At 61.4% G+C, this 57,537-nt stretch carries 49 protein-coding genes (2 of these 49 cut by a window edge); 29 read left to right on the forward strand and 20 right to left on the reverse strand.

Translation table 11 applies throughout. The features are described from left to right. Nucleotides 1-328, reverse strand: partial view of an ABC transporter substrate-binding protein gene (locus C7U61_RS17675; RefSeq protein ID WP_106999378.1) — the start only. Its footprint begins 686 nt before the window's first position; 328 of the gene's 1,014 nt are visible here — the first part of the coding sequence; its start codon is at nt 326-328; its stop codon lies off the left edge, out of view. Between the two features lie 271 nt (nt 329-599). On the opposite strand from C7U61_RS17675, the gene C7U61_RS17680 reads away from it, so the two are divergent. From C7U61_RS17680 to C7U61_RS17690, 3 genes are all read left to right on the forward strand, one after another. Then, nucleotides 600-908 (forward strand): hypothetical protein, encoded by a 309-nt coding sequence (locus tag C7U61_RS17680; protein ID WP_106999379.1) that lies wholly within the window; start codon nt 600-602, stop codon nt 906-908. Between the two features lie 184 nt (nt 909-1,092). Next, nucleotides 1,093-1,551, forward strand: a complete 459-nt coding sequence (locus tag C7U61_RS17685; RefSeq protein WP_106999380.1) for a helix-turn-helix transcriptional regulator — start codon at nt 1,093-1,095, stop codon at nt 1,549-1,551. Nucleotides 1,552-1,804: 253 nt separating this feature from the next. After that, a complete protein-coding gene (locus C7U61_RS17690) occupies nt 1,805-2,044 on the forward strand; it encodes a hypothetical protein (protein WP_106999523.1) in 240 nt (79 codons plus the stop codon). A gap of 204 nt (nt 2,045-2,248) precedes the next feature. Here the strand turns inward: C7U61_RS17690 and C7U61_RS17695 are convergent, their stop codons facing one another. Further along, nucleotides 2,249-2,854: a TetR/AcrR family transcriptional regulator gene (locus C7U61_RS17695; protein ID WP_245410825.1), complete on the reverse strand. Its 606-nt coding sequence runs from the start codon at nt 2,852-2,854 to the stop codon at nt 2,249-2,251. 278 nt (nt 2,855-3,132) lie between these two features. Between C7U61_RS17695 and C7U61_RS17700 the strand changes: the two genes are divergently transcribed. Beyond that, nucleotides 3,133-4,332: an efflux RND transporter periplasmic adaptor subunit gene (locus C7U61_RS17700; protein WP_181315872.1), complete on the forward strand. Its 1,200-nt coding sequence runs from the start codon at nt 3,133-3,135 to the stop codon at nt 4,330-4,332. A 9-nt stretch (nt 4,333-4,341) separates the two neighbouring features. Further along, on the forward strand, nt 4,342-7,491 hold the full coding sequence (locus tag C7U61_RS17705) for an efflux RND transporter permease subunit (RefSeq protein ID WP_106999382.1): 3,150 nt from the start codon (nt 4,342-4,344) through the stop codon (nt 7,489-7,491). A gap of 321 nt (nt 7,492-7,812) precedes the next feature. Here C7U61_RS17705 and C7U61_RS17710 read toward each other — a convergent pair whose 3' ends face one another. From C7U61_RS17710 to C7U61_RS17725, 4 genes are all read right to left on the reverse strand, one after another. Next, nucleotides 7,813-10,920, reverse strand: a complete 3,108-nt coding sequence (locus tag C7U61_RS17710; RefSeq protein WP_106999383.1) for an efflux RND transporter permease subunit — start codon at nt 10,918-10,920, stop codon at nt 7,813-7,815. Beyond that, a complete protein-coding gene (locus tag C7U61_RS17715; RefSeq protein ID WP_106999384.1) occupies nt 10,917-14,036 on the reverse strand; it encodes an efflux RND transporter permease subunit in 3,120 nt (1,039 codons plus the stop codon). The genes C7U61_RS17710 and C7U61_RS17715 overlap by 4 nt, the downstream gene beginning before the upstream one ends. Next, on the reverse strand, nt 14,033-15,529 hold the full coding sequence (locus tag C7U61_RS17720) for an efflux RND transporter periplasmic adaptor subunit (RefSeq protein WP_106999385.1): 1,497 nt from the start codon (nt 15,527-15,529) through the stop codon (nt 14,033-14,035). The genes C7U61_RS17715 and C7U61_RS17720 overlap by 4 nt, the downstream gene beginning before the upstream one ends. A 216-nt stretch (nt 15,530-15,745) precedes the next feature. Next, nucleotides 15,746-16,855, reverse strand: a complete 1,110-nt coding sequence (locus C7U61_RS17725; RefSeq protein ID WP_106999386.1) for an RHE_PE00001 family protein — start codon at nt 16,853-16,855, stop codon at nt 15,746-15,748. Nucleotides 16,856-17,027: 172 nt separating this feature from the next. Between C7U61_RS17725 and C7U61_RS17730 the strand changes: the two genes are divergently transcribed. Continuing rightward, complete coding sequence (locus tag C7U61_RS17730) at nt 17,028-19,526, forward strand: heavy metal translocating P-type ATPase (RefSeq protein WP_106999387.1); 2,499 nt, start codon at nt 17,028-17,030, stop codon at nt 19,524-19,526. Nucleotides 19,527-19,664: 138 nt separating this feature from the next. Here the strand turns inward: C7U61_RS17730 and C7U61_RS17735 are convergent, their stop codons facing one another. Next, nucleotides 19,665-20,855 carry an acetyl-CoA C-acyltransferase gene (locus C7U61_RS17735; RefSeq protein ID WP_106999388.1) on the reverse strand — a complete coding sequence of 397 codons (1,191 nt, stop codon included), beginning with the start codon at nt 20,853-20,855 and terminating at the stop codon, nt 19,665-19,667. Nucleotides 20,856-21,021: 166 nt separating this feature from the next. Between C7U61_RS17735 and C7U61_RS17740 the strand changes: the two genes are divergently transcribed. Both C7U61_RS17740 and C7U61_RS17745 read left to right on the forward strand, forming a co-directional pair. Then, nucleotides 21,022-21,249, forward strand: coding sequence for a type II toxin-antitoxin system VapB family antitoxin (locus C7U61_RS17740; RefSeq protein WP_106999389.1), 228 nt, complete (start codon nt 21,022-21,024; stop codon nt 21,247-21,249). Further along, a complete protein-coding gene (locus tag C7U61_RS17745) occupies nt 21,249-21,644 on the forward strand; it encodes a type II toxin-antitoxin system VapC family toxin (RefSeq protein ID WP_106999390.1) in 396 nt (131 codons plus the stop codon). Before C7U61_RS17740 ends, C7U61_RS17745 begins: the two co-directional genes overlap by 1 nt. Nucleotides 21,645-21,655: 11 nt before the next feature. Here the strand turns inward: C7U61_RS17745 and C7U61_RS17750 are convergent, their stop codons facing one another. The 4 genes from C7U61_RS17750 to C7U61_RS17765 all read right to left on the reverse strand — a co-directional run bounded on the left by C7U61_RS17750 (nt 21,656) and on the right by C7U61_RS17765 (nt 25,020). Beyond that, the gene (locus C7U61_RS17750; RefSeq protein WP_106999391.1) at nt 21,656-21,961 is read right to left on the reverse strand and encodes a hypothetical protein; all 306 of its coding nucleotides are present in this window, start codon (nt 21,959-21,961) and stop codon (nt 21,656-21,658) included. 103 nt (nt 21,962-22,064) lie between these two features. Further along, nucleotides 22,065-23,504, reverse strand: a complete 1,440-nt coding sequence (locus tag C7U61_RS17755) for an MFS transporter (RefSeq protein WP_106999392.1) — start codon at nt 23,502-23,504, stop codon at nt 22,065-22,067. Between the two features lie 196 nt (nt 23,505-23,700). Next, nucleotides 23,701-24,363 (reverse strand): sulfite oxidase-like oxidoreductase, encoded by a 663-nt coding sequence (locus C7U61_RS17760; protein ID WP_106999393.1) that lies wholly within the window; start codon nt 24,361-24,363, stop codon nt 23,701-23,703. 78 nt (nt 24,364-24,441) lie between these two features. Continuing rightward, nucleotides 24,442-25,020 carry a HutD family protein gene (locus tag C7U61_RS17765; protein WP_245410826.1) on the reverse strand — a complete coding sequence of 193 codons (579 nt, stop codon included), beginning with the start codon at nt 25,018-25,020 and terminating at the stop codon, nt 24,442-24,444. A 75-nt stretch (nt 25,021-25,095) separates the two neighbouring features. On the opposite strand from C7U61_RS17765, the gene C7U61_RS17770 reads away from it, so the two are divergent. Both C7U61_RS17770 and C7U61_RS17775 read left to right on the forward strand, forming a co-directional pair. Next, on the forward strand, nt 25,096-25,368 hold the full coding sequence (locus C7U61_RS17770; protein ID WP_106999394.1) for a type II toxin-antitoxin system Phd/YefM family antitoxin: 273 nt from the start codon (nt 25,096-25,098) through the stop codon (nt 25,366-25,368). Continuing rightward, complete coding sequence (locus tag C7U61_RS17775) at nt 25,365-25,751, forward strand: type II toxin-antitoxin system VapC family toxin (protein ID WP_106999395.1); 387 nt, start codon at nt 25,365-25,367, stop codon at nt 25,749-25,751. The genes C7U61_RS17770 and C7U61_RS17775 overlap by 4 nt, the downstream gene beginning before the upstream one ends. Nucleotides 25,752-25,754: 3 nt before the next feature. On the opposite strand, the gene hutU is transcribed toward C7U61_RS17775, so the two are convergent. Genes hutU through hutI form a run of 3 tightly spaced genes read right to left on the reverse strand, consistent with a single transcriptional unit; the run spans nt 25,755 to nt 30,230 of the window. Beyond that, nucleotides 25,755-27,440, reverse strand: coding sequence for a urocanate hydratase (gene hutU, locus C7U61_RS17780; protein ID WP_106999396.1), 1,686 nt, complete (start codon nt 27,438-27,440; stop codon nt 25,755-25,757). A 1-nt stretch (nt 27,441) separates the two neighbouring features. Continuing rightward, nucleotides 27,442-28,977, reverse strand: coding sequence for a histidine ammonia-lyase (hutH, locus tag C7U61_RS17785; RefSeq protein WP_106999397.1), 1,536 nt, complete (start codon nt 28,975-28,977; stop codon nt 27,442-27,444). After that, nucleotides 28,974-30,230 carry an imidazolonepropionase gene (hutI, locus tag C7U61_RS17790; RefSeq protein WP_106999398.1) on the reverse strand — a complete coding sequence of 419 codons (1,257 nt, stop codon included), beginning with the start codon at nt 30,228-30,230 and terminating at the stop codon, nt 28,974-28,976. The genes hutH and hutI overlap by 4 nt, the downstream gene beginning before the upstream one ends. A 101-nt stretch (nt 30,231-30,331) precedes the next feature. Here hutI and C7U61_RS17795 point away from each other — a divergent pair, with 101 nt between their 5' ends. After that, on the forward strand, nt 30,332-31,675 hold the full coding sequence (locus tag C7U61_RS17795) for a formimidoylglutamate deiminase (protein ID WP_106999399.1): 1,344 nt from the start codon (nt 30,332-30,334) through the stop codon (nt 31,673-31,675). 79 nt (nt 31,676-31,754) lie between these two features. Next, on the forward strand, nt 31,755-32,474 hold the full coding sequence (gene hutC / locus C7U61_RS17800; RefSeq protein WP_106999526.1) for a histidine utilization repressor: 720 nt from the start codon (nt 31,755-31,757) through the stop codon (nt 32,472-32,474). An 18-nt stretch (nt 32,475-32,492) separates the two neighbouring features. Here hutC and C7U61_RS19555 read toward each other — a convergent pair whose 3' ends face one another. Beyond that, nucleotides 32,493-32,645, reverse strand: a complete 153-nt coding sequence (locus tag C7U61_RS19555) for a hypothetical protein (protein WP_173002556.1) — start codon at nt 32,643-32,645, stop codon at nt 32,493-32,495. Nucleotides 32,646-32,955: 310 nt separating this feature from the next. Here C7U61_RS19555 and C7U61_RS17810 point away from each other — a divergent pair, with 310 nt between their 5' ends. The 5 genes from C7U61_RS17810 (at nt 32,956) to C7U61_RS17830 (ending at nt 38,591) form a co-directional block, all read left to right on the forward strand. Then, nucleotides 32,956-33,570, forward strand: coding sequence for a hypothetical protein (locus C7U61_RS17810; RefSeq protein ID WP_106999401.1), 615 nt, complete (start codon nt 32,956-32,958; stop codon nt 33,568-33,570). A gap of 384 nt (nt 33,571-33,954) precedes the next feature. Further along, the gene (locus C7U61_RS17815) at nt 33,955-35,313 is read left to right on the forward strand and encodes an Nramp family divalent metal transporter (RefSeq protein ID WP_106999402.1); all 1,359 of its coding nucleotides are present in this window, start codon (nt 33,955-33,957) and stop codon (nt 35,311-35,313) included. Nucleotides 35,314-35,445: 132 nt separating this feature from the next. Next, nucleotides 35,446-37,317, forward strand: a complete 1,872-nt coding sequence (locus C7U61_RS17820) for a M23 family metallopeptidase (RefSeq protein ID WP_106999403.1) — start codon at nt 35,446-35,448, stop codon at nt 37,315-37,317. 174 nt (nt 37,318-37,491) lie between these two features. After that, nucleotides 37,492-38,106, forward strand: a complete 615-nt coding sequence (locus C7U61_RS17825; protein WP_106999404.1) for a TetR family transcriptional regulator — start codon at nt 37,492-37,494, stop codon at nt 38,104-38,106. A 107-nt stretch (nt 38,107-38,213) separates the two neighbouring features. Beyond that, a complete protein-coding gene (locus C7U61_RS17830; protein ID WP_106999405.1) occupies nt 38,214-38,591 on the forward strand; it encodes a DUF427 domain-containing protein in 378 nt (125 codons plus the stop codon). On the opposite strand, the gene ugpC is transcribed toward C7U61_RS17830, so the two are convergent. The 4 genes from ugpC to C7U61_RS17850 form a co-directional block, all read right to left on the reverse strand. Next, complete coding sequence (gene ugpC, locus C7U61_RS17835; protein WP_106999406.1) at nt 38,588-39,658, reverse strand: sn-glycerol-3-phosphate ABC transporter ATP-binding protein UgpC; 1,071 nt, start codon at nt 39,656-39,658, stop codon at nt 38,588-38,590. The two genes, C7U61_RS17830 and ugpC, sit on opposite strands and share 4 nt — an antisense overlap. Nucleotides 39,659-39,680: 22 nt before the next feature. Next, the gene (locus tag C7U61_RS17840) at nt 39,681-40,529 is read right to left on the reverse strand and encodes a carbohydrate ABC transporter permease (RefSeq protein ID WP_106999407.1); all 849 of its coding nucleotides are present in this window, start codon (nt 40,527-40,529) and stop codon (nt 39,681-39,683) included. Further along, nucleotides 40,522-41,460: a sugar ABC transporter permease gene (locus C7U61_RS17845; protein ID WP_106999408.1), complete on the reverse strand. Its 939-nt coding sequence runs from the start codon at nt 41,458-41,460 to the stop codon at nt 40,522-40,524. Before C7U61_RS17845 ends, C7U61_RS17840 begins: the two co-directional genes overlap by 8 nt. Nucleotides 41,461-41,532: 72 nt before the next feature. Further along, the gene (locus C7U61_RS17850) at nt 41,533-42,834 is read right to left on the reverse strand and encodes an extracellular solute-binding protein (RefSeq protein ID WP_106999409.1); all 1,302 of its coding nucleotides are present in this window, start codon (nt 42,832-42,834) and stop codon (nt 41,533-41,535) included. A gap of 219 nt (nt 42,835-43,053) precedes the next feature. Between C7U61_RS17850 and C7U61_RS17855 the strand changes: the two genes are divergently transcribed. The 9 genes from C7U61_RS17855 to C7U61_RS17895 all read left to right on the forward strand — a co-directional run bounded on the left by C7U61_RS17855 (nt 43,054) and on the right by C7U61_RS17895 (nt 52,938). Next, nucleotides 43,054-44,256, forward strand: a complete 1,203-nt coding sequence (locus C7U61_RS17855; protein WP_106999410.1) for an ROK family transcriptional regulator — start codon at nt 43,054-43,056, stop codon at nt 44,254-44,256. A 40-nt stretch (nt 44,257-44,296) separates the two neighbouring features. Then, complete coding sequence (locus tag C7U61_RS17860) at nt 44,297-45,397, forward strand: Gfo/Idh/MocA family oxidoreductase (RefSeq protein ID WP_106999411.1); 1,101 nt, start codon at nt 44,297-44,299, stop codon at nt 45,395-45,397. A 24-nt stretch (nt 45,398-45,421) separates the two neighbouring features. Further along, nucleotides 45,422-46,063, forward strand: a complete 642-nt coding sequence (locus C7U61_RS17865) for a ThuA domain-containing protein (RefSeq protein WP_106999412.1) — start codon at nt 45,422-45,424, stop codon at nt 46,061-46,063. Between the two features lie 761 nt (nt 46,064-46,824). Then, the gene (locus C7U61_RS17870) at nt 46,825-47,907 is read left to right on the forward strand and encodes an ABC transporter ATP-binding protein (protein WP_106999413.1); all 1,083 of its coding nucleotides are present in this window, start codon (nt 46,825-46,827) and stop codon (nt 47,905-47,907) included. Between the two features lie 9 nt (nt 47,908-47,916). Further along, complete coding sequence (locus tag C7U61_RS17875; protein WP_106999414.1) at nt 47,917-48,987, forward strand: ABC transporter ATP-binding protein; 1,071 nt, start codon at nt 47,917-47,919, stop codon at nt 48,985-48,987. 2 nt (nt 48,988-48,989) lie between these two features. Beyond that, nucleotides 48,990-49,862 (forward strand): sugar ABC transporter permease, encoded by an 873-nt coding sequence (locus tag C7U61_RS17880; protein ID WP_106999415.1) that lies wholly within the window; start codon nt 48,990-48,992, stop codon nt 49,860-49,862. Beyond that, nucleotides 49,859-50,782 carry a carbohydrate ABC transporter permease gene (locus C7U61_RS17885; RefSeq protein WP_181315870.1) on the forward strand — a complete coding sequence of 308 codons (924 nt, stop codon included), beginning with the start codon at nt 49,859-49,861 and terminating at the stop codon, nt 50,780-50,782. Before C7U61_RS17880 ends, C7U61_RS17885 begins: the two co-directional genes overlap by 4 nt. 12 nt (nt 50,783-50,794) lie before the next feature. After that, the gene (locus tag C7U61_RS17890; RefSeq protein WP_106999416.1) at nt 50,795-51,082 is read left to right on the forward strand and encodes a DUF2160 domain-containing protein; all 288 of its coding nucleotides are present in this window, start codon (nt 50,795-50,797) and stop codon (nt 51,080-51,082) included. A gap of 125 nt (nt 51,083-51,207) precedes the next feature. After that, the gene (locus C7U61_RS17895) at nt 51,208-52,938 is read left to right on the forward strand and encodes an ABC transporter substrate-binding protein (RefSeq protein WP_106999417.1); all 1,731 of its coding nucleotides are present in this window, start codon (nt 51,208-51,210) and stop codon (nt 52,936-52,938) included. Between the two features lie 233 nt (nt 52,939-53,171). Here C7U61_RS17895 and C7U61_RS17900 read toward each other — a convergent pair whose 3' ends face one another. Continuing rightward, the gene (locus tag C7U61_RS17900) at nt 53,172-54,467 is read right to left on the reverse strand and encodes an ABC transporter substrate-binding protein (RefSeq protein WP_106999418.1); all 1,296 of its coding nucleotides are present in this window, start codon (nt 54,465-54,467) and stop codon (nt 53,172-53,174) included. 150 nt (nt 54,468-54,617) lie between these two features. On the opposite strand from C7U61_RS17900, the gene C7U61_RS17905 reads away from it, so the two are divergent. The 3 genes in view from C7U61_RS17905 to C7U61_RS17915 are tightly spaced (at most 39 nt apart) and all read left to right on the forward strand, a layout consistent with a single transcriptional unit that may run on beyond the window. Beyond that, complete coding sequence (locus C7U61_RS17905) at nt 54,618-55,640, forward strand: LacI family DNA-binding transcriptional regulator (RefSeq protein WP_106999419.1); 1,023 nt, start codon at nt 54,618-54,620, stop codon at nt 55,638-55,640. Nucleotides 55,641-55,679: 39 nt separating this feature from the next. Continuing rightward, nucleotides 55,680-57,536, forward strand: coding sequence for a DUF2264 domain-containing protein (locus C7U61_RS17910; RefSeq protein WP_106999528.1), 1,857 nt, complete (start codon nt 55,680-55,682; stop codon nt 57,534-57,536). Beyond that, nucleotides 57,533-57,537: the 5' portion of a hydroxyacid dehydrogenase gene (locus tag C7U61_RS17915; protein ID WP_106999420.1), read on the forward strand. It continues 1,021 nt past the right edge of the window; only the first 5 of its 1,026 coding nucleotides appear in the window; it begins with the start codon at nt 57,533-57,535; its stop codon lies off the right edge, out of view. Before C7U61_RS17910 ends, C7U61_RS17915 begins: the two co-directional genes overlap by 4 nt.

Here is a 57,537-nt window from a genome sequence, read left to right on the forward strand (position 1 = left end):
ACTGCACGATGGATTCGACGAACTTGCCCTTGCCCTGAAGGTCGATGCAATGATCGTAGAAGCCGACGACGCCCTGCACAGCACCTGCCAGCATTTCATTTTCCGCATCGACGCCCGCAGGCTCGTTCAGAAGCTCGACATTCAGACCTTCATCCTTGAAGTAGCCGAGGCCTTCGGCAAGCTTGGCCGGCAGATAGATCTGCTTCTCGTAACCGCCCACCATGATCGAGATCTTATCGGCGGCATGTGCCGCAGGGGCTGCAAAGGAAGCAGCTGATAGGACGAGGGATAGGGCTACGGTATTAAAAAGAGTGCGCGACGAACGCATTAAGGTCTCCTCCGATTTGAATGCTCACGCCATATGACGCTGCGCAAAACTGCTTCCTCCACGAAGCCCGGCGAGTTTAGGACGTGCAACCTTTCAGTCGGCTTTCAGTGCACGATCCCAAACAACGACATTGCAAGTTTATTTCCTCGGTTTGGCGGCGCAAATCTGGCCGCCCTCATCACCGCCTTGCAACGAGAAGCGTTGCCCGATCTTGGCAATTCCCGCGCTGCGACTATTTGAGACGAAGTGCTTTCGTTGGGAGGGATCATCGATGAGGATCATTGCCGCTGCCCTTGTGCTGATGACGATCACGATAGCCGCGCCGGCATCGGCGATTTCCCGTTACGAGTCGCTCGGCAAGACATGCGCATCGGTGCAGCAACTTATCGCAGCCGAACGGGCGGTGATACTGCGCTATCCATCGTCGCGCGGCGGCCCCATTCTCTACGATCGCTATGTGGCCGGCCGCGGGCAATGCGACATCTCCGACTATGCCAGCCGCACTTATGTTCCCACCAGGGATAACCCGCTCTGTCCCGTCTACAATTGCAAGCCATCCTCCATTTTCAATCCGCATTGACGCGAATCACCTTTTCTGCGGTTTATGCGGACGACGGATTATAAACTTTACAGAAAAAGACTTTTAGTTGAGTTACACCCATATTTAACGCACATTTTGCGGGCAGATGGAGAACGCGTTCCTTCCCGGGAAGGGTACGAGTATGGTGTTTCCACCATCCCCTATATGATAAGGAGATTGCGCAGTGAGTGCAAAAGTACCGAACCCAATCGATGCCTATGTTGGCTCTCGCGTGCGCACGCGCCGTCTCATGCTTGGCATGAGCCAGGAGCGGCTTGCCGAACAGATCGGTGTGACGTTCCAGCAGGTACAGAAATACGAAAAGGGCACCAATCGCATCGGCGCCAGCCGGCTGCAGGCCATTGCCGGCGTGCTGGCCGTACCGGTTGCCTTCTTCTTCCAGCAGGACAATTCGCAGCCGCTGAACACGGATGGCCTCGGCGCGATCAACGGTCTTGAGGATCTGTCGGATTTCCTGACGTCCAAGGAAGGACTGAGCCTCAACAAGGCGTTCATGAAGATCAACGATCCCAGCATCCGCCAGTCGGTGCTGACGCTGATCAAGTCATTGGCAAATGCTTCCGACATTCTGCCCAATCATATTCCGCATGCAGCGGACGCGTCGGTCGGCCTGCGCAACTAAAACTGCGCCTCCAACAGGAACGACAATTCGGCCGGTCTGGCGACGGTCCGAGGCAGGCCGAAAGGCCGGCGCAGGATTATTGCCAATAACCGAAGCGCAAGGCTGGCCTGGCCAGTCAAGCGATCGCCGCCGAGATTGCATCGTGTCACGCTGCATGTCACGCGCCAAGCTGCAAAACATTCGTTACGGTTTGCTCATGTTCCCGGCAAGACACGATTCGTCTATCGGGAACGGGGGCAATAGAGGGCATGAAATGACAGCAGCACTTCCGATCGACACAGCGTACCAGGATCCCGACTCACTGAAGGAACTGGCATCAATCGCTCGGCTCATCACCTATGCACGGCAAAGCGCCAAAAACCTGAACGCTGAATTCCCGGTCTGGTGCCTGGATTTGGCACTCGGGGCCGTGCTGCAGGAAATGTATGAAAATGGCTTGCCCAATCCCTTGTTCGAAGAGGGAACGGGCACAGGAAACGTGGTGGCACACTGAATTTAAGTAGTTCCGGCGCTTGCCGCCGGATACGGAACGATGCCGGTATGGCTTCCCAGGCCATATCGGCATTTTTCTTACGAGGGACCGTCGGGAGGACGAGGTTCACGTATGCCACGCGCAGGCTGTAGCGGCTTTGCGGCAACGACAGGCATAATCTTAAAGACCCAATGCAAGAAGCGATCCGAAAGGTCGCGGCGTGCTTTAGCCGCTATCCTGGCGCGGCCGAACGCCTGCGGTAAAGATCGCGATGCAATGACGCAGATGGCGCAACCGCGTTTCGCGGTCCGTCCAATCCTTCGGACGGCCCGGCCTCGAGATCATCGCATCGAAGATCATGCTCATCAGCATGCGCGCGCCGCTTTCCGCATCGGCAATCTCGATCACGCCGCGCCGCTGTTGCTCGAGAAGCCAATCCGCCAGCATCTGCTGCGATTGCTTGCCGCCGTAGGTATGCAGCAACATCGCGATCTCCGGCGATTGCTGCGATTCACTGATGACGAGATGAATAAATGCGTCCCGCTCACGCTCCCGATCTTCATCAATATCGATCATGAATATCTGCTCGAGCGTCTTGTCGAACGGCAAGGTCTCATCTTCAGGCCGCGGCAGGGCCAGCATGGATGCACGATGCTGGGCGATGATGGCCACAAACAGATCGGTTTTGCTCGGAAACAGTCTGTAGAGGGTCTGCTTCGAAATCCGGCATCGGTTGGCAACCAAATCCATGGTTGTGCCGGCATATCCGAGTTCGTAAAAGATCGCGCGCGCCTCCCGGACGATCTCCGCGCGGCGCTCCTCGTCGGTCACGGTTTTCGGCCGGCCGCGCGGACGGCGTTTGGCGACCTGATCGGCCTTGGCTGTTCGTTCCTTTGTCAGCACACCGTATTGATCCCAACAACCGAATAGGATTGACATTTGACGCGGTACAAATATTTTCAGTACGACTTGGTACTATAAATAAGGCAACAGGAAATAGCAACGTGCGAAAGCCCGCTCCTCCCACTTCTGCACTCGCATATCCGGTGACAACCAACAGCCTTTCAATCGGCCGCTCTTCGCTGACCGCCGTAGGATTGATTGCTGCGATGTTGCTGGCTGGCTGCAACCAGCAGAATTCCGCGCAAAACAATGCCCCCGTCGTCAAGACGGAGGTCAGCGCCATGTCACTGCATCCGCAATCCGTCGCCATCACCGCCGAGCTGCCTGGCCGCACCAGTGCCTATCTCGTCGCCGAAGTGCGCCCGCAGGTCGGCGGCATCATTCGCAGCCGCAATTTCAAGGAAGGCAGCGAAGTCAAGGAAGGCGACGTGCTCTACGAGATCGATCCGTCCTCCTACCAGGCATCCTATGACAGCGCCGCCGCGGCCTTGCAAAAGGCGCAGGGCGCCCTGCCAAGCGCCCAGTCGAAAGTCGATCGCTACAAGAGCCTTACCCAGCAGGACGCAGTCAGCAAGCAGAACCTCGACGATGCCGTTTCCGCACTGGCGCAGGCCAATGCCGACGTGGCATCCGCAAAGGCTGCCCTGGAAACGGCGCGCATCAATCTCGACTACACCAAGATGCGAGCGCCGATCGGCGGCCGCGTCGATGCCTCCACGGTCACGGTCGGCGCCCTTGTCACCGCCGATCAGACGACGGCGCTGACCACCATCCGTCAGCTCGATCCAATCAATGTCGATGTCACGCAGTCGAGCACCAACCTGCTCGAATTCCGCCGCGCTGTCGCGGAAGGCCGGCTGAAGACCAGCGGAAACAACGTTTCCGTGCATCTGACGCTGGAAGACGGCAGCCAGTACAAGGAAACCGGTACGCTGCAGTTTGCCGAATCCTCCGTTGCGGAAACGGTCGGCACGATTACCGTGCGCGCCGTCTTCCCCAATCCGGATCGCATCCTGCTGCCGGGCATGTATGTTCGCGCCACCATTCAGGAAGGCATTGCCGAAAACAGCTTCCTGGTGCCGCAACGCGCCGTGACCCGCAACACGAAGGGCGAACCGATCGCCATGTTCGTGACAACCGAGGGAAAGGTGCAGCAGCGGGTGTTGAAGGTGGAACGCAGCATCGGCAACAGCTGGCTTGTCAACCAGGGCGTCGCCGACGGCGATCGCGTGATCGTCGAAGGCGTTCAGCGCGTCCGGGACGGCCAGGAAGTTACCGTTTCGCCGGTAACGATCGACGATGCGACCGGCGAAGTGAAGCAGGCTGCTGCCGATGGCAAGCCGCCTGCCGAGCAGGCCGGGCTGGAAAAGACCGATATGAAAGCCGCCTCCGGCGTCCAGAAGTGAGGTTAGACGATGTCTCGTTTTTTCATCGACAGGCCGATCTTCGCCTGGGTGATCGCCATCGTCATCATGCTGGCGGGCGCGCTTTCGATTCTCATGCTGTCGATTTCGCAATATCCGCAAATCGCGCCGACGACGGTCAGCATCAGCGCCACCTATTCCGGGGCTGACGCGGCAACCGTCGAAAACTCGGTGACCAAGGTCATCGAGCAGGGCATGACGGGTATCGACAATCTCGACTACATGACCTCGACCTCGACCTCGACGGGTCAGGCCTCGATCTCGCTGACCTTCACCAACAAGGCCGATCCCGATGTCGCGCAGATGCAGGTGCAGAACAAGCTGCAGCTCGTCACGGCACAGCTGCCGCAGACCGTGCAATCCACGGGTATCGTGGTTTCCAAATCGACCTCGAACTTCCTGATGGTCGTGGGCTTCGTGTCCACCGACGGCAAGCTTAACTCGAACGACCTTGCCGACTATGTCGACAGCACCCTCAACGACACGCTGAAGCGCATCGAAGGCGTCGGCAATACGCAGATCTTCGGTTCCGGATACGCCATGCGCATCTGGGTCGATCCGGACAAGCTCGCCAAATACCAGCTGATGACATCGGATGTCGTTTCCGCCATCCAGGCGCAGAACTCGCAGGTCTCGGCCGGTCAGCTCGGTGCATTGCCGCAGCGCAAAGGCCAGGAGCTCAATGCGACCGTCACGGCCAAGAGCCGTCTGCAGACGCCTGAGCAGTTCAACAACATCATCCTCAAGAGCCAGCCGAATGGTTCGCTCGTTCGCCTGAATGACGTTGCCTCGGTCGAACTCGGCGCCAAGAGCTATACGACATCGAGCACCTATAACGGCCATCCGTCGGCCGGCCTGGCCGTGATGCTTGCCTCGGGCGCCAACGCCATCAATACGGCGGAGGCGGTCCGCACGACCATCAACAATCTCAGCCAGACGCTGCCGCCGAATGTGGAGATCGTCTATCCCTACGATACGACGCCCTTCGTGAAGCTGTCGATCGAGGACGTGGTCAAGACCCTGTTCGAAGCCATCGTACTCGTCTTCATCGTCATGTTCGTCTTCCTGCAGAACATCCGCGCCACGCTCATCCCGACGCTCGCCGTCCCGGTCGTGCTGCTCGGCACCTTCGGCGTGCTGGCGCTGTTCGGCTACTCGATCAATACATTGACCATGTTCGGGATGGTGCTCGCCATCGGCTTGCTTGTCGACGACGCCATCGTCGTCGTGGAGAACGTCGAACGCGTGATGGAGGAAGAGGGACTGTCGCCGCGCGAAGCGACGATCAAATCGATGCAGGAAATCACCGGCGCGCTGATCGGCATCGCCACGGTGCTTTCGGCCGTGTTCATCCCGATGGCCTTCTTCTCGGGTTCGGTCGGTGTCATCTACCGGCAGTTCTCGGTAACGATCGTCTCCGCGATGGTGCTGTCCGTCATCGTTGCTCTCATCCTCACACCTGCCCTTTGCGCCACTCTTTTAAGAAAGCCCAAGCATGGCGCCAAAGAGCGCGGTCTGTTTGGTTGGTTCAACCGCAACTTCGAGCGGGCAACGCATCGCTACCAGCGCGGCGTACATGGCATGATCCGCCTCAGCATCGTCTTCCTGCTGGTGTTCGTCCTCATAGGCGGCGCGGTTGCTGCCCTGTTCAACCGCCTGCCGAGCTCCTTCCTGCCGGATGAAGACCAGGGCATTCTGCTGACCGCCATTCAGTTGCCGCCAGGTGCCACGGATTCGCGCACCAAAGCCGTGCTCGATCAGGTGAGAGACTATTATCTCAACACCGAGAAGGACTATGTCGAGGGCGCATTCGCCGTCGCCGGCTTCGGCTTCAGCGGTCAGGGCCAGAATGTCGGCCTCGTCTTCGTAAGGCTGAAGGATTTCGACCTGCGCAAGACGCCGCAATCCAAAGCGCAAGCGATCGCACGGCGCGCAATGGGCGCTTTCTCGAAGATCAAGGACGGCAACGTCTTTGCGCTGGCGCCGCCGGCCATCCCCGGCTTCGGCAGCTCGAGTGGTTTCGACTTCTTCATCAAGGACATCAACGGCGCCGGTCACGCGGCACTGATCGCTGCCCGCAACCAGTTGCTGGGGGCGGCCGCCAAGAACCCGAAGCTCTTCGGCACCCGCCCGAACGGCCAGGAAGATACGCCGCAATTCTCCCTGAATATCGATGAGGAAAAGGCAAGCGCCCTGAATATCAGCCTGGGGGATATCGATTCGACCCTGTCGACCGCCTGGGGCGGCACCTATGTCAACGACTTTATCGACCGCGGTCGTGTGAAGCCTGTCTATGTTCAGGCCGACAAGGATTTCCGCATGCAGCCCGAGGATTTCGGTCGCTGGTATGTGCGCAACTCCAGCGGCGACATGGTACCCTTCTCGGCCTTCTCGAACGGCGAATGGAATTACGGTTCGCCGCGCCTGGAGCGCTATAACGGCTCCTCCGCCGTCGAAATCCAGGGCTCGGCCGCCCCGGGCGTCTCCTCCGGCGACGCCATGAACGAGATCGATAAGATCATGGCGACCCTGCCGCCAGGCTTCAGCCACGAATGGACAAGCCTCTCGGCCCAGGAAAAGCTCTCCGGCAACCAGGCGACGCAGCTCTATGCCATCTCGATCCTGGTGGTGTTCCTGGCGCTTGCCGCCCTTTATGAGAGCTGGTCGATCCCGCTCGCCGTCATGCTGTCGGTTCCGATCGGCATCTTCGGCGCGCTGTTGGCTGCAACCCTGTTCGGCCAGTCGAACGACGTCTACTTCAAGGTCGGCCTTTTGACGACCATCGGCCTGGCGGCAAAGAATGCGATCCTGATCGTCGAATTCGCCATCGAGCAGCAGAACCAGGGTAAGAACCTGCTCGACGCCACGCTGGAAGCATCGCGCCAGCGCCTGCGGCCGATCCTGATGACCTCGCTCGCCTTCATTCTCGGCGTCATGCCGCTGGCGATCGCCAATGGTGCGGGCTCGGGCAGTCAGAACTCGATCGGCATCGGCGTCATGGGCGGCATGATCTCGGCGACCGTGCTCGGTATCTTCTTCATCCCGCTGCTCTTCGTCTCCGTCCGCCGCATCTTCAAGGGCAGGATCGGTCCGGTGACCACACCGGAAACGCCTGCAACAGATAGCGGTACCACGCATTAATGAAACGCCGCCCGCTCTCGCCACGGCGAAGCGGGGAGTGTCTTGAATGAACAAAAGGGCTCCCGCGGGTAATGCGGGAGCCCTTTTGATTTCTACAAGTTCCCCCTCCCGCCAGCCAGAGCAAGCGCATTTGAGGCACATCGGCGCCGCAAATTCCTTCCCCCCTTGGGAAGAATGAGGATGCCGGCAGCAACTTCATTTCATATGCGACTGCCGCGCTGCCTCGGAAGAGAGGTGACCCATCTTTCGCTGAGCCCAGGGTCGAATGGAAGATTGACGATTTGAAAACCGCGATCTGCGCTCAGTGAAACAGATAGCTCGTCAGCTCGACGAAGCCGGAGCCGACGCTGCTGTCTGCGGTTTCGGCGACCATTTTGCGTGCAGCTTGGCAAGCATCAGGTAGATGATCGGCGTGGTATAGAGCGTCAGCACCTGCGATACGACGAGGCCGCCGACGATGGTGATCCCAAGCGGACGGCGCAGCTCCGCGCCGGGGCCGGTGGCGACAATCAGCGGAATGGCACCCATAAGGGCGGCGAGCGTCGTCATCAGGATCGGCCGGAAACGCTTGAGGCATGCCTGATAGATGGCTTCCTCGGAGGAAAGGCCAAGCATACGCTCGCCCTGCAGGGCGAAATCCACCATCATAATGCCGTTCTTCTTGACGATGCCGATCAAGAGGATGATGCCGATGAAGGCGATGATCGTCAGCTCGGTGCCGCTGACGGCAAGCGCCAGCAACGCGCCGAGGCCGGCCGAGGGCAATGTCGAGATGATCGTCAGCGGATGCGCCAGGCTTTCATAGAGAATGCCGAGAACGATATAGACCGTCAGCAATGCCGCCAGAAGCAGCAGCGGCTGGCTGCCGGACGACTGGGTAACGCTCGCCGCATCGCCGGCGAAATCCGCATGCAGCGTATCGGGCAGATGCATGTCGAGCACCGCCTTCTGAATGGCATCGTTCGCCACCTGCAGGGGCGTATTGAGCGCGAGATTGTAGGAGATGGTGACGGAGGGATATTGGCCCTGGTGATTGACTACCAGCGGCGCCAGCGTCCGGTCGATCGACGCCACCGCGCTCAGCGGCACCTGCGTGCCGCCGGAGGCGGGCACGTAGAGTTTGGAAATATCTTGCGGATCGAGCGCATAGTCGGGATCCGCTTCCAAGACGACCCGATACTGGTTGCGCTGCGTGTAGATCGTCGAGATCTGCCGTTGCGCAAAGGCGTTGTTGAGGGCGGAATCGATGGACTGGATGTTGATGCCGAGCTGGGAAGCGAGGGTGCGATCGATATTGACGGTCGCCTGCAGGCCATTGGGCTGCCTGTCGGTGGCAACATCGGTCAATCCCGGAAGAGCCTGCAGACGTTCCAGCACCTTGGGCGCCCATTCCACCAGCTCGTCGTAATTGGCGCCCCAGATGGTGAACTGATATTGGGATTGCGACTGGCGCGCGCCCGCGCGGATATCGCCTGGCGAAAACAGGAACGTGCTGAGGCCCGGAACGGCCATCAGCTGCTTGCGGAGCCGGTCTATGACATCGGCGGTCGGCGCACGCTCCGATTCCGGCTTCAGCGAGATGAAAAGCTGGCCACGATTGACGGAACTGGAAAAGCCTCCCCCGCCGACGGAGGAGCCGACACCCGACACCGCCGGATCCTTAGCGACGATATCCGCCGCCTGTTGCTGGAGTTTGACCATGGCCGGATACGAGATGTCGGTCGCAGCCTGCGTCCCGCCCTGGATAAAGCCGGTGTCGTCCTGCGGAATGAAGCCCTTCGGAACGTTTACGTAGAGATAGCCCGACATGACCACACAGGCGATGATGACGATCACCGAAAGCAGGCGGTGATGCAGCACCGCCCGCAACGTGCGGCCATAAAATCGCGTAGTGGCGCCAAGCGTGCCCTCGACGACGCGGCCGAACGGGCCAGGACGCGCGTGGACATCGTGCTGACGCAGACGATGACCGCAGATCATCGGCGTCAGCGTGAGGGATACCAGCGTCGAAACGACGATGGTGAAGCCGAGCGTCAACGAGAAGGTCTGGAAGAACCGGCCGACGATACCGCCCATGAAGAACAGCGGGATGAAGGCGGCAAGCAGCGACAGGCTGATGGAAACGACGGTAAAGCCGATCTGCTTCGCGCCTTCCAGCGCTGCCCGCATCGGCTTCATGCCGGTTTCCAGATTGGCATAGATGTTCTCGATCATCACGATGGCGTCGTCGACGACGAAGCCGACGGAGACGGCAAGGGCCATGAGGGATAGATTGTCGATCGACAGCCCGAAGAGCCACATCGCGGCAAAAGTGCCGGCAAGCGACAGGGGCACTGTAACGCCGGCGGCAAAGGTCGGCGTGGCGCGCCGCAGGAAGACGAAGACCACGGCCATGACCAGGCAGATAGTGGCAAGCAGCGTCCATTGCATATCGGTGACGCTGGCATGAATTGTGGTGGTGCGGTCGGAAAGGATGGAGACATTCACGCCGGCCGGAATGAGCCGCTTCAGCTCCGGGATCAGCTGCTTGACGCCATCGACGGTGGCAATGACGTTTGCATCTGCCTGCTTGGTGATGTTGAGCAGCACGGCGGGCTTGCCATCATACCAGGCATCCGAGCGGCTGTTGCGTACACCCGGTTCGACGGTGGCGATATCGGAGAGGCGAACCGCCGTGCCGTCGCCGCTGCGCACAACTATCCGCCCGAAGGCTTCCGGCGTCTTCAACTGGCTGTTGACGGCGACGGAGAAAGCGCCGCTGGCACCGTCGATCGAGCCGAAGGGGCCGAGCACGTTGGCATTGACGATCGCCGTACGGACCGCTTCGAGCGAGAGGCCCATGGCCGAAAGCCGGTCCGGATCCAGCCGCACGCGGATGGCGGGCTGGTCGGCGCCGCTCACGGTTACGCCGCCGACGCCATCCACCTGCGAAATGCGCTGCACCACCACGGTATCCGCCGCATCGTAGATGGCGCTCGGGGAGACATTGTCTGACGTCAGCGCCAGAATGAGAACGGGAGCCGCCGCCGGATTGATCTTGCGGAAGGACGGGAGAGTGGGCAGATCGCCGGGCAGGTCCGTCGCAGCCGCGTTCAATGCAGCCTGGACATCCTGCGCAGCCCCATCGACGCTGCGCGAAAGATCGAACTGGACGATGATCGTGCTCGATCCGAGCGAGCTGACGGACGTCAATTGGGTGACGCCGGCAATAGTCCCGAGGTGACGCTCCAGCGGGGCGGCCACGCTCGCCGCCATGCTGGCCGGATCGGCGCCGGGACGGCTGGAGGAAACCACGATGGTTGGCAGATCGACGGTCGGCAGGCTCGCAACCGGGAGGAAGCGATAGGCGACGATGCCGAGGATCATCAGCCCGATCGCCAGAAGGGTCGTCCCGACAGGGCGTTTGATGAACGGCTCGGAGATGTTCATGTCTCGCCACCCGCCAATTCATCCATCTCGGCGCTCGGCGTGCCGCTGGTGCGGCCGACGATCTTGGTGCGCAGTCGCTCGAAGGCGAGATAGATCACCGGCGTCGTATAGAGCGTCAAAAGCTGCGAGAGCACCAGACCGCCGATGATGGTGATGCCGAGCGGAATGCGCAATTCTGCGCCCGTGCCCTGCGCCAGCGCCAGCGGCAAGGCGCCGAAGAGCGCCGCGAGCGTCGTCATCATGATCGGCCGGAAACGCAGGATCGAGGCTTTCAGAATGGCCTCGCGCGGCTCGAGACCCTCCTTCCGCTCCGCCTCCAGCGCGAAGTCGATCATCATGATCGCATTCTTCTTGACGATACCCATCAGGAGCACGATGCCGATCAGCGCGATGATCGACAGATCCTGCCCGAACAGCATCAGAGCCAGCAGCGCGCCGACGCCGGCCGAAGGCAGCGTCGAAAGGATCGTCACCGGATGCACGGCGCTCTCATAGAGCAGGCCGAGCACGATGTAGATCGTCACGATGGCCGCGAGAATCAGCCAGGGCTCGCCCGCCAGCGACGAGGCGAACTCCTCGGCATCGCCGGAATATTTGCGCTGGATATTGTCGGGCATGCCGATATCCAGCTCCGCCGCCTTGATCTCGGCGACGGCGTCGCTGAGCGACGCGCCCTTGGCGAGATCGAAGCTGAGCGTCACCGCCGGAAACTGCTCGTCATGGCTGATGACCAGCGGCGCGGTCGTGAAACTTGCGGTCGTGAAGGCGTTGAGCGGCACCTGCGTATCGCTGGCACCGGCGACATAGAGCTTGTCGAGCGACTTCGGGTCCGACTGGTATTGCGGTGCGGCCTCCAGAATGACGCGATACTGGTTGGCCTGGCCGTAGATCGTCGCGATCTGCCGCTGGCCGAAGGCATCGTTCAAAGTATCGCTGACGGCCTGCATGGACACGCCAAGCCGCGAAGCGGTTTCGCGATTGACGTCGACGAAGATACGCCCGCCGCCCATTTCCACTTCGGAGGCGACATCCATCAGCTTCGGGCTCTCCTGCAGCCGCTGGGCAAGCTTCTGCGCCCAGTCGACCACTGTATTCGTATCCGTACCCGTCAGCGTATATTGATAGGGCGCGCGGCTGGCCCTTGTACTGATCGAGATATCGCGCACGCTCTGGAAGGTGACGTGGATGCCGGGCAGGCCCGCCACCTCGCCGCGCATTCTCTCGATAATCTGATCGGCGGAGGCATTACGCTCACTTCGCGGCTTCAGGATGAGGCTGAGATTGCCGGTATTCAGCGTCAGATTGCTGGCGCTGGCACCGATGACGGCAACGACGCCGGTAACATCCGGATCCTTGCGCAGCCGGTCGGTCACATCAGCCTGAATCTGCTTCATGGTTTCGAAGGAGGTGGTCGGCTCGGCCTCGATGACAGCGGTGATGAGGCCCGTGTCCTGCGCCGGCAGGAAGCCCTTCGGAATGACGACATAGAGCGCGACCGTCGCAGCCAGCGTCACCACCGTCACCAGCAGCATGAGGCGGCTGCGATCCACGGCCCAGACAAGGCTGCGCCGATAGCCTTCCACCATCCAGTCGGTGAAACGGTCGGCGCCGGCCAGAAAGCCGCCCTGATGCTCCTTGGGCTTGCGCAGGATGCGCGCGCACATCATCGGCGTCAGCGTCAGCGAGACCACGGCGGATACGACCACGGCTATAGTGAGCGTCAGCGCGAACTCGCGGAACATGCGCCCCACGATACCGGTCATGAACAGCAACGGAATGAAGACGGCAACCAGCGAAACGGTCAGCGAAATGATGGTGAAGCCGATCTCGCCGGCTCCCTTCAGCGCCGCCTGCATCGGATTTTCGCCCTCTTCGATATGTCGGGCGATGTTCTCGATCATCACGATGGCGTCGTCGACGACGAAACCCGTGCCGATCGTCAGCGCCATCAGCGAGAGATTGTCGAGGCTGAAGCCGGCGAACCACATGACGCCGAAGGTTGCGATCAGCGACAGCGGCAGCGCGACGCCGGCAATGAAGGTCGCCGTCATCGTCCGCAGGAAGAGCAGAACAACGAGAATGACGAGGCCGATGCTGATAACCAGCGTCCATTGCACGTCGTGGATCGAAGCGCGGATCGTCTCCGTGCGGTCATTGACGATATCGAGGGACACACCAGCCGGCATCGCCTGCTTTAGCTTCGGGATCTGCTTCAGGACATTCTCAACGGTCTGGATGACGTTGGCGCCCGGCTGACGCATGATATCGAGAATGACGGCGGGCTGGCCCTGATACCAGGCGCCGACGCGATTGTTCTCCAGCCCCTCTACGACCGTTGCGACGTCCTTCAACTGTACCGGGGCGCTGTTGCGGTACGCGACGATGACGGATCGGTAGACGTTGGGATCGACGATCTGATCGTTGGCCGCGAGCGTGAAGCTCTGCTGCGTGCCGTCAAGCGAACCCTTCGCGCCGGCAACGCTGGCATTGGTGATCGCCGTACGGATATCCTCCAGGGCAAGCCCGTAGGAGGCAAGACGCGGCAGATCCACCTGGATGCGGATCGCGGGCTTGACGCCGCCCTGAATGTTCACGTCGCCGACACCGGAAACTTCGCTCAGGCGCTGCGCCATCATGGTATCGGCGAAATCGCTGAGTTCGCGGATCGAATAGCTGTTGGAGCGCAGCGCCAGCGTCACGATCGGGGTATCGGCCGGGTTCACCTTCGAATAGGTCGGCGGATAGGGAAGCGTGCGCGGCAGGGTCGATCCGGCGGCGTTGATCGCCGCCTGTACATCCTGCGCGGCGCCATCGATATCGCGGCCGAGATCGAACTGAAGGGTAATCTGGCTGATGCCGAAAGCGCTCGACGACGTCATGGAGGCAAGGGAGGGGATCTGGCCGAGTGGCCGCTCCAGCGGCGCCGTCACCAGCGCCGCCATCGTGTCGGGATCGGCCCCCGGAAGCTGCGTCGTCACCTGGATCGTGGGAAAATCCACCTGCGGCAGCGGCGCGACCGGCAGGAACAGGAAACCGAGAATGCCGCCCAACAGAACCGCCACCCCGAGAAGCGAGGTGGCGATCGGCCTGGAGATGAAGAGCGACGAGACATTCATTGTTGCTGCGTCGGCGTAGCGGAGGAATTGTTGGAGGCCGAACCGCCCCCCGTATCCACACCCTGCTCGCCGCCAGCGGCAGGCTGACCATCCTGGCCGCGATGGCCATTATGACCACCGGTGCCGCCCTGGCCGCCTTGACCACCCTGGCCGTCGTGGCGGCGATGCGGGCGCTCGCTCGCATTGGCGGTGCCGGCACCGCCATTCTGGACTTGGTTCTCTGCGACGGGCTGCCCGTTATTGTTGGACGGCGGAGTATCCGGCGATGCCTGAGCCGGATTGGCCGAAATCTGCACTTTCGATCCATTCTGGAGCCGTGCGAAGCCCGTCGTCACCACCTTGTCGCCGGGCGCCACGCCATCGGCAATGACGGCAAGCGTATCGTCCTGCTGCCGCACCTTCACCGGCTTCATCGCAACGGTCTGATCCTGGCCGACGATATAAACGAAGGTGCCGTTCGGCCCGCGCTGCACAGCGCCGCTCGGAATGACGGTAACACCCTTCAGCGTTTCCACGAGCAGGCGGGCATTGACGAAGGCGCCGGGCCACAGAGCCAGTTTGTCGTTCGGGAAATTCGCCTTCAGCTTTACCGTGCCGGTGGTGGGGTCGACCTGATTGTCGACGACGCCAAGCGAACCATTATCGACCACCGTCTCGCCATCGTTGCCCAAGGCCTGGACGGAAAGCGTTCCAGCTGCGCTTGCTGCATTGACGCGGGCAAGCTGTTGCTGCGGAATGGAAAACAGCACGGAAATCGGCTTGATCTGGGAGAGCGTTACGATGCCTGTCGTGTCGCCCGAACTGACGAGATTGCCGACGTCGACGTTGCGAATGCCGGTGCGCCCGTCGAAGGCCGCCCTGATCGTCGTATAATCGAGTGTTGCCTGCGCGCTCTCGATGGCCGCTGAATCCGCCTGGACCTGCGCGGTATATTGCCCCACCAATGAGGTCTGCGTGTCGACCTGCTGCTGCGTGCCGGACGCGCTCTTCACCATCATCTGGTAGCGGGCGAGATCGCGCTGGGCACCTGCAAGCAGGGCTTCGTCCTGCGCCTTCTTGGCGATCGCCTGGTCGAGCTGCGCCTTATAGACGGAATCGTCGATACGGGCGATGACGTCGCCCTTCTTGACGTCCTGGCCTTCGACGAAATTGATTCCGACGATTCGTCCGCTGACCTGCGCGCGCACCGTCACGGTATTCAGAGGCTTCACCGACCCCACGCCGTTGATGTAGACGGGCACATCGGCCGTCGTCGCGTCGGCGGCGAGCACCGGAACTGGTCCACTGAACTGCGACATGCTGCGCCGTCCGCCACCACCCTGCCGCTGGCCGCTACGGCGTCCGCTCTGCGCCTGCTCGCCGGGTGCCGTCGCATTCTGGTAGCCGAGCAGCTTCTCTACCGGCGCAAGCCAACGATCGCGGGCCGCATAGGCGCCATACCCGACCGCGCCGATCACTGCCAACCAAACGACGACCCGAAACGTCCGAGCCATTCACGCACCTTTCTTCAAAGCCCGGGGCGATCGACTATCCCCCGTAATTCACGGCGCGACCTTAGCTTGCATCATGTCGCTTAGGAATTTGGTATGGGCATTAAATTTTGTCCATTTTAGCGCCACTTAGCGTAACAAACTGTAATATTGGACGAAAAATCGGGGTTGTGGTTGCAAGGCGGGGGCGGCTCTACCCACACCAGCCATTGCAGCGCATTAAAGCACGCCCCAGCCCCGATAACGCCCCCGCCCGGTCATTTCGCGCAGGCCAAGTTCGGTCACCAGATTGAGTGCGCCCCTTGAGGTAACGCCGGCGTGGCGCGCAATCATTTTCGCCGAAACGATCGGCCGCGATAACACGACGTCGATGACCTCGGGCAGGCTGCTGTTCGATCGTCTGTCCTTGAGCCGCAGCTCCATCTGCAGCTTGGCAAGGGAAAGCCGGTCGAGCTCCTTGAGGCCTGAATCGGCCGAAAGTGCCATGGCCTCCAGAAAAGCAGTCAGCCGTGTGGTGCGATCCGGTGCCCGCCGGCGGTCGTGACGGACGGCCTTCAGGCCGACATTCAGACAGAAGAGATGAGACGTAACCTTGCCCCGGCTGCGCAGATAGGCGCTGGCCAGCAAGCCGCCGAGCCAATGCTGCCGCCGCAGCGGCTCGATCCTTTCCCAGGCATCGAAAAGCACCGCCGCACCCAGGGTGGCCGGCAGCAGATCCGCCTCGCGAATGACGGCGCGCCAGCTATCCAGCCGCTCATCCTCATCCCAATCCTCGTCTCGGACGAGTGCCAGGGGATCCTGGGCATCGATGATCGGCTGCCGGGCCTCCGGAGCGCCGCCATTCAGGATCTTGTCGGATCGGGCGAGAATGGCATCGATCTCGGCGAAATCGACGCCGAAATCGTCCTCCTCGTCCTCCGGCTCGTCAGGCTCCATGGCCCGGGCAGAGGTCGCGCGCGGCGTGCTGCCCTCGTCGGTCTCGCCGACCTCACCGCGCAGGACGGCAAGGCCGGCCTGCTCCAGGCCCCAGGACGGATCGGCGGTCCAAAGACGACGACGACTGCGCAGCACCGCATGGGCGATGGTCAATTCATGCGTCGGGGTGCGCGTATCCATGCGCGCGTCATGCAGGACGAGATCCTCGACATGCACGAGCTCGCCGCCCACCCAGAGTGCACCGGCAGCATCGAAAAAGTGCCCACGTTCGCGAAAGCCATTCGCCACCGCATGCCTCAGCACGCGTTCATCCAACCGCGCCAGCATATCTTCCGCCTTGACGACGGCGGGCAGAAGAGTGGCAAGCGGCAGCGTGCTCAGATCATATCGCATTGGAATCACGTCATTGCATCGATCTTACGGAACTTATCATCGCCATCCGCGGTGAGATAGGAAGGCCGGCTCTGTGAACTGTGGATGGCAATCACTATTTTCCGGCTTGACCTTCCAGCGATGGGAAGGTCCATAAACCTGTCCGAAGCCCCTTCGGGCAAAGGAGTATGACATGGCACCGCACCACGACCACGATCACAGCCATCATGGTCACGACCACCATAACACCCTCACCCAGAATGAAATGATCCGCGATGCCGTCTGCGGCATGACCGTCGATCCCGATGCGGGCAAGCCGTCGCTGCAATATCACGGCCGCACCTTCCACTTTTGCAGCAATGGCTGCCGCGCAAAGTTCGAAGCTGCGCCGGAAAACTATCTGACGGCCAAGGATCCCGTCTGCGGCATGATGGTCGATCGCGCAACCGCCCGCCATTTCACGAAGCACGGGGGCGAAAAATTCTATTTCTGCTCGGCCGGCTGCAAGGCGAAGTTCGAAGCGGAGCCATCGGCTTATCTCGATGGCAACAAGCCCTCGCCGAAGCCGGTGCCGAAGGGCACGCTCTATACCTGCCCGATGCATCCCGAGGTGATCAGCGACCATCCAGGCGACTGCCCGAAATGCGGCATGGCGCTGGAGCCCATGGGAATCCCCGCCGCCGACGAAGGCCCGAACCCGGAACTTGCCGATTTCACGCGCCGGCTTTGGATCAGCGCCGCCCTGTCGCTGCCGCTGCTTGCCATCAGCATGGGGCCGATGATCGGCCTTCCCATTCGCGACTGGATCGGCGAGCCGATCGCCACGTGGGTCGAGCTTGTCCTCGCAACGCCGGTCGTTCTTTGGGCGGCGCTGCCCTTCTTCCGCCGCGCCTGGAATTCGCTGGTCAACCGCAGCCCGAATATGTGGACGCTGATCGGCCTCGGCGTCGGCACCGCTTATGTCTACAGCATTATTGCGACGCTTGCCCCCGGCCTCTTTCCGATGAGCTTTCGAGGGCATGGCGAGAGCGTGCCCGTCTATTTTGAAGCGGCCTCCGTCATCGTCGCGCTGGTCTTCGTCGGCCAGGTGCTCGAGCTGAAGGCCCGCGAACGCACCGGTTCGGCCATTCGAGCGCTTCTCGATCTCGCTCCGAAAACGGCGCGGAAGATCGGCGCCAACGGCAGCGAAACCGATGTGCCCGTCGATGAGATCCAGGCTGGCGACCGGCTGCGGGTGCGCCCCGGCGAGCGCGTCCCCGTGGATGGCTCGGTTGTCGACGGCCGATCTACCGTCGATGAATCGATGATTACGGGCGAACCGCTGCCGGTCGAAAAGGCCAAGGGCGATGCCTTGACCGGCGGCACGCTCAACAAAAATGGTGCACTCATCATGCAGGCCGAGAAGGTCGGCGCCGAGACCACGCTCTCGCGCATCGTCGAGCTTGTTGCCAAGGCGCAGCGCTCGCGCGCGCCGATTCAGACGATGGTCGATCGCGTCTCTGCCGTCTTTGTGCCCGCCGTCGTCGCGGCCGCCATCATCGCCTTTGCCGTCTGGGCTTTCGTCGGACCGGAGCCGAGGCTGGCGCATGCGCTGCTTGCCGCCGTCGCCGTGCTGATCATCGCCTGCCCTTGCGCGCTTGGGCTAGCGACGCCCATGTCCATCATGATCGCCACGGGCCGAGGCGCACAGGAAGGCGTACTGGTCCGCGATGCCGAGGCGCTGGAACGCTTCGCCAAGGTCGATACGCTGATCGTCGACAAAACAGGCACGCTGACCGAGGGCAAGCCGAACCTGACCGAGATCGTCCCCGCGACAGGCATCGACGAGGCATGCCTGCTCTCGCTCGCCGCCAGCCTGGAGCGCGGCTCCGAACACCCACTGGCTGAGGCCATCGTTGCCGGAGCCGAGGGGCGTGGGGTGCACTTCGTCGAAATCTCCGGCTTTGCGGCCGTGACAGGCAAGGGCGTGGAGGGCCGCGTCGGCGAAACCACGATCGCGCTCGGCAATGCCGCGATGATGGCCGGCCTTGCCGTTTCGACCGATGCCTTGAAGGCTGAGACGGAGCGCCTGCGCAGTGAGGGCAAGACCGTCATGTTCGTCGCCATCGACAGGAAACTGGCCGGCCTTGTCGCTGTCGCCGACCGGATCAAGCCGACCACGGCAGCCGCCATCAAGGCACTGCATGAAAGCGGCCTGACGATCATCATGGCGACCGGCGATAACGGCAAAACCGCCACTGCCGTCGCCAAAGAGCTCGGCATCGATGAAGTGCGCGCCGATATGCTGCCGGAAGGCAAGAAAGCGCTGATCGACGAGCTGCGCGCCGAGGGCCGTATCATCGCCATGGCCGGCGACGGCGTCAACGATGCTCCGGCACTTGCGTCGGCCGATGTCGGCATCGCCATGGGCACGGGCGCCGATGTCGCCATGGAAAGCGCCGGCATTACGCTGGTAAAGGGCGACCTCAACGGCATCGTGCGGGCGCGCCATCTCTCGGAAGCGACGATCCGCAACATCAGGCAGAACCTTGCCTTCGCCTTCGGCTACAACGCGCTCGGCGTGCCGCTGGCGGCCGGCGTGCTCTATCCCGTCTTCGGCATGCTGCTGTCGCCGATGATTGCGGCCGCGGCGATGAGCCTGTCCTCGGTCTCAGTGATCGGCAATGCGCTGAGGCTGCGGCTGGCGAAATAGAGCGATATAGCATCCGATATTGTTACGAACTCGCCCTCTGGCGGTCGTTCCTTCTCCCCGCATGAGCGGGGAGAAGGCTACGATGACGGGCCATGCCGGTGCGGCATCGGCAGACGCACCTGACTTGCCCGAATTCGCTTATCCAACCCGCTCCACAGCAATTGCCGTCGCCTCGCCGCCGCCGATGCAAAGCGCGGCGACGCCCTTCCTTGCCCCCTGACGCTCGAGCGCATGCAGCAGCGTCACGATCAACCGCGCTCCAGTAGCGCCGATAGGGTGGCCGAGCGCGCAGGCACCGCCGTTGACGTTGAGCCGGTCGCGGGCAATGCCCAGTTCCTTGGCGGCCGCCATGGCGACGACGGCGAAGGCCTCGTTGATTTCGAAAAGATCGACATCGCCGATCTTCCAGCCGCTCCTGTCGAGCACCTTGCGGATCGCCGGGATCGGCGCGGTGGTGTACCAGGCCGGTTCCTGAGAATGCGTGGCATGCGCCTTGATTTCGGCAAGGATCGGCAATCCCTCGCGCTCGGCAAGCGAACGGCGCGTCAGAATGAGCGCTGCCGCACCATCGGCATTGGCCGAGGCGCTGGCCGCCGTAATTGTGCCATCCTTGCGGAAGGCCGGTTTCAGTGTCGGGATCTTTTCAGGCGAAACCTTTTGCGGATGCTCATCCTTGGCGATTGTGACCGGACCACCCTTGCCACTCACCGAGATCGGCGTGATTTCCGCTTCGAAAGCGCCAGTCTCGAGCGCCTTGCGAGCGCGCGACAGGGTTTCGACCGCGTAGGCATCCTGATCGTCGCGGCTGAACTGATACGCCTCGACCGCTAGCTCGCCGAAATCGCCCATGGAGCGACCTTTTTCATAGGCGTCCTCCAGCCCATCCAGCATCATGTGGTCCAAGATGCGGTCATGGCCCATGCGATAGCCGCCGCGCGCCTTGGCGAGCAGATAGGGCGCATTCGACATGGATTCCATGCCACCGGCGACCGCGATGGAGGCCGAGCCGGCGAGAAGCAGGTCATGTGCCAGCATGGTCGCCTTCATGCCCGAACCGCAGACCTTGTTGACGGTGGTGGCACCCACGGCATCCGGCAGGCCGGCCCCGCGCGCAGCCTGCCGGGCCGGCGCCTGCCCCTGCCCCGCGGGCAGGACGCAGCCGAACAGAACCTCATCCACTCTCTCCGCCGGAAGTCCGGCGCGCTCCAGCGCAGCACGGATGACATGCGCACCGAGCTCGGGCGCCTGCAGAGCCGAAAGATCTCCCTGGAAACGGCCGAGTGGCGTGCGCGTGGCGGAAACGATGACGACGGGATCGATAGCAGGCATGACATCTCCTCACAGTCAGCAAACAGCTTGATGCCATTGCTAGCATGTTAGATGATATCCGTCATCTAAATATCTAGGAAAACGGAACACAATCCGGCAACGGATGGGATTGCCCTGACGGTAAACAGGCCCTAGGGGATATCCAGAGTATTTGAAAGGATATTTCATGCCGCTTTACATCAAGGACGACGCCATAGATCGATTGGCGCGGCGCTATCAGGCTCTGACCAAGGCCGGCACCAAGACGGAAGCGGTGCGGCTCGCCTTGCAAAAGGCGCTGGATGAGGAGCTGACCAAACCGGCACTTGCCGATGTCGCCGTCGCTTTCTGCCGCAATCTCAGGCAGAAAGCCATCGCCAAGGGTGGAAGCGCCGATACAAGGGGAGAGGCCTGATGTTCATCGACGCTTCGGTGCTGTCGGCCATGATGACCGACGAGGAAGAGGCCCGCGCCTTCGCCATCCGCATGCAGCCGGCAATGGCACGCATGACTTCGCCGCTGATCGCAGCGAATGGCGCAATCCAGGTTTCCACTATTTTGGGATTGTCGCCGACCGAGGCAAGCGAAGCGGTGCGCACCTTCCTGCAACTGATGAACATCCAGTTGCTCGCCGTGCCGCCTCGTGCCTCAGTTCTCGCGACCGAAGCTTACGAACGCTATGGCCAAGGCGGCCATTCGGCGCGCCTCGACCTGGACGATTGCATGACTTATGCCTGCGCCCGTTATTACCGTCAGCCGCTATTGTCGAACAGGGACCGCTTCAAGCACACAGATATCGAGCTGGCTTAAGTACGGCTCCGTTATGGGCAAAGCGAAGCGGAGCCTGCACTATAGGTGCTCGAACGAGCGCCGACGGAGTTAGGAGCAGCGGCGCACTGCAGGCGGGAAATGGAGTCGCCGGCGCGGATCGGGCCGGTCACCGACGGATCGGTATTGATCGTGCCGTCCGGAAGGATCGCGTCCTTCGAATGGTCGACGCTGCCGATATCGGCTTGGAACGCCTCGACATTGACGCGCTTGGGGTGATGCTTGTGCACCTGCTCTGCCATGGCGGCACTGGACATGCCGACAACGAGAGCGGAGATAGCGAGGGTTCTGAGCAGCATGGGACTGCCTCCTGTGGGAGTTAACTCAAGTTTCATATGGGAACCGGCAAGCCACTTTACAGCGGTTTGCCTGTCAATATCGTTAAGAATTTGAAGGTTTTGATCAGGTCTTCACTTTGTGGCGGGATACCTCTGCGCCGGCATCATGCGGCAGGCTGATAAAACGCAATGCGGAGATGCCACCGATAAGGCCAATGATGAGGAAAGCCCAGCGAAAATCGAGGGGCGAAAGCGTTTCCCCACCATGAATGATACGCGAGAGATTGAGAACGGCGGCAGCGACGGCAACGCCGAGCAGCAGCGAAACCTGCTGCAGCATGCTCGACAATGTCGAGGCGGAGCTGCGCTGCGCTGCATGGATATCGGCAAACCCCAACGTATTCAGCGCCGTGAAGTTCATGGAGCGCGACAGGCCGGCAATGAATAGCAGGCAATATATCAATGCATCCGGCGTCGACGGAGACAGAAGCGCACATCCGGCGATGCTCGCCGACGAGATCAGCCCGTTGACGACGAGCACGTTGCGGAACCCGAAAATCCTCAGCATCTGCGTCGTGATCGCCTTCATGCCGAGATTGCCGGCAAAATAGAACAAGAGATAGGCGCCGGCGTCGATCGCCGTACGGCCAAAACCGACCTGGAAAAGCAGCGGGATCAGGAAGGGCGTGGCGTTGATCGCCACACGGCTCGCCGTACCGGCCGAAAGCGTCGACATGGCGAAGGTCTGCACCTTGAAGGCGGAGAGATCGAGCAAGGGCGCATCGACCGTCATGAAATGCCGGGTGGCGATGACGGAGAAGACCGCGCCTGCAGCGATCAACCCAATGCTGGGCGCCAGCCCCGTCGTGCCCTGCACTACCAATTCGAGGCCGGCAAGTAGGAAGGTCAGCCCCGCCGCCGATTGCAGGAAGCCGATAAAATCGAGGCGAGCGACCTTTTCCTCCCGCTGATCAGGCACAAAGCGCAGAACGAGACCGAGACCAATGATGCCGATCGGGATATTGATCAGGAAATTCCAGTGCCAGCTGAGATAGGTGGTGATGAAGCTGCCGAGCACCGGGCCGATGACAGGCGCAGTCAGCGCCGGCCATGTAATCATCGACATCGCATGCACCAGATCGGATTTGCGCGCATTTTTCAGCACGATGATGCGCCCGACTGGCGTCATCAGCGCGCTGCCAATGCCTTGAACGGCGCGGGCAAGGATGAATTCGGTCAAAGTGCCGGAGAGACCGCAAAACAGCGATGCCACGGTGAAGATCGTAATCGACGCCAGGAACACCCGTCGTGCACCGTAGCGATCGCCGGCCCAGCCGGCCAGCGGGACGAAGGCCGCCATCGTCAGCAGATAGACCGTGATACCGATGCTCATCGTCACCGGCTGGACGCCGAAGGTTTTCGCCATCTGCGGCAGAGACGTCGTGACGATGGTGCCGTCCAGGATCTGCATGAAGAAGGAGACGGCCACGACGAAGGCGATGATGCGGGACTGCCGACCGAAACTCGCTTCGGTAGGCTCTTCTATGGTCCTGGCAATGGTCATGATCTGAATTCGGAGACTGGTTCAAGGGAGCCGTGCTTGCCGGCAACAATCATACGATCATTGAATACGCTCATGATGGTGGCTTGCAAAGCCACAAACCCAAACCGTCGCTATCAAAAATTGACACGGTGACATCAGAACCGCGATTCTAAAGGGTCAATCCAAGGGCACCCTCACCCGCAGTGCGCCGGGAGCCTCAATCGTCGGAGTAACGCTGCTCCCACCAGGGGTCGCCATACATGTGATAGCCGTTCTTTTCCCAGAAGCCGGCTCTGTCGGCGCCGATGAGCTCGATGCGGTTCAGCCACTTGGCGCTCTTCCAGAAATAGAGATGCGGCACGACGAGGCGCATCGGCCCACCGTGCTCGTGCGTCAACGGCTGGCCTTCCCAGGCGGTCGCCAGGATTGCATCCTCAGCGGCAAAATCTGATAGCGGTAGGTTGGTGGTATAGCCGTCATAGCTCGTCAACAGCACGTAATGCGCCTCTTCCGTCGGCATCGCGAGATCGAGCAGATCGCGCGTCGAAATCCCTTCCCAGCGATTGTCGTAGCGCGACCAAGTCGTCACGCAATGGATATCGCTGACACGGGTACTTTGCCCGATCGCCTGGAAAGCCGCCCAATCCAAACTGAGCCGCTTTTCCACGAAACCGATCACATCGAGCCGCCAGCTCGACAGTGAAATCTGCGGCTGCACGCCGAGATCGAGCACCGGCCAGTTCTTGACGAGATGCTGCCCCGGCGGCAGCCGCTCCGCCTCGGGCCGACTGATCCGTCCCGTCAGAAACTTGCCCTGCGCCGCCCAGCGGCGCTTGGAGGTCGTGAGCTTGCTATCGGCGGGAATCTGGTCGTCGCTCATGACGGTATCCTCTCTGCTGAGTAGAAATAGGATGACCGAGTTGGGCAGGTGTCAAGTCAAGGAACGGCAGATAGCCGGCTATACTGCCGTGACGGCGATCCAGAACAATTGCGCCCTGCCCGAAATAGACCGCCGTGCGACGTCACTCTCCGAGACAAGCAGGCAATCGCCCGCGTCAAGCGCCATTCCATCGATTTCCGCATTCCCACGATGGCAAAGAACAAGGATAGTCCCGCTCTCGAAAGCGACTTCGCCTTTTCCGTCGATAGCAAAGCGGCGAACCAAATGCGTAAAGCGTCCCCGCCGCGTCATGACATTGAGATCCGTAATCGTGCCATCGATCAACGTCGCCGAGGTTGGCGCGTCGGCCGGGAAGGGCAGCGGTTCGCTCGACTGGGTCAGGCGTTCGGGCGCACGCCCCTCGATGAAGAGCGTCATGCCTTCGCCATCGAGAATGGATAGCGTACGATCGATGCCGGGAAAGACCGAGAACGGACCGTCCGTTGCAACGGTCGCCATGCTGACGCGCCAGCCAAAGTCGGCAAGCCCGGCACCCTCGGGCGAAACGGCGATCTCCACCGTCTCCCCGCCGCCGTTTTTCCAGGGCATGCGACGGTGACAATCGTGGCGGAGAAGCGTGATTTTCGGCGTTGCCATCTATTCCTGTCCCATCATTGCAATTCGATTCAGAGTAAACTAAGTTTAGTGGACTAAGTCCATTCGGAGCCTGCTATGGAAACCGTCAATATTCACGAGGCGAAAACGCATTTGTCGCGACTGATCGAAAAAGCCGCCAAGGGCGAAGCTTTCATTATCGCCAAGGCGGGCAAGCCGATGGTGAAGGTCGTGCCGATCGAAGAGAAAGAGGCGCCAAAGAAGCGTCGCATCGGTTTCATGGATGGCCAATTTACTGTCCCCGAAGACTTCGACACGATGATGGCCGATGAAATCGAAGAGATGTTTTATGGGAATCTCAACGATTTCAAAGACATTAAAGAAAAATGAGGTTTCTTGTCGATACGCATATTCTGCTTTGGATGACCGGTATGTCACGACGATTGCCGGAGAAAGCCCGCAATCTGATTGAAGATATTGACAATACGATTGTATTTTCGACTGTCAGCATATGGGAGGTGGCGATCAAGACCGGGCGCGCTCGGGCAGACTTTACCATCGATGCCCGCAAGCTTCGCGAAAATCTGCTCGAAAATGGCTACCAAGAACTAGCGGTTCTGGGTGAACATGCAGCTGCCGTCGCGGATCTGCCCGATATTCACAAAGACCCCTTTGATCGAATTCTTGTCGCCCAAGCCTTCGTGGAAGGTATTTCCCTGATCACCGCCGACAAGACCGTCGCAAGCTACGGCGGTCTTGTGCGGCTGATTTAGGCCTTAGTTCCCCAGGATCGCCGGCAGGCGCAGGCCCTGCTGCTTGGCCCAGTCAAGCGCGATATCGTAGCCGGCGTCGGCATGGCGCATGACGCCGGTCGCCGGGTCGTTCCACAGCACGCGCTCCAGGCGCTTGGCTGCATCATCCGTGCCGTCGGCGCAGATGACCATGCCCGAGTGCTGGGAAAAGCCCATGCCGACGCCGCCGCCGTGGTGCAGCGACACCCAGGTGGCGCCTGAGGCGGTGTTGAGCAGAGCGTTCAAGAGCGGCCAATCGGAAACGGCATCCGAGCCGTCCTTCATCGCTTCCGTTTCGCGGTTCGGCGAGGCGACCGAGCCTGAGTCGAGATGGTCGCGGCCGATGACGACGGGAGCCTTCAGCTCGCCATTTCTGACCATTTCGTTGAAGGCGAGGCCGAGGCGGTGGCGATCGCCGAGGCCGACCCAGCAAATGCGTGCCGGCAGTCCCTGGAAGGAAATGCGTTCGCGCGCCATGTCCAGCCAGTTGTGCAGGTGCTTGTTGTCGGGCAGCAGCTCCTTCACCTTGGCATCGGTCTTGTAGATATCTTCCGGATCGCCAGAGAGAGCAGCCCAGCGGAACGGGCCGATGCCGCGGCAGAAGAGCGGACGGATATAGGCCGGAACGAAGCCGGGGAAGGCGAAGGCATTTTCGAAGCCCTCATCCTTGGCGACTTGACGGATATTGTTGCCATAGTCGAGCGTCGGCACGCCGGCATTCCAGAAATCGACCATCGCTTCGACATGAACCCTCATCGAAGCGCGGGCGGCGGCTTCGACGGCCTTCGGATCGCTCTCACGCTTCGCCCGGTGTTCGGCGACCGTCCAGCCTGCCGGCAGGTAGCCGTTCAGCGGGTCGTGGGCCGAGGTCTGGTCGGTGACGATATCCGGGCGCGGACCGCCGGCCTTCATACGCTTTACGAGCTCCGGGAAGATTTCGGCGGCATTGCCGAGCAGACCGACGGACTTGGCTTCACCGGCCTTCGTCCACTTGTCGATCAGGGCCAGCGCCTCATCGAGCGTCTTTGCCTTCTCGTCGACATAGCGGGTGCGCAGGCGGAAATCGATGCGGGTTTCGTCGGATTCGACAGCGAGGCAGCAGGCGCCGGCCATGACGGCCGCCAGCGGCTGCGCGCCGCCCATGCCGCCGAGGCCGCCGGTCAGGATCCACTTGCCCTTGAGGTTGCCGTCATAGTGCTGGCGGCCCGCTTCGACGAAGGTCTCGTAGGTGCCCTGCACGATGCCCTGGGTACCGATGTAGATCCACGAGCCGGCCGTCATCTGGCCGTACATGGCAAGGCCCTTCTTATCCAGCTCGTTGAAGTGATCCCAGGTTGCCCAGTGCGGCACGAGATTGGAGTTGGCGATCAGCACGCGCGGCGCATCCTTGTGCGTGCGGAACACGGCCACCGGCTTGCCGGACTGCACGAGCAGCGTCTCGTCTTCGTTCAGCGTCTTCAGCGTGGCGGCGATTCGGTCGAAATCGTCCCAGGTGCGGGCGGCGCGGCCGATGCCGCCATAGACGACCAGCTCGTTCGGGTTCTCGGCAACATCCGGATCGAGATTGTTCATCAGCATGCGCAGCGGCGCTTCGGTCAGCCAGCTCTTGGCGTTGAGTTCCGGACCACGAGGAGCGCGGATTTCGCGGATATTATGGCGTGGGTTGGTCATGTCACATCTCCAAGGAGGGCAGGATGTCGGTTGAAATCGAGGCATTGAGGGCGCCGGAGCCGACAAGGTCCGAGGCGGCTTTCAGGTCGTTTGCCATGTAGCGGTCCTCTTCGAGCGAAGGCACGACGGCGCGGATGGCGGCAATGGCAGAGGCCAGTTCCGGGCTGGTCGTCAGCGGCGCGCGCAGTTCCACGCCCTGGGCGGCGGTCAGCGCTTCGATGCCGATGATGCCGAAGAGGTTTTCGGTCATCTGCAGCAGGCGGCGCGCGCCATGGCAGGCCATGGAGACGTGGTCTTCCTGGTTGGCGGAAGTCGGCGTCGAATCGACGGAGGCCGGGTGCGACATCTGCTTGTTTTCGGACATCAGCGCAGCCGAGGTCACTTCGGCAATCATCAGACCGGAGTTGAGGCCCGGCTTCTTGGCGAGGAACGCAGGCAGGCCGTAGCTGAGCGCGGGATCGACGAGCAGCGCGATGCGGCGCTGCGCGATCGCGCCGATCTCACAGACGGCGATGGCGATCTGGTCGGCGGCGAAGGCGACCGGCTCAGCATGGAAATTGCCGCCGGAAACGACGGAATTGTCCGAAAGCACGAGTGGATTGTCGGTGACGGCATTCGCTTCGATTTCGAGCGTGCGGCCGACGGAGCGCAGCAGATCGAGGCAGGCGCCGTCCACCTGCGGCTGGCAGCGGATGCAGTAGGGATCCTGCACACGCTCGTCGCTCTCGATATGGCTTTGGCGGATCACGGAGCCTGCCAGCAGGCCGCGAAGGGCGGCGGCTGTGTCGATCTGACCCTTATGGCCGCGCAGCGTATGAATATCGGGATGGAACGGGGCGGAGGAGCCCATTGCCGCATCCGTCGACATGGCGCCAGTGATGAGGGCAGCTTGGGCGGCGCGATGCGCGCGGAAGAGGCCGGCAAGCGCAAGAGCGGTCGAGACCTGCGTGCCGTTGATGAGCGCAAGTCCTTCCTTGGCGGCGAGCACGACCGGCGTCAAACCGGCCTGGTCGAGCGCAGCAGCGCCGGAAAGGCGCTCGCCGGCATAGAAGGCTTCGCCATGCCCCATCATGACGGCGGTCATATGCGCCAGCGGCGCCAGATCGCCCGATGCGCCGACAGAACCCTTTTCGGGAATGACGGGCACGACGCCCTTTTCGAGCATGCCTTCGATCAACCGCACCAGCTCCAGCCGCACGCCGGACGCACCGCGTCCGAGCGAAATGAGCTTCAGCGCCATGATGAGGCGGACGACATTCTCAGGCAGCGGCTGGCCGACGCCGCAGCAATGCGAGAGGATGAGATTGCGCTGAAGTGTGGCGACATCGGCGCTATCGATCTTGATCGACGCCAGTTTGCCGAAACCTGTATTGATGCCATAGACCGGCGCGTTTCCGGCGGCGATTTCGGCGATGCGGGCCGCAGCCTTGGCAATGCCGGCGTCGAAGGAGGCATCGAGCCTGGCTGGCTCGCCGGTCCAGTAGATTGCTGCCAATTGCTGCAGCGAAACGGAGCCGGGATGAAGAACGACGGTCATCGGTTGAACCTTTTTCCCTTGAAGACATGGGCATGGAGGGGATTGAAGCCGATGCGATAGACGAGCTCCGCCGGGCTTTCGACATCCCAGATGGCAAAATCGGCCGACTTGCCGCCTTCGAGCGTGCCCGTTTCAGAGAGCAGCCCAAGAGCGCGCGCGCCTTCGCGCGTCGCGCCGGCAATGCATTCTTCCACGGTGAGGCCGAAGAGCGTCGCGGCCATGTTCATGGTCAGCAGCATCGAGGTCAGCGGCGAGGTGCCCGGATTGCAGTCGGTCGCAATCGCGATCGGCACGCCGGCATCGCGCAGCGCTTGAACGGGCGGCTTCTGTTTCTCATGGATGGCATAGAAGGCGCCGGGGAGAAGCACGGCAACGGTGCCGGAGGCAGCCATTGCCTTGACGCCGTCCTCATCCAGATATTCGACGTGATCGGCCGATAGCGCGCCATAGGAGGCGGCAAGTTTTGCGCCGCCGAGATTGGAGAGCTGCTCCGCATGCAGCTTCACCGGAATCCCGAGCGACTTGGCAAGATCGAAGACGCGGGCGATTTCCGCTGTCGAAAAGGCAATGCCCTCGCAGAAGCCATCGACCGCATCCGCGAGCCCTTCGGCATGCGCTTGATGCAAGCCGGGCAATACGACATCATCGATATAGTCGCCGTTGCGGCCCTTGTAGTCGGCCGGCGTGGCATGGGCGCCGAGATAGGAAGTGACGACCCGAACCGGGCGGACCTCCCCGAGCTTGCGCGCGGCGCGCAGCATCTTCAGCTCGGATTCGATGCTCAGACCATAACCGGATTTCACCTCGATGGTCGTTACGCCTTCGGAAAGCAGCGTATGGAGGCGCGGCAGCGCCACGGCGACAAGCTCGTCCACCGACAGTGCCCGCGTCGCGTTGACGGAGGAAACGATACCGCCGCCGGCGCGGGCGATTTCTTCGTAGCTCGCGCCTTCCAGCCGCATCTCGAATTCACGGGCGCGATTGCCGCCATAAACGATATGCGTATGGCAATCGACGAGGCCGGGCGTCACCCAGCGCCCTTCGAGATCGATGATTTCGGCACGGGACGTGTCCGGCAGATCGGCTTCATGGCCGGCGAAGACGATACGGCCACCCTTGGTCAGGATCGCGCCTTTCTCGATCATGCCGAGCCGGGCCTCGCCCTCTTTCAAGGTCGCCAGACGCGCATTGCGCCAGACGCGGCCTGCCGCGTCGTCCTTCTCGCCATCTTCGGAAAAATTATTCCCACCCATCAGCTTTACGCCTTTCCTCGTTGGCTCATAATGTATATACATAATCGAAAGGCTGACAAGAGGGATTTTGGACTCCGTGTCCGAAAGGAAAGGGTGAGACCATGACGACACTTCATGCACGCACGGCTTTGCTTGGCGACGGATGGCACGAGAATGTGCGATTGACCCTCGAAGGCGGCCGCATCACCGAGATCGCGACGGATGTTGCGCCCGAGGCCGGTGACGACAGGCAGGGCGTTCTGGTCCCGGCGATGGCGAACCTGCACAGCCATGCCTTTCAGCGCGCCATGGCCGGCCTCGCCGAAGTCCGCGGGCCGGCAAACGACAGCTTCTGGAGCTGGCGCACCGTCATGTACAAATTCGCTCTGTCGATGACGCCCGATCATGTCGAGGCCGTCGCGGCGCAGCTCTATATGGAGATGCTGGAAGCTGGCTTTTCCCGCGTCGGCGAATTCCACTATCTGCACCATGACAAGGACGGTGGCCATTATGCCAATATCGCCGAACTGGCCGAGCGCATCGGCGCCGCCAGCACTGAGACCGGCATCGCCTTGACGCTGCTTCCCGTCTTCTACGCCCATTCCGGCTTCGGCGCCGCCGCCCCCATCGAGGGCCAGCGCCGCTTCATCAATTCGATCGAGAGCTTCGAAGCGCTGATGGCCGGCTGCCGCACGGTCACCAGCCGCCTGCCCGGGGCCGAACTCGGCATTGCGCCGCATAGCCTGCGCGCCGTGACACCGGAAGAGCTGACAAAGCTCGTGCCGATCGCCGGCGATGGGCCGATCCATATCCATGTCGCCGAGCAGGTGAAGGAAGTCGAAGACTGCATCGCCTGGTCGGGTGCGCGCCCGGTGCAATGGCTGCTTGACAATGCGCCCGTCAATGATCGCTGGTGCCTGATCCATGCAACGCACATGAACGAGTATGAGACCCGGCGCATGGCAAGAAGCGGCGCGGTCGCCGGCCTCTGCCCGATCACGGAGGCCAATCTCGGCGATGGCGTGTTCCCGGCACCGCTTTTCCTGGAGGAAGGCGGCCGCTACGGCGTCGGTTCCGATTCCAATATTCTCATCTCCGTGCCCGAGGAGCTGCGGCAGCTCGAATATTCGCAGCGCCTGGCGCTGCGCGCCCGCAACGTCATCGCCGCTACAGGCGGTTCCACCGCCCGTATGCTGTTCGATGGCGCATTGGCCGGCGGCGGCGCCGCCCTGAAGGCGCAGGCCGGCCTCGCCATCGGCAACCACGCCGATATCGTTTCGCTCGATGTAAGTGCCGTGCCGTACCTCTCCGGCGATCGCCTTCTCGATCACTGGACCTTTGCCGGCGGCATCAAGGTCGATGGCGTCTGGGTGCTCGGCCGCAAGCAGGTCGAAGGCGGCCGCCATCGAAAGAGAGAGGAAATTTCGGCGCGATTCCGGCAGGCGATGGCCGAGCTGATCGCTTAAAAACAGCTTTTCCTCCCCTAGATTGGCCTCTAAATAACCTGCGGGAGATTCCATGTCTCACACGGAACAGACGGACGGTATGACCACAGGCAAAGAGGCGACCCTGCATCAGCGTATCCTCAGCGATATCGAGGGCCGGATCGTCTCCGGCGCCTGGCCTCCAGGGCATCGCATCCCGTTCGAGATGGACCTGGCGGAGCAGTATGACTGCTCGCGCATGACGGTGAACAAAGTGCTGACCCAGCTTGCCCGCGCCGGGCTGATCGAGCGGCGAAAGCGCTCGGGCAGCTTCGTCACGCATCCGCAGGCGCAATCCGCCGTGCTTGAGATCCACGACATCAAATCCGAGGTTTTGTCGCTTAACCTGCCTTATTCGCACCGGCTGATAAAGCTTGCCGAGCGGCGCGGACGGACGGAGGACGCGCGCAGGCTGCAGTTCGTCGGCTCTATCCCCGTGATAGAGATCACCTGCATCCACTATGCCGGTCCGCGCCCCTTCTGCCTGGAAAATCGCGTCATCAATCTCGACGCGGTGCCGGAAGCCGCGACGGCAGATTTCGAGACATTGCCGCCAGGCCCCTGGCTGCTCAACCAGGTGCCCTGGAGCACCGCCGAACATCAGATCCGCGCCATATCGGCCGAAGGCGACGCCGCCGCCAACCTCGATATCCAGAAGGGTACGGCATGCCTCGTCGTCGAGCGGCGCACCTGGAGCGCCGCTGGTCCGATAACCCATGTCAGCCTCACCTATCCCGGTGATCGCCATAGCCTCGTGGCGCGCTTTACACCGGCAAGCTGACCCTATTCCCGCACCGCTTTAAGGACGCTGCGGCGACTCTGTCGGCGGCGGAATGAGGCTGTCGGATTGACGAACAGGCTGAGCGGGATCGACCAGCAGGATACTGAGCGCAATCAGAACCAATGCCAGAATCAGGAGGATTCCGATCAGAAGCGGACGAATCGCGGTCATTTCGTTCTCCAATCTCCCCAGCCCAGCGCCAAGCGCGATAGGGAATTCGAGATAACCAGCGCAGTCTAACGGTAAATGTTAAGCAATGCTTGATGTTCCGCGAAATAACACGCCTTTTCCAGGAATTTCTGCCCGCGCGGGACGAGATGGCAATCTCACACTTGTTTGAATGGCGAGTGATGGAAGCGGCGCTTAGGATCGATATGTCGATGGTTTTGAAACGGTTCCTCGGCCTCCTGCCCTGGCTCCAACCTTTTATCAAGTACGGCCGGCGCACCGCTCGGCCGATATCTCAAGGGAGACCCCACCCATGGATCGCAAACGTCTGATCGCAGCTGCGCTGACGCTCTCCGCTGCCATGCTCGCCGCGCTGCAAAGCGCCGATGCTGCCGAGCGCGTGAGGGTGCGCGGCACCGTAGAAAGCCTCGATGGCGATACGCTCAAGGTCAAATCCCGCGACGGCAAGGACGTGACGGTCGCGCTGAAACCCGGCTGGAACGTCGGCGGCGTCGTCAAGGCCGCGGTCACCGATATCAAGCCCGGCGATTTCGTCGGCATCGCCTCGCAGCCGACCGAAAACGGCATCAATGGCGCGATCGAAGTCGTCATCTTCCCGGCCTCAATGAAGGGAACGGGCGAAGGGGACCGCCCTTGGGATTCAGCGCCGAACAGCTCTATGACCAACGCCACGGTTGCCAATGCCGTGACCTCGGTCAGCGGTCCGACCTTGACGCTCACCTACAAGGGCGGCGAACGCAAGATCAATATCCCGGATGGCACGCCCGTCGTGACGCTGACATCGGCAAGCAAAGCCGATCTGAAGCCCGGCGCCGGCGTCTTCATCACAGGCGATCAAACCGGCGAAACCACGGTCTCAGCAGACCGCGTCGCCGTTGGCCTCAACGGCACCGTGCCGCCGATGTAATGGATTGGCGGCGGCTACATGACGATCCCCTCAGCCGAACGAGCGAAAATACAATCCAAATTCTGCGGATGCCGGCTGAGGAGAGGGCATCAGCAACGGATCTTCGCCATCATGATCCCTGCCTGAGAGTTTACCGAACAGCTGTCCGACGCCGTCGACGATCGCCGCGCCATTCAATGATCAGGCAACCATTCCCGCCGCCGCTGCCGGTGAGCACCTGGAGACGCGGCCCTGTCGCCCCCATACGATGCAAAAACGACCGCCAGGAAGCCAGTCCTCCAGGCAGAAAAATGCAACAACGATTGAAATATAGCCTATTGCATAATTCTTGCGTTAGACATATTTATTTGGTGGAAACATGACGTGATCCTCCCGGAGCCCCGCATGACGCAAGTTCAAGAAGCTGCAACACAGCGGCGCGCATGGCAATTTGCCAACCGCGACGAAGACGATCGTCCAAGCCTTCCCGAAGTCAATGCCACGGTTAAGGTTCCCCATGCCGGCAGCTGGGTGCGGCGCCTGATCGCTTTCCTCGGCCCAGGCTATATGATCTCCGTCGGCTATATGGACCCCGGCAACTGGGCGACCGATCTCGCCGGCGGCGCGCAATTCGGCTACACGCTTCTTGCCGTCATCATGCTGTCGAACCTGATGGCGATCCTTTTACAGGCGCTTTCCGCAAGACTTGGCATCGCCACCGGCCGCGATCTCGCGCAGGCCTGTCGCGATCACTATCCGCGCCCGGTCAATCTGGCGCTGTGGCTCGCCTGCGAGCTCGCCATCATCGCCTGCGACCTTGCCGAAGTCATCGGCACGGCGATCGCGTTGCAGCTGCTATTCGGAATTCCGCTGATCGGCGGCGCGCTGATCACCGCGCTCGACGCCTTTCTATTGCTGCTCCTGATGAGCAAGGGCTTCCGCTATCTCGAAGCTTTCGTCATCGCGCTGCTGATCGTCATCGCCACCTGTTTTGCCGTTCAGATCGCCGCCGCGTCCCCCCCGGTCGCAGCGATCCTGCACGGCTTCATCCCCTCGCCTGAAATCGTCACCAATCACGAGATGCTCTACATCGCCATGGGCATCATCGGCGCGACCGTCATGCCGCATAACCTCTATCTGCATTCCTCGATCGTGCAGACACGAGCCTACAAGCGCACGGAAGAGGGCCGCCGCGACGCCATCAAGTGGGCGACGGTCGACAGCACCGTCGCGCTGATGCTGGCGCTCTTCGTCAATGCCGCGATCCTGATCGTCGCAGCCGCCGCTTTCCACGCCAGCGGCCATTCCGATGTCGCCGAGATCGGCCAGGCCTATGAGCTGCTGTCGCCATTGCTCGGTCTCGGCATCGCCTCGACGCTTTTTGCGGTGGCGCTGCTCGCCTCCGGCCTCAACTCGACCGTCACGGCGACGCTTGCCGGCCAGATCGTGATGGAAGGCTTTCTCCGGCTCAGGATTCCGCATTGGGCAAGACGGCTTTTGACGCGCGGCCTCGCAATTATTCCGGTTGTGTTCGTGACCGCCATCAATGGTGAAAAAGGCACTGCTAACCTGCTTGTGCTGAGCCAGGTCATTCTCTCCATGCAGCTGCCCTTTGCCGTCATTCCCCTAGTCCAATTTGTGACGAATCGCGAGAAAATGGGCAGTTTCGTCATATCGAGAAGCGTCGCCGTTCTATCGTGGATCGTTGCCGCGATCATTCTGGCACTGAACTTCAAACTGCTCTACGACACCATCTTCGGTTGACGAATCATCCGGAACGCGCAAATCTGGCCCTGTGGACGATCACGGCAATTAACCGCCCCGTAATATTTGCCTAGATTTCGCCATGATTTGCCCTAGTTTGGGCCCACCGCAATCTGCAGGGTTCCTCACTTCATGGCCGAAAGTCCATTGCGCGTTCAATTTCCTGCAGAGGCCGCCATTCAGGCGCGGCCGCATCACGATTTTCATATCCCGTTCCTCCCGCGCTCCGCGCATCTTCGCCATCTGATCGTCATCGGCCTTGCCGGCACTGCGTCCTTCGGCCTGCTCGCCACCGTGCTCTATCCCTTGCTGGCGCGTCACACGATCGAACCGGCAACGCCGGTGCGCACTGCCCAGCTCGCGCGCCCTCAGCCAGCCATGCGTAAAGCCGGCCGGCTGGCGGCAAAACAGCGTTTCGATGGTGCCCGCTTCGCGCAGGTGGCAGAAAAACTATCCAGCGGCGAAACCCGCATCTTCACCTATCACCGCACGACGCTCGTCTTCAAATCCGGCGAGACAGCGCTTGCCCGCAACGGCGCGGGCGCCATCAATGCCTCCTATGCCGCCGAGCGCGCCGACAACGAGGTATTTTCGCCGCCGTCGCTATCGGATATCCGCCACGGCATCTATCCGCAGACCACGCATTATGATGCCGTACGCCGTTCCCGTTTTCCGGTTCGCGGCGTGCCGCTGAACGTCAGCGTATCGCGCGCGACGACCGGCGAAACCGGCCGCGAGTTCCACCGGCTCGTCTCCATGCCGAAGGACAAGCAGGATCTGCGGGACATCCTGGCATCCGCCGGCCTCGGCAACGATGCCGGCGACGAGCTGCAGCGCGCGCTGGAGACCGATACGGTTTCGCCCGGCGACAGTCTGGAGCTGCTGCTGGAGAAAAAAGGCCCCAATTCCCGGCCGAAGCTGATCATGGCGCGCCTCAGCGGCGACAAGACGCCGGAGCGCGTCGTTGCCCGCGACGATGCCAATGGCTTTGTTCCGGTGGCCAATGACAGGCTGTTTTCCACGCTCTACAGCGAAAGTCAGGCCGACGCTCCGTCGTCGACGGAGGTCGCCGCGGTCGATCTCAAGGGCATCGACGAAAACGACGAGGCGGCGGTCAGCGGCAAGCTCGAAAGAGCCGGCCTGACCAAGGAATATGCCTTGCAGCTCATCAAGCTCGCCAAGGCCAAGGGCATCTCACTCACCAGCATCGATGAGGCGCCCGACAGCGTCGATCTGCTCTTCCGCAAGGCGGACGACGGCCGGAACGAGCTGATGTTCATCGAATTCCATGCCGACGGCGACACGCATCGCTTCTATCTGCATAAGAATGACGGCGAGGGGCCTTCGGAATTCTATGACGAGCGCGGCCGTTCGATTGCCAAGGTACTGGTGCATCGGCCCGTGCCGAACGGCACGCTCGGCGACGGTTTTGCCTGGCGAATCCACCCCATCCTGGGCGTGAAAAAATTCCACAACGGCGTCGATTTCCGCGCACCGATGGGCAGCCCCATCCAGGCGGCCGGCGATGGCGTCGTCGAGAAGATCTCCTGGGAAACGGGCTACGGCAAATATGTCCGCATCCGCCACGATGGCGGTTACGAAACCACCTATGCCCATATTTCGTCAACGCCGTCGGATCTGCGTGTCGGCCAGCGCGTCACCCAAGGTCAGGTCATCGCCTATGTCGGCTCGACGGGCTACTCAACCGGTCCGCACCTCTATTACGAACTGCGCGTCAATGGACGTTACGAAAATCCCCTGACGGCGCAATTGCCTGCCGGCACCAATCTGACGGGCAAATCGCTCGACAGCCTGCGTTCTCAGGTCAATCATGTTGAAAACATCATGAGCTATCTTGACGTTCCGCCGGCTCGCGACAATCAGCCTGCCGCCTTCGCCAACTTCGAGCAAGGCCCGAGCTTTGGGCAGAATTCAGGGCCGAGCCCGGGACCGAATTTGGGGCCAAGCTTCGGACCGAACCATTTCGGCGCACCCTCTCCTTAAACAGGCCAACAAGCCGCGCGAAGGCCACTCCTCCCGGTTCCGGCGGGCGGCAATAGCGCCTCGATGCCGAATGCGGTAACAATCTTCCCACACTTGGCCATGGAGAAGACGCTGCCGCCCGCTATTTGACGGCAGGGGCAGGTTATCACCGTGGCAATCCGCAAGGAGAAAAAATTGGCGCGCAAGCCGTTGCCTGAAGCAAAGCCCGTGGCGTCGCATGAAAGCAGACGCCTGCGCGCCGATGCGCGGCGCAATCATGACAAGCTGATCGAAGTAGCGGCCCAAGCCTTTGCCCACCACGGCACCGCCGCCTCCCTGGAAGACATCGCGCGGCGCGCGGATGTCGGAATCGGCACCCTCTATCGCCATTTCCCGAGCCGCGAACATCTGGTCGAAGCGGTCTATCGTCACGAAGTCGAAGCACTGTGCGATGCCGCAGAAGAACTTTCGCGCGAGCGCGCGCCCGATGAAGCTCTGGAGGAGTGGATGAACCGCTTCGTCGGTTATATCGCCACGAAAAGGGGTATGGCCGACAGCCTGCGCATTCTTCTCAGCAGCAATTCCAAGCTCTTTGCCGACAGTTACGGCCAGGTGCCGGTCGTGCTCTCAGGCCTGATCAATCGCGCGGTCGCCGCCGGCACGATCCGCACCGATGTCGACAGCATCGATGTGCTGCACGCATTGTCCGGCACCTATTCCATGCCCAGTTCGCCGGAATGGTACGACCGGTCCCGCCGCCTCGTGCGCCTCTTGATGGATGGCCTGCGCTGGGGTGCGCGCAAGGACTGATAATCCGGACATGGCCTTCCTATATCCTCCGGACAAAGACATCCCGATTCAGTTTCGCGTGAATATCTCGAGCCGTCTCCTGCAACCCCATCTCAGGAAATCCAATCATGTCCGAAAAGCTGGTTAAGATCCCCGGTCCGGATCATCCGATCACGATCGAGGAAAAGCAGGCCCATGTCACGGTCTCCGTCGCCGGCAGGGTAATCGCCGATACGCATGAGGCACTCTCTCTCAAGGAAGCGTCCTATCCGGCCGTGCTGTACATTCCCCGAAAGGACGTCGACATGTCGTTGCTGGAAAGGACCAACCATGAAACCTACTGCCCCTACAAGGGCGAATGCTCCTATTACAGCATCCCGGCCGGCGGCGAGCGTTCGGTGAATGCCATCTGGACTTACGAAAATCCCTATGCGTCCGTCAGCCGGATCAAGGACCACATGGCCTTCTATCCGGATCGCGTCGATTCGATCGATGTGAAAGTTTAAAGCGCAAGCCCGCTCGACGCATCGAAGACATACACCTGCTCCGGGCTCACGGAGACATTCAGCGGCTGCCCATAGCGCACCGGCGCCTCGCCATCGACGACGGCCGTCACCTGCTCGCCGGCAAGATCGAAGAGCACATGCGTCTGCGCGCCGGTCGGCTCCACAAGCAGCGTCTGGCCCGTGAGCGGCGAACCGCCGCTCGCAAGGCTCAGATGCTCGGGTCTCAGACCGATCTTCACGCTCTGGCCCGCCTTTACCTTGCGCTCCCCGGCAATCCGCACTGGCGTGCTGTCCTTCAGCCGCACGGCCGGCGAGCCTTCGACGCCCTCGACCACGCCGTCGAGGAAATTCATGGCCGGCGAGCCGATGAAGCCGGCGACGAAGAGATTGGCCGGCTTGCGATAAAGCTCGATCGGCGTGCCCTGCTGCTCGATCCTGCCCTGGTTCAGCACCACGATGCGATCGGCAAGCGTCATGGCTTCGATCTGGTCATGGGTGACGTAGATCGAAGTGGTCTGCACCTTCTGATGCAGCGCCTTGATCTCGGAACGCATCTGCACGCGCAGCTTCGCATCGAGATTGGAGAGCGGCTCGTCGAACAGGAAGACGGCGGGATTGCGCACGATGGCGCGGCCCATGGCGACGCGCTGGCGCTGGCCGCCGGAAAGCTGCGCCGGCTTGCGGTCGAGGAGCTTGGTGAGATCGAGCATGCGCGCCGCTTCATTGACCCGCTGCTCGATCACCGGCTTGGTCTCGCCCGAGAGCTTCAGGTTGAAGCCCATATTCTCGGCGACCGTCATATGCGGATAGAGCGCGTAGGACTGGAAGACCATGGCGATGTTGCGCTCGCGCGGCGTCATCGAGTTGACCACCTGCCCGCCGATCAATACGTCGCCATCGGTGATTTCTTCCAGCCCGGCGATCATCCGCAACAGCGTGGACTTGCCGCAGCCGGAGGGGCCGACCAGCGCGATGAACTCGCCGTCCTCGATCGAAAGCGAGATATCGTGGATGACCGTCAGCGCCCCATAGGCCTTGTGGATGTTGTGCAGTTCGACGGATGCCATGTGGTTTGTGCTCCAGTAAGGCTCAGGATTTCACGGCACCGGCGGTGAGGCCGGCGATGATGTGCTTCTGCGCCAGGAAGAAGACGATGATGGTCGGCAGGATGGTCAGCGTGATGAAGGCGAGCACCAGCTCCCATTCGCTACCGAATTCGCCGCTATAGACCATCATGCCGAGCGGCCAGGGATAGATCGAATCCGAGTTCAGCATGATCAGCGGCAGTATGTAGCTGTTCCAGCTGCCGACGAAGGAGATGATGCTGACGGTGGCGATGATCGGCCGCGAAAGCGGCAGCGAGATATGCCAGAAGAAGCGGATATAGCCGCAGCCGTCGACGAAAGCCGCCTGGAACAATTCTTCCGGGAGGTTTCGAAAATAGTTTCGGAAGAGCAGGATGCTCATGCCGAGGCCGAAAGCCACCTGCGGCAGCACCACGCCCCAATAGGTGTTGAGCAGGCCGAGATCGCGGATGCGGATGAAGAGCGGCAGGATGGCGGTGGCCGCCGGAAACATCAGGCCGATGAGGAAATAGTTCAGCAGGAAGTTCGAGCCGAAGAATTTCACATGCGCGAAGGCGAAGGCCGCCATGGCCGAGACCGACAGCGTCAGGAACACCGTCAGCACGGCAATGATCAAGGAATTCATCATCTGCCGCCAGTAGCGGTCGCCGAACAGAATGCCGGTATAATTTTCGAAATGCCACTCGGCCGGCAGGCCGAAGGGATTGGTGCGGAGATCGCCGAGCGTCTTGAAACCGCCGAGCGCGGTCGTCAGCAGCGGGATCAGCACGATCGCGGCAATGATTGTCAATGACACATAGAGATAGATCTTGGTGCCGGTGGTCAGTCGAATGGATGAGGCCAGATCAGTCATTGCGCATAAATATCCGTTTGTAGCCGAAGGCGAGGGTGACGCAGATCACGAACAGCACGACGCCGACGGCGCTGCCGAGGCCGACCTGCATGCGGGTGACACCGAAATTGTAGAGGAAGGTCACCATCGTCTGGGTCGAGTTGAACGGGCCGCCGCCGGTGAGCGGCATGATCATGTCGAAAAGCTGCAGCGATCCCACGACGGCGAAGAAGACGGAGAGACGCAGCGTGGAGCCGAGCAGCGGCAGCGTCACGTAGCGGAATTTCTGCCAGCCGGTCGCGCCGTCGATTTCGGCCGCTTCCAGCACGCTCTTGTCTAGGGATTGCATACCGGCGATGAACAGCATCATGTGGAAGCCGAAATATTTCCAGACGATCACGCCGAGCACGGCATACATCGCGAGATCCTTGTCGGCGAGCACGTAAGGCGTGGCAGTGCCGAGGAAATGCGCGATCGCCGCAAACAGGCCGTAATCTCCATCGTAGACGAAGCGCCAGATCAGGCCGGCGGCCACTTCGGCCAGCACGTAAGGCAGAAAGAAGATCAGCCGGAAGAGCACGACGCCCCGAATGCGGTGCGCCAGCATCGTCGCCAACCAAATGGCAAGCGGCACCTGGACGGCGATCGACACGACGATGATCAAAGCATTGTTCTTGAGCGACGTCAGAAAGGCGCCGTTCTTGAACAGCACCTGGAAATTGCGCAGCCCCACGAACTCGGTCGGCGGGCCATAACCGTTCCAGCGATAAAGACTGTACCAGGCCGCTTCCCCCATCGGCAGGATGACGAAGATGGTGAAGAGCAGCAGCGCCGGCGGCAGGAACAGCAGGATGACGGGCAGGCGGCCACGCGCAGCCGGCGATTTTCGCTTCGTTGCGGGTCTCGCGCTTGCAACGGGGGGCATGGCGGTCGTGGCGCTGACATCGGTCATGGACAGTCTCGACGGTTGCAGTTCAAAGAAAAACCGGCGCCGGCACAAGGGAGAGGCCGGCGCCGGATGGCATTAAAGCTGGTCCTGCTCGAAGGCGTCCTGGACCTGCTGCGCGCCATCCTTCGGCGAAATCTGGCCGGAGACGATGCCGACAGCCACATCGTTGACGACGCGGCCGACGGAGGGGCCGAGATCCTGGTCGAAGAAGTTCTGATGCCAGGTCGAATGCGCCAGCTGGTCGGCAGCCTCGTGCATCAGCGGACCCTTCACGCCGTCTTCGGCACCGATGGCGACCGGGATGATCATGCCGGCCTGCGCCATGGTACGCTCGTTTTCGGCATTGGTGAGATAGGCGAGGAAATCGAGCGCCTCGGGCGGAGCCTTCTTGGTGACGGCCCAGCCGTTCAACCCGCCGAGCGTATCGGTTGGAAGACCGGCCCCGCCCGTCACGGCCGGGAAGGCGAAGCGGCCGATATTGTCATCCGCAAGTCCCTTGCCGTCGCCGGAATTGGTGCGCTGGTTGGCGACCGTATTTTCGAAGCCGAGGATCATCGCGGCCTTGCCATCGCCGAAGACGCCGAGCGCCTGCGGCCAGGTGGTGCCGAGATAGCCGGGCTGGAAGGGCTCGAGCTTGCCGAGCTCGGCAAGCTGTTCGCCGGCCTTGATGATCGAGGGATCGTTGAAGCCTTTGCCCTTGCCGTTCTTCGCGTCGTTGAAGACCTGCTGACCGCCGTCGCGCATTACCAGATAGCTCCAGTAGAAATGGATCGGCCACTTCTCGCCGCCGCCGCCGGCGATCGGCGCAATGCCGGCTGCCTTGATCTTCTTGACGGCGGCCAGGTAATCGTCCCACGTCTTGATGGCGCTCGCATCGACGCCGGCCTTGGCGAACAAGGCCTTGTTATAGAAGAAGGAAACCGTGCCGAGCTTGTAGGGTACGGCGCTGATCTTGCCGTCGAAGGTCAGGCCCTTCACCGCCGCGGGATTGTAACTCTTCACCCAGGCGCCATCCTTGGCGTTCATCGCGGCGGTCAGGTCCATCAGCGTGCCGGTCTGTTGCTGCTGCTTCAGAACGCCACCGCCCCAGCTGAAGAAGAAATCGGGCGCGTCCTTCGATTGCAGCAGCGTCGGCAGCTTCGCCTTGAAGGCTTCGTTGGCCAGGAACTGCATCTCGATCTTGGTGCCGGGATGCTTGGCCTCATACTGATCGGCGATCTTGCGCCATACGGCGACATAATTCGGATCGGTTTCCAGATGCAGCCATTTGACGACGGTATCGGCGGCAGCGCCTGTTGCGCCCGCAAGAATAGCCAGGCCGGTCGTAGCGGCAATAGCGGCTAGGCGAAGGGCTTTGGCCCCGCGTAGATGGATCATGATTTTCTCCTCCCAAGGGAACAAAAGCCTCAATATTTTTTCCCTTATGCGGAATAATTCAGCGGAGCTTTGCGGAAAAGTCAACCGCCGTCACCAAATTTTCGGCAAATCGACAGCAAAACGGCTTGACATTCGGCAATGGCCATAGGCTATTTAATTCGCATTCCGTTAAAAATATCAGGCCGCAGCCGAGCGGGTCCTTCATTCGGCGCCAATTTCATGAAAACAGCAGATCCCGAGCTTATGCGGGCGATAAACCGCTTCAATGTGCTGGACACGATCCGGCGGGCGGGCTCCATCGCACGCATCGAAATCAGCGACCGCACCCAGCTTTCGACGACGACAGTTTCGGCGATCACGGCCTCGTTGCTGGACGATGGGCTGATCCTGGCCCGCACCGAAGGCGACCTGCGCGAGGCGGCAGCCCGCGGCCGGCCGCGCGTCATGCTGGAGCTCAATCCCGACGCCGCACGCGTCGTCGGCGCGAAAATCGCCGCCAACCGCATGGTCTTCGTCGTGACCGACTTTTGCGGCGAGGTTCTATCGACGCTGACGCTGGCGCTGCGCGTCGACCGGCAGCCGATCAGCGTCATTGCCGATCTGATCGAGGATGGCGTGCGCCGCTGCGTCGTCGATGCCAATCTCGCGCTCGACGAGATCGATTCCGTCTGCCTCGGCCTGCCCGGTGTCGTCGAGCACCGCACCGGCCATATCCGCACCAGCCCGATCTTCCGCGAGACGGGCGTCGATTTCGCCAAGGAAATGTCCGAGCGGCTGGGCGTGATCACCATCGTCGAAAGCGATGCGCATGCCATCACGCTGGCGCATCACTGGTTCGGCAAGGCCAGGGATTTGGACGACATGGTTCTCGTGTCGCTGGAGCAGACGCTGGGTCTGGGCGTGCTGCATGGCGGCCAGCTCTTTCGCGGCGCCGGCGGCCTCAGCCACAATCTCGGCGACCTCGTACTCGGCATGGGTCCACAGGGCATCATTCGTCTGGCAAGCCTTGCCGGCGAAAGCGCCATTCTCGGCGACCAGCCGAGCGGCCGCTTTGCCGAGGCCATCCGCCTCGGCCGCGGAATGGCGCATGCCAAGACGCTGATCGATGCCGAGGATAACACGCTGATCAATGCTGCCATCCGCGCCGGCGAAGCCTGCGGCATGGCGCTCGCCAACATCGTCACACTGTTTGCCCCGCCGCGCGTCATTCTTGTGGGATCGAGCCTGGCGCTCGGTCAACCCTTCCTCGACAGCCTGAGGGAGGCCTATTCGCTGGCGATCCCGCCATCGATCAGGGGCGTGACCGAACTCGTCTTCGACCAGTCGACCGACGAGACCTGGGCGCAGGGCGCTGCCGTCGTCGCGTTGCGCGAACTCTACGAATCGCCCTGGGGAACGACCGGACCGGCACCGGCCCTTTGATTTCGCGGAACAGCAAAGACAATTCATCTGGAGGAAGCTTATGAACAAGGTCGGCATCGGCATTATCGGCTGCGGAAATATTTCCGGCGCCTATCTCACCGCCATGAAATCCTTTCCCATTCTCGACATCAAAGGCGTCGCCGACCTCAATCGCGAGCTCGCGGCGGCAAAGGCTGCCGAATTCGGCCTGAAAGCGGTCGATATCGCCACCCTGCTCGCCGACCCCTCGATCGAGATCATCATCAACCTGACCATTCCGAAGGCTCATGTTGCGGTTGGCCTTCAGGCATTAGAAGCCGGCAAGCATACCTATTCGGAAAAGCCGCTCGGCATCAACTTCGCCGAGGGCAAGACGCTTGCGGATGCTGCTGCCGCCAAGGGCCTGCGCATCGGCGCTGCGCCCGATACCTTCCTCGGCGGCGGCCATCAGACGGCACGCGCCATCATCGACGAGGGCGCGATCGGTATTCCCGTTGGCGGCACAGCCACCTTCATGTGCCCCGGCCATGAGCGCTGGCATCCGAATCCGGCTTTCTATTACGAAGTCGGCGGCGGCCCCATGCTCGATATGGGCCCCTATTACATCACCGATCTTATCAATCTGCTCGGTCCCGTTTCCCAGGTCGCCGGCTTTGCCGTCACCCCGCGCAAGGAGCGCATCATCACCAGCGAACCGCGCAATGGCGAGCACATTCCTGTGCATGTGCCGACGCATGTCGCCGGCGTCATGGCCTTTACCAATGGCGCGGTCGTCCAGATCGGCATGAGCTTCGATGTCGCCGGCCACAAGCATGTGCCGCTCGAAGTCTACGGCACCGAAGGCACGCTGATCGTACCCGATCCCAACCGGTTCGGCGGCCCGGTGGAGTATCTGAAGAAAGGCGGCGAGTTCGCAGAGTTCGAGATCACCGCGCCCTATGCCGACGGCAACTACCGCTCGCTCGGCGTCGCCGACATGGCGCACGCCATCCGCTCGAACCGCCCCCACCGCGCCAATGGCAGCCTGGCGCTGCATGTGCTCGAAGTCATGGAAGCCTTCCAGACGGCCTCCGACAGCGGGCGCACAGTGACCATCACGACGCAAACGGAGCGTCCCGCCCCTCTGTCCGAATCCCTGGTGGATGGGCAGATCGGCCGCTAACAGCACAATTTCAGGAGGAATACCATGCGCGAAGCACTTATCGTCTGGGGCGGCTGGAGCGGCCACGAACCGCAGGAATGCGCTCACATCATCCGCGACATGCTGGAAGAGGACGGCTTCAAGGTCTATCTCGAAAACAGCACCGAGGCCTTCGCCGATCCGTCGATTCACGATCTCAGCCTGATCGTGCCGATCGTCACCATGTCGAAGATCGAGAAGGAAGAGGTGAAGAACCTTGCCGATGCGATCGAAAGCGGCGTCGGCATAGCCGGCTATCATGGCGGCGCGGGCGACAGTTTCCGCGAAAGCGTTGAATATCAGTTCATCATCGGCGGCCAGTGGGTCGCCCATCCCGGCAACATCATCGACTATACGGTCAATATCACGCGCCCGGACGATCCGATCATGGAGGGGATCACCGATTTCCGCTACACATCCGAGCAATATTATATGCATGTCGACCCATCGAACGAGGTGCTGGCGACCACGACTTTCACCGGTGACCATGCCTACTGGATCGACGGCGTCGTTATGCCGGTCGCCTGGAAGCGCAAATACGGCAAGGGCCGTGTCTTCTATTCCTCGCTCGGCCACCAGGCCAGGGAATTCGACGTGTCGCAAATGAAGACCATCTTCCGCCGCGGCGCCAATTGGGCGGCGCGCTGAGCGCTTTCTTTGCTCATTCGCAAAAATTGCCGCTCCTCATAATGTTTGAGGGGCGGCTTTCATTTGCCATCCGATGGGTGGCGCAATCGCACAGGCGGCGAGTTCTGTTCGCGGCCGAATGGTGAGCCAGACAGACGGCGTGAAAGAAGCTCCCATCGGAACTCCGCCCTGTAGCGTGCTATCGTCTCCTTTCCAGTTCTCCCGACCTTACGGATTCCGCCTTGCATGCAGTGGCGGACTTCACCCCTCTTTTTGAGTTTCGAATTGCCAGGACAGTCGGCGAGGCTCCAAGCCGCTGCGATCTCAGTGAACACCCGCAGGAGGCTGCAACCGCGCATTTGCAATTCCGATCAATCGCTTAGCAGATTGATAATAAATTACTAAGACATCCATGAGACGAGATTTATGAAGCGAAACTGAAACGCGGGCAGTTTTCGTTTGACATTCCTTTATCTTCATTTATCGTCATTATTGTTTCGGTTTTTGCGTAAGGGGTGCAAATCGAAACAGGGGGAGGGATAATTGTCCGAAAATCAGATCAACACGGAAAAGAGCGTAGTCTGCGGCGCCAGCCGCATCGCTTTTAATGTCGCGCGGCGCAATTTCCGCTGGCATGACGTCTCCGCAGATAGATCGGCGAAACCCGCTTCCGAACAACCATAATCTCAGCAACAGGCACCGTGCGGGGGACGGCGTTCCCGGACGGATCGGTCTCTTGGCAATCCTCGCAGCAGAAATGCGGCGCATGGAAGGAATCTATCGTGCTTGAACTCAGGGGCGTATCGAAGTCCGTCGGCCGCGAGACGCATATTGCGGAAACAAATCTGACGCTGCAGCGCGGCACGCTGAACGTGCTGCTGGGGCCGACACTGTCTGGCAAGACATCGCTGATGCGGCTGATGGCCGGCCTCGACAAGCCGACCACCGGCACGATCCATGTCGACGGCGCCGATGTCACCGGCCAGCCGGTGCAGCGCCGCAACGTCGCCATGGTCTACCAGCAATTCATCAACTATCCCGCCATGACCGTCTATGACAACATCGCCTCGCCGATGCGATTGAGCGGCAAGAGTGCTGCAATCATTGACCGCGAGGTAAAGAAGGCAGCCGATCTTCTACGTCTCGGCCCCTTCCTTGATCGCCTTCCCTTGAGCCTTTCCGGTGGCCAGCAGCAGCGCACGGCGCTTGCCCGCGCCATCGTCAAGAATGCCGGGCTTGTCCTGCTCGATGAGCCGCTCGCCAATCTCGACTACAAACTGCGCGAGGAGTTGCGCGCCGAACTGCCGAAGATCTTCGCCGAATCCGGCGCGATTTTCGTCTACGCCACCACGGAACCGTCCGAAGCGCTACTTCTCGGCGGCAATACCGCCACCCTGGCGGAAGGCCGCATCACGCAATTCGGGCCGACGATCGATGTCTTCCGCAATCCCCGGGACCTGATAACCGCCACCACCTTTGCCGATCCGCCGCTGAACACCATCACGCTCGACAAGCGCGGCCGCGAATTCGCGCTTGATGGCAACATCCGCCTGCCCGTACCTAGGGGTTTGGAAGACCGGCCGGATGGCCGCTACACGATCGCCTTCCAGCCGCATCATCTGGCACTTGCGCCACAGACGCCGGAGGCGGTCGCTGCCCCGGCACGGGTGATGGTGACCGAGATCACCGGCTCGGAGAGCTTCATCCATATCGATTTTGCCGGCCGGCGCTGGGTGATGCTGACCCAGGGCGTGCAGGATATCGATGTCGACGATGCGATCGATGTCTATATCGACCCGCGCCACATCATGGTCTTCGACACCGAAGGCGCAGCCGTCGCTCCCGCCCTGCAACAAGCCGCCTGAGGAGGGACAATGGCCCGCATCGATCTCGACCACATCCGGCACGCCTACAACGATCATCCGAAATCCGACGCCGATTATGCGCTGAAGGAAGTCAACCATAGCTGGGAGGACGGCAGCGCCTACGCGCTGCTCGGCCCTTCCGGCTGCGGCAAAACCACGCTGCTCAACATCGTTTCCGGTCTGGTGCAGGCTTCCGAAGGCCGCATCCTCTTCGACGGCAAGGATGTGACCCGACTGTCGACCCAGGAGCGCAACATCGCCCAGGTCTTCCAGTTCCCGGTCGTCTACGACACGATGACCGTCTACGACAATCTCGCCTTCCCGCTGCGCAACCGGCATGTTCCGGAAGCGGAGGTCAAGCGCAAGGTCGATGAAATCATCGAGATGATCGGCCTTTCCGACAGCGCCCATCGCAAGGCCCGCGGCCTCACTGCCGATGCCAAGCAGAAGATCTCGCTCGGCCGCGGTCTCGTGCGCTCCGATGTCAACGCCATCCTCTTCGACGAACCGCTGACCGTCATCGACCCGCATATGAAGTGGGTGCTGCGCTCGCAGCTGAAGCAACTCCACCGCCGCTTCGGTTTCACCATGGTCTATGTCACCCACGACCAGACGGAAGCGCTGACCTTCGCCGACAAGGTGGTGGTCATGTACAATGGCGAAGTGGTGCAGATCGGTACGCCGAACGACCTTTTCGAGCGCCCGCGCCACACTTTCGTCGGCTATTTCATCGGTTCGCCCGGCATGAACGTCATGCCTATCGAAATCGAAGGCAGCAGCGCACGCCTCGGCAACCGCACGATTGCGCTGCCCGGCGCACCTAAGGAAAAACGGGCCGGCCGTTCCGAGCTCGGCATCCGCCCCGAATTCGTCCGCATCGGCCGTGAGGGCATGCCTGCCACCGTCACCAAGGTCGAGGATCTCGGTCGCCGCAAGGTGGTCCGCGCCAAGCTCGACGGCCAGGATATCGTCGCCGTCATCGGCGAGGACCAGACGGTGCCGGCCGAGCCGCACATCGCCTTCGATCCCGCCGGCATCAATATCTACGCCGACTCCTGGCGCATCGAGATGGGAGCCTGACGATGGAGAAGACCTGGAACAACAAAGCCTGGTTCATGCTCATTCCGGTTCTGCTGCTCGTCGGCTTTTCCGCCGTCATTCCGCTGATGACCGTCGTGAACTATTCGGTGCAGGACACGTTCGGCAACAACGTCTTCTTCTGGGCGGGCACGCAATGGTTCGAGGAAATCCTCCATTCCGGCCGCTTCTGGGATTCGATGATCCGCAACCTGATCTTCTCCTTCGTCATCCTGGCGATCGAGGTGCCGCTCGGCATCTTCATTGCGCTTAATATGCCGAAGAAGGGCATCGGCGTCCCGGTCTGCCTCGTGCTGATGGCCTTGCCGCTGCTGATCCCTTGGAACGTCGTCGGCACGATCTGGCAGGTGTTCGGCCGCAGCGATATCGGGTTGATGGGTTACGTCCTCGTCAATCTCGGCATCGACTATAATTATGTCTCCGATCCGGCCGATGCCTGGGCGACGATCATCGTCATGGATGTCTGGCACTGGACGAGCCTCGTCGTGCTGCTCTGCTATGCCGGCCTCGCCTCCATTCCCGACGCCTTCTACCAGGCCGCCAAGATCGACGGCGCCTCGCGCTGGTCCGTTTTCCGCTACATCCAGTTGCCGAAGATGAACCGCGTGCTGCTGATCGCCGTACTGCTGCGCTTCATGGATAGCTTCATGATCTACACCGAACCCTTCGTCGTCACAGGCGGCGGTCCCGGCAATTCCACGACCTTCCTGTCGATCGACCTCGTCAAGATGGCGCTCGGCCAGTTCGACCTCGGCCCGGCAGCCGCCATGTCGCTGGTCTACTTCCTGATCGTGCTGCTGCTCTCCTGGGTCTTCTACACCGTCATGACCAATTACGACGCGGGAGAAAGCCGATGAGCGGCAAACCCCTCTCCACCATGGCCGATGGCGCTACCGTGCACAAATTGGCAACTTCCGATGACGCCGCGGGCACGACGGGCGCAACGAACGTGCGGGTCGGCCGCCGGCACGGCGAAAAGGGGCGCTGGGCGTGGCTGGTGCCGACGCTCTACATCGTCTTCCTGCTGCTGCCGATCTATTGGCTCGTCAATATGAGCTTCAAGACCAATGAGGAAATCGTCAGCGGCCTGACGCTCTACCCGCATCAGCCGACGCTGCGCAATTACGCGATCATCTTCACCGATCCGTCCTGGTACAAGGGCTATATCAACTCCATCACCTATGTCGTCATGAACATGGTGATCTCGGTCGCCTGCGCCCTTCCCGCGGCCTATGCCTTCTCGCGCTACCGCTTCCTCGGCGACAAGCATGTGTTCTTCTGGCTGCTGACGAACCGCATGGCGCCGCCGGCGGTCTTCGCGCTCCCCTTCTTCCAGCTTTATTCGGCCTTCGGCCTCATCGATACCCATATCGCCGTGGCGCTGGCGCATTGCCTCTTCAACGTGCCGCTGGCGGTCTGGATCCTCGAAGGCTTCATGTCCGGCGTGCCGAAGGAAATCGACGAAACCGCTTATATCGACGGTTATTCGTTCCCGCGCTTCTTCATCAAGATCTTCATTCCCCTGATCGCAAGCGGCATCGGCGTCGCCGCCTTCTTCTGCTTCATGTTCTCCTGGGTGGAACTGCTGATCGCCCGCACGCTGACGACGACAGACGCCAAGCCGATCGCCGCGATCATGACGCGCACGGTCTCGGCCGCGGGAATGGACTGGGGCCTGCTTGCCGCGGCCGGCGTACTGACTTTGGTTCCCGGCGCGCTCGTCATTTATTTCGTCCGCAACTACATCGCCAAGGGCTTCGCGCTCGGCCGCGTCTGAAGGAAAACCGCCATGAATACAGACTTTTCCTGGATGGCCTGGACCCTGCCGACGGTGCTGTTCTTCGCCACCATTCTCATGCTTCTGATCGGCATGGCGGTCTGGGAATATTTTTCGCCGGGCGGCAATCCGCGCCTCGGCATCCTGCGCTTCGAAACGACGCGCGGCGACCGGCTGTTCATTTCGCTGCTCGGCGCCGCCTTCATCCATCTCGCCTGGTTGGGCCTGGGAGGCCCCAGCCTCTGGTGGGCTCTTGCTCTTTCCGTGGTCTACGCCGTCGGCGTCTTCCGTCTGGTCTGACACGGAATTCAACCCGTTACCGCCCCGTGCCCCATTCGGTCACGCGGAGCAGTAAGGCAAATCGATACAGATGGCCGGAAATCCGGCTGGCTGACAATGCACTCGCAACCTGTAGGGAGGAATATATGCGACGGCATCTCTTGACGACAACGGCAGTTACCTTGCTGGCACTCGCCGGCACGGCGCACGCCGGCATGAACGAAGCCAAGACATTCCTGGATAAGGAGATCGGCGATCTCTCGACGCTCTCGCGCGCCGACCAGGAAAAGGAAATGCAGTGGTTCGTCGATGCGGCCAAGCCTTTCCAGGGTATGGAAATCAAGGTCGTGTCGGAAACCCTGACGACCCACCAGTATGAATCGCAGGTTCTCGCCCCGGCCTTCACCGCCATCACCGGCATCAAGGTCACCCACGACGTCATCCAGGAAGGCGACGTCGTCGAGAAGATCCAGACGCAGATGCAGACCGGCCAGAACCTCTATGACGGCTGGGTCAACGATTCCGACCTGATCGGCACACATTGGCGCTACAAGCAGGTTCGCAACCTGACCGACTGGATGGCTGGCGACGGCAAGGACGTCACCAACCCCAGCCTCGATCTCGCCGATTTCATCGGCAGCAGTTTCACGACCGCTCCAGACAAGAAGCTCTATCAGCTTCCCGACCAGCAGTTCGCCAACCTCTACTGGTTCCGTTATGACTGGTTCAACGACCCGAAGAACAAGGCCGACTTCAAGGCCAAGTATGGCTATGAGCTCGGCGTGCCGGTCAACTGGTCGGCCTATGAGGATATCGCCCAGTTCTTCACCGGCCGCGATGTCGACGGCAAGAAGGTCTTCGGCCATATGGACTATGGCAAGAAGGACCCGTCGCTCGGCTGGCGCTTCACCGACGCCTGGCTCTCCATGGCCGGCAACGGCGACAAGGGCCTGCCGAACGGTCTGCCTGTTGATGAATGGGGCATCAAGGTCGATGCCAATTCGCGTCCCGTCGGCTCCTGCGTTGCTCGCGGCGGCGACACCAACGGTCCGGCCGCCGTCTATTCGATCCAGAAATATCTCGATTGGCTGAAGGCCTATGCTCCGGCGGAAGCGCAGGGCATGACCTTCTCGGAATCCGGTCCGGTTCCGTCGCAGGGCAATATCGCGCAGCAGATCTTCTGGTACACGGCCTTCACCGCCGATATGGTCAAGCCCGGTCTGCCGGTCATGAATTCCGACGGCACGCCGAAGTGGCGCATGGCGCCGTCTCCGCATGGCGCCTACTGGAAGGATGGCATGAAGCTCGGCTATCAGGACGTCGGTTCCTGGACGCTGATGAAGTCCACCCCGGTCGACCGCGCCAAGGCCGCATGGCTTTATGCGCAGTTCGTCACCTCAAAGACGGTGGATGTGAAGAAGAGCCATGTCGGCCTCACCTTCATCCGCGAATCCACCATCCGCGACAAGAGCTTCACCAAGCGTGCGCCGGAACTCGGCGGCCTGATCGAGTTCTATCGCTCGCCGGCCCGCGTGCAATGGTCGCCGACCGGCACCAACGTTCCTGACTATCCGAAGCTCGCGCAGCTCTGGTGGCAGGCGATCGGCGATGCCGCATCGGGCGCCAAGGATGCTCAAGGAGCGATGGATGCGCTCTGCGCCGATCAGGAAAAGGTGATGCAGCGCATCGAACGCGCGGGCGTGCAGGGCGATATCGGCCCGAAGCTCGCCGAAGAGCACGATCTTGCCTACTGGAACGCCGACGCCGTCAAGAACGGCCATCTCGCTCCGCAGCTGAAGGTCGCCAACGAGAAGGAAAAGCCGGTCACCGTCAACTATGACGAGCTGGTCAAGAGCTGGGCCGACGCGAAGAAATAAGCAACCGCACTTGAGATACGGCTGTGCCGGGGTTCTGAAAGGACCCCGGCATTTTTGCGACCTAAGGCCTATGAGAACACAGCACCGGCACAGCCGAAGATACGTGCTGGCCAATCAATACCCATCCACCTCAGGGCAATCACGAGATCACCAGGATGTTTAAGCTTGGCATGCAAAGTGACGGCAGAACTCCAGGAGGATATCAGCCGTTCAGCAAATTATGCAGCCTCGGCTCAACCCTTCCGCTTCAATTTCGTGGCACCTTCCTCCACCAGCCGCTTCGCCGCCTCGGCGACCGTGATCTTGCCGAAGGCGAGCTGGTCGGCGACGGGGCGGGCGACGTTCGCGTCGAATTCCTGGGAGCCGAGCGGCGCCGGCACGGGATAGGTGCCGACCTGATCCTTCAACAGGTCGACATATTGCACCGTCTGCTGCTCGACTGGATTGAGCGTCGGCAGGATGGCGGCGCGCACGGCGGGCGACATCGGCACGCCGCGTTCGACCCCGAGGATCTTGCCGGCTTCCACATCGTTGACGAAGAAATTGATGAATTTCGCCGCCGCTTCGCCGTTCTTACTGGTGGCGCCGACGCTCCAGATCAGCGCCGGGCGGTAGTAGTGGCCGGAAGGGCCGTCCTTCTTCTCGCGCGGCAGCATGGTGACCGCGAGCTTGTTCTTGACGACGAGCTGATAGCCGACGAGCTGATTTGAATAGGCCATCCCGATCGCCGATTTTCCGAGCGCAAGGCAGTTGCTCTCGATGACATTCTGGTCGAGCGTCTGCACATCGGGCGAGACCGTGCCGCCGCGTTTGCGCAGCTCTTCCCAGTAGCTATACCACTCCTTGGCATCGTCGACGCCGAAGCCGAGCCCGCCCTCCTCCGTAAAGAGGCTCTTGCCACGCTGGCGCAGCCAGACGTCGAGGACATAATTGTAGCGCGCCCCGTAAGGACCACCCCAATAGCCCCGCTTGCCGGCAGCCTTGGTCATTTCCACCGCGAGATCGGCATATTCGGCCCATGTCGTCGTCGGACCGGGCGGCGTCAGGCCGGTCTTCTTGAACATGTCCTCGTCATAGAACATCGCGAAGGAGTTCAGTCCGAGGCCGACGCCATAAAGCTTACCATCGACCGTGGTCAGCTTCAGAACATCCTTGCCGAAGCTGTCGATATTCAGCGTAGAAGGCACGAACTGGTCGAGCGGCATGCAGGCGCCGCGTTTCGAATAATCCGAGATCGTGCTCGGCTCGAGCTGGAAAACGTCTGCGATGTTCTGGCTCGCCATTCCGGTCGCGAGCTTGGCCCAATAGCCCTCGCCGCTGATGCTCTCGCCGACGACGGAAATATCCGGGTTCTTGCTGTGGAACAGCTCGGCGACTGCAACCGTGCGCTTGCCGCGATCGGGCGAACCCCACCACATGGCCCGGAGCTGCGTCGCATCGGCAAATGCCGGCATCGCTCCTCCGCCGAAGGCAAGGCCAGCTGCGGCCCCAGCCGCCCCGATCATGAATGAACGGCGATCCATGCGCATGAGATTCCTCCTTCTCTTGCGTTGCCACCCGCGGCGATCTCCCCGACGCCTTGGCGGATGATGTGGGTCGAAGATATGCAATTTCACTGCACAATGCAATAAAAAATCTTTTTGTTGCAAATTTGCGTAATTTTGCATAGCGTTTGCGATATGAACGACATCCGCTCCAAACGCATTAGACAGGCCGATATTGCCATTGCTGCTGGCGTCTCCGTATCGACGGTGTCACGGGTTCTGACCAACGAGCCCGGCATCAGCGAGACGATCCGCCAACACATTTTCAAGGTGGCAAGCGATCTCGGTTATCCGCTGAAGACGGCAGCCGAGACGGCGGCAGGTGCCCTGGCATTGATCGCCAGCGACAGCGTAACGGGCGGGTTGAGCGTCTTTTACGAAGGCATTCTGGAAGGCCTGCGGGCGGGTGCTGCCGAGCGCGGCATGCGTTTTGACATCCGCCTCATTCGCGAGGCGAGGACCGAGCCCGATCTGGTGAGGGAATATCTGCAGACCGCCGGTGCCGAAGGCCTCTGTCTCGTCGGTATCGATCCTTCGGAAGAGCTATGCCGCTGGCTTGAGGCGAGCGGCACGCCGACCGTGCTCGTCAACGGCACCGATCCCAAGCTGCGCTTCGACGGCGTTTCGCCTTCGAATTTCTTCGGCGCTTATACCGCGACCCAGCGCCTGCTCGATGCCGGCCACCGCCGCATCCTGCATCTCACCGGCTCGCATCGTCAGACGATCCGCGAGCGCATCCGCGGTTTCGAAGCTGCAATCGCTTCGGTGGAAGGCGCCGAAGGCCGCATCGTGCGGATGAATTTCAGGGGCAGCTCCAGTCAGGAAGCCCATGACAAGACCGCCGAGATTCTTGCCGCAGGCGAAGACTACACCGCAGCCTTCTGCATGAACGACTTTATCGCCGTCGGCGTGCTCGACGCAGTCACCGAAGCCCATCTGCGCGTGCCGGAGGATTTTGCCATTATCGGCTTCGACGATCTTCCCTGCGCCCTGATGACCAATCCTCGGCTGGCAACTATGCGTGTCGATCGCGCAGCCCTTGGGCGGGAAGCGATCGGCCTGATGATCGCACGCTTCCGCGACCGCGATGCGCCGGCCCGCCACATCTGCCACGGCGTTCAACCGATCGCCGGCGGCACCCTTCCCGCCGAAAGCTGAGCCTTCCACAGAGCGGAAACAATCGAGAGAGCCATGCCGATGATCTACGACCCCGCCAGCGCCAATCCGCTCGCCGGCAACCCGCTGAAAAGCTTGACGGATATGCGCCGGGCGCTGACCGATCTTTTCGATCCGCTGTTGCCCTATTTCTCCGAAGGCAACGCCCGCGTCCGCGTCGATGCCGCCGGTGCGCATTTCGACCGCGCCGCCGCCGATCTCGAAGGCTTCGCACGCCCGCTCTGGGGCCTGGCGCCGCTCGGCGCCGGCGGTGGCGATTTCGGCCACTGGGACCGCTACGCAGAAGGCCTTGCCAATGGCGTCGACCCGAAGCATCCGGAATATTGGGGCACTGTCAACGGCCGCGACCAGCGCATGGTCGAGCTGGCTGCCCTTGGCTTCGCGCTCGCCCTCGTGCCTGAGAAGATTTGGGAGCCGCTCGATCGGCGCGCCCGCGACAATCTGATTGCCTATCTCAAGCATGCCCGTACCTTCGATTACGCCGACAACAACTGGAAGTTCTTCCGCATCTTCGTCGATATCGCGCTTGACCGGCTCGGCGCTTCCTTCGACCGCAGCCTGACCGAAACCTATCTGAACGAGCTGGACGGCTTCTACATCGATGATGGCTGGTATCGCGACGGCAATGTCCGGCGCATCGATCACTACATTCCCTTCGCCATGCACTTTTACGGGCTCATCTACTCGAAACTCGTCAATGGCGACCGTGCCGAGCGCTACCGCGAGCGCGCCATCCTCTTCGCCAGGGATTTCCGCCACTGGTTCGCGCCCGATGGCGCGACGATCCCCTTTGGCCGCAGCCTCACCTATCGCTTCGCCTGTGCCGGTTTCTGGTCGGCACTCGCCTTTGCCGATGTCGAAGCGTTGCCATGGGGCGAAATCAAGAGCCTGTGCCTCCGGCACCTGCGCTGGTGGTCCGACAAGCCGATCGCCCATCGCGACGGCATCCTGCCGATCGGCTTTGCCTATCCGAACCTGTTGATGTCGGAGAATTACAATTCCGCCGGCTCGCCCTACTGGGCCTTCAAGGCCTTCCTACCGCTGGCGCTGCCCGAAACGCATCCTTTCTGGACAGCGGAAGAAAAATCGCCGGAAAATGAGCCGGCTATTATCCAGCAAAAGCATCCCGGCATGGTCCTGATGCGCAGCAGGGATGATGTCGTCGCACTCTCCTCGGGCCAGGAAAATCAGCAGATGCGCTTTGGGGCCGAGAAGTACTCGAAATTCGCCTATTCCGCCCGCTACGGCTTCAGCGTCGAAAGTGACGAGCGCATCTTCGCCGGCGGCGCCTTCGACAGCATGCTCGCTTTCAGCGATGACGGCCTGCATTACCGCGTGCGCGAAACCAACCAGGAAGCCAAGCTCGCCGGCGATACGCTCTATGCCAAATGGTCCCCTTATCCTGATGTGACGGTGGAGACATGGCTGGTGCCGGCCTTGCGCTGGCATATCCGTCTACATCAGATCAACACGCCGCGGGCGCTTCAGACGGCTGAAGGCGGCTTTGCCATCGCACGGCGGGATTTCGAGGCAGACATGCTTTCATCCGCGACCGGTGCCGCCTATGCGATCGGCGAAGAGGATTTCAGCGGCATTCTCGACCTCGGCTCGACAATCACACGCGAAGGCATAGCGCAGAAGGCGCCGCCGAACACGAATCTCATCGTTTCCAAGACACTGGTGCCGCAATTGCGGGGCACGATTCCGGCCGGCGAAACCGTCCTCGTCTCCGCCGTGCTTGCGGCGAAAGACCCCTCCGCCGTCCAACATGCCTGGAGCAGGCCGCCGGCCAAACCCGATATCGATGTGCTGCGCGCGCTCATCAAGGACCAGGGCGTCACGGTCAGCGCCATCAAGGCACCGGGTCGCCTGCCATGAC

It is taken from the genome of Rhizobium sp. JAB6 (assembly GCF_003024605.1).
Classification (GTDB): domain Bacteria; phylum Pseudomonadota; class Alphaproteobacteria; order Rhizobiales; family Rhizobiaceae; genus Rhizobium.

What these genes read in the sequence shown, in the direction of transcription:
- C7U61_RS17795 (WP_106999399.1), top strand. Translation starts at nt 30,332, where the DNA reads ATGACGACACTTCATGCACGCACGGCTTTGCTTGGCGACGGATGGCAC.
- C7U61_RS17745 (WP_106999390.1), top strand. Translation starts at nt 21,249, where the DNA reads ATGTTCATCGACGCTTCGGTGCTGTCGGCCATGATGACCGACGAGGAA.
- C7U61_RS17830 (WP_106999405.1), top strand. Translation starts at nt 38,214, where the DNA reads ATGTCCGAAAAGCTGGTTAAGATCCCCGGTCCGGATCATCCGATCACG.
- C7U61_RS17855 (WP_106999410.1), top strand. Translation starts at nt 43,054, where the DNA reads ATGAAAACAGCAGATCCCGAGCTTATGCGGGCGATAAACCGCTTCAAT.
- hutH (WP_106999397.1), bottom strand. Translation starts at nt 28,977, where the DNA reads ATGACCGTCGTTCTTCATCCCGGCTCCGTTTCGCTGCAGCAATTGGCA.
- C7U61_RS17840 (WP_106999407.1), bottom strand. Translation starts at nt 40,529, where the DNA reads ATGACTGATCTGGCCTCATCCATTCGACTGACCACCGGCACCAAGATC.
- C7U61_RS17760 (WP_106999393.1), bottom strand. Translation starts at nt 24,363, where the DNA reads ATGAGCGACGACCAGATTCCCGCCGATAGCAAGCTCACGACCTCCAAG.
- C7U61_RS17900 (WP_106999418.1), bottom strand. Translation starts at nt 54,467, where the DNA reads ATGCGCATGGATCGCCGTTCATTCATGATCGGGGCGGCTGGGGCCGCA.
- C7U61_RS17765 (WP_245410826.1), bottom strand. Translation starts at nt 25,020, where the DNA reads ATGGCAACGCCGAAAATCACGCTTCTCCGCCACGATTGTCACCGTCGC.
- C7U61_RS17755 (WP_106999392.1), bottom strand. Translation starts at nt 23,504, where the DNA reads ATGACCATTGCCAGGACCATAGAAGAGCCTACCGAAGCGAGTTTCGGT.
- C7U61_RS17680 (WP_106999379.1), top strand. Translation starts at nt 600, where the DNA reads ATGAGGATCATTGCCGCTGCCCTTGTGCTGATGACGATCACGATAGCC.
- C7U61_RS17905 (WP_106999419.1), top strand. Translation starts at nt 54,618, where the DNA reads ATGAACGACATCCGCTCCAAACGCATTAGACAGGCCGATATTGCCATT.
- C7U61_RS17740 (WP_106999389.1), top strand. Translation starts at nt 21,022, where the DNA reads ATGCCGCTTTACATCAAGGACGACGCCATAGATCGATTGGCGCGGCGC.
- C7U61_RS17810 (WP_106999401.1), top strand. Translation starts at nt 32,956, where the DNA reads ATGGATCGCAAACGTCTGATCGCAGCTGCGCTGACGCTCTCCGCTGCC.
- C7U61_RS17895 (WP_106999417.1), top strand. Translation starts at nt 51,208, where the DNA reads ATGCGACGGCATCTCTTGACGACAACGGCAGTTACCTTGCTGGCACTC.
- C7U61_RS17730 (WP_106999387.1), top strand. Translation starts at nt 17,028, where the DNA reads ATGGCACCGCACCACGACCACGATCACAGCCATCATGGTCACGACCAC.
- C7U61_RS17845 (WP_106999408.1), bottom strand. Translation starts at nt 41,460, where the DNA reads ATGACCGATGTCAGCGCCACGACCGCCATGCCCCCCGTTGCAAGCGCG.
- C7U61_RS17860 (WP_106999411.1), top strand. Translation starts at nt 44,297, where the DNA reads ATGAACAAGGTCGGCATCGGCATTATCGGCTGCGGAAATATTTCCGGC.
- C7U61_RS17775 (WP_106999395.1), top strand. Translation starts at nt 25,365, where the DNA reads ATGAGGTTTCTTGTCGATACGCATATTCTGCTTTGGATGACCGGTATG.
- C7U61_RS17850 (WP_106999409.1), bottom strand. Translation starts at nt 42,834, where the DNA reads ATGATCCATCTACGCGGGGCCAAAGCCCTTCGCCTAGCCGCTATTGCC.
- hutI (WP_106999398.1), bottom strand. Translation starts at nt 30,230, where the DNA reads ATGGGTGGGAATAATTTTTCCGAAGATGGCGAGAAGGACGACGCGGCA.
- C7U61_RS17700 (WP_181315872.1), top strand. Translation starts at nt 3,133, where the DNA reads ATGTTGCTGGCTGGCTGCAACCAGCAGAATTCCGCGCAAAACAATGCC.
- C7U61_RS19555 (WP_173002556.1), bottom strand. Translation starts at nt 32,645, where the DNA reads ATGACCGCGATTCGTCCGCTTCTGATCGGAATCCTCCTGATTCTGGCA.
- C7U61_RS17820 (WP_106999403.1), top strand. Translation starts at nt 35,446, where the DNA reads ATGGCCGAAAGTCCATTGCGCGTTCAATTTCCTGCAGAGGCCGCCATT.
- hutU (WP_106999396.1), bottom strand. Translation starts at nt 27,440, where the DNA reads ATGACCAACCCACGCCATAATATCCGCGAAATCCGCGCTCCTCGTGGT.
- C7U61_RS17715 (WP_106999384.1), bottom strand. Translation starts at nt 14,036, where the DNA reads ATGAATGTCTCGTCGCTCTTCATCTCCAGGCCGATCGCCACCTCGCTT.
- hutC (WP_106999526.1), top strand. Translation starts at nt 31,755, where the DNA reads ATGACCACAGGCAAAGAGGCGACCCTGCATCAGCGTATCCTCAGCGAT.
- C7U61_RS17880 (WP_106999415.1), top strand. Translation starts at nt 48,990, where the DNA reads ATGGAGAAGACCTGGAACAACAAAGCCTGGTTCATGCTCATTCCGGTT.
- C7U61_RS17705 (WP_106999382.1), top strand. Translation starts at nt 4,342, where the DNA reads ATGTCTCGTTTTTTCATCGACAGGCCGATCTTCGCCTGGGTGATCGCC.
- C7U61_RS17890 (WP_106999416.1), top strand. Translation starts at nt 50,795, where the DNA reads ATGAATACAGACTTTTCCTGGATGGCCTGGACCCTGCCGACGGTGCTG.
- C7U61_RS17885 (WP_181315870.1), top strand. Translation starts at nt 49,859, where the DNA reads ATGAGCGGCAAACCCCTCTCCACCATGGCCGATGGCGCTACCGTGCAC.
- C7U61_RS17720 (WP_106999385.1), bottom strand. Translation starts at nt 15,529, where the DNA reads ATGGCTCGGACGTTTCGGGTCGTCGTTTGGTTGGCAGTGATCGGCGCG.
- ugpC (WP_106999406.1), bottom strand. Translation starts at nt 39,658, where the DNA reads ATGGCATCCGTCGAACTGCACAACATCCACAAGGCCTATGGGGCGCTG.
- C7U61_RS17815 (WP_106999402.1), top strand. Translation starts at nt 33,955, where the DNA reads ATGACGCAAGTTCAAGAAGCTGCAACACAGCGGCGCGCATGGCAATTT.
- C7U61_RS17710 (WP_106999383.1), bottom strand. Translation starts at nt 10,920, where the DNA reads ATGAACATCTCCGAGCCGTTCATCAAACGCCCTGTCGGGACGACCCTT.
- C7U61_RS17875 (WP_106999414.1), top strand. Translation starts at nt 47,917, where the DNA reads ATGGCCCGCATCGATCTCGACCACATCCGGCACGCCTACAACGATCAT.
- C7U61_RS17735 (WP_106999388.1), bottom strand. Translation starts at nt 20,855, where the DNA reads ATGCCTGCTATCGATCCCGTCGTCATCGTTTCCGCCACGCGCACGCCA.
- C7U61_RS17750 (WP_106999391.1), bottom strand. Translation starts at nt 21,961, where the DNA reads ATGCTGCTCAGAACCCTCGCTATCTCCGCTCTCGTTGTCGGCATGTCC.
- C7U61_RS17770 (WP_106999394.1), top strand. Translation starts at nt 25,096, where the DNA reads ATGGAAACCGTCAATATTCACGAGGCGAAAACGCATTTGTCGCGACTG.
- C7U61_RS17725 (WP_106999386.1), bottom strand. Translation starts at nt 16,855, where the DNA reads ATGCGATATGATCTGAGCACGCTGCCGCTTGCCACTCTTCTGCCCGCC.
- C7U61_RS17865 (WP_106999412.1), top strand. Translation starts at nt 45,422, where the DNA reads ATGCGCGAAGCACTTATCGTCTGGGGCGGCTGGAGCGGCCACGAACCG.
- C7U61_RS17690 (WP_106999523.1), top strand. Translation starts at nt 1,805, where the DNA reads ATGACAGCAGCACTTCCGATCGACACAGCGTACCAGGATCCCGACTCA.
- C7U61_RS17910 (WP_106999528.1), top strand. Translation starts at nt 55,680, where the DNA reads ATGATCTACGACCCCGCCAGCGCCAATCCGCTCGCCGGCAACCCGCTG.